The organism is Telluria sp. AC161, assembly GCF_979258535.1.
Map to the genome: position 1 here is coordinate 1993558 of NZ_OZ409861.1, position 57449 is coordinate 2051006.

The 57449-nt window shown below is 63.8% G+C and carries 52 protein-coding genes and 1 pseudogene (2 of these 53 only partly in view); 32 read left to right on the forward strand and 21 right to left on the reverse strand.

Features of this window, described 5'->3' with window-relative positions:
* On the reverse strand, positions 1-88 hold the beginning of the coding sequence (locus ACZ0AJ_RS08980; RefSeq protein ID WP_499453987.1) for a LysR family transcriptional regulator. 842 nt of this gene lie to the left of the window's left edge; the window shows 88 of its 930 coding nt (coding positions 1-88); it begins with the start codon at positions 86-88; its stop codon lies off the left edge, out of view.
* 53 nt (positions 89-141) lie between these two features.
* Complete coding sequence (locus ACZ0AJ_RS08985; protein WP_499453988.1) at positions 142-1101, reverse strand: chemotaxis protein; 960 nt, start codon at positions 1099-1101, stop codon at positions 142-144.
* 384 nt (positions 1102-1485) lie between these two features.
* Between ACZ0AJ_RS08985 and ACZ0AJ_RS08990 the strand changes: the two genes are divergently transcribed.
* From ACZ0AJ_RS08990 to ACZ0AJ_RS09015, 6 genes are all read left to right on the forward strand, one after another.
* The gene (locus ACZ0AJ_RS08990) at positions 1486-1809 is read left to right on the forward strand and encodes a hypothetical protein (protein ID WP_499454572.1); all 324 of its coding nucleotides are present in this window, start codon (positions 1486-1488) and stop codon (positions 1807-1809) included.
* Positions 1810-1829: 20 nt separating this feature from the next.
* Positions 1830-2588 (forward strand): hypothetical protein, encoded by a 759-nt coding sequence (locus ACZ0AJ_RS08995; RefSeq protein ID WP_499454574.1) that lies wholly within the window; start codon positions 1830-1832, stop codon positions 2586-2588.
* 81 nt (positions 2589-2669) lie between these two features.
* Entirely contained in the window at positions 2670-4178 is a 1509-nt protein-coding gene (locus tag ACZ0AJ_RS09000) for a M13 family metallopeptidase (RefSeq protein WP_499454576.1), read from the forward strand.
* Positions 4133-4711: a M13-type metalloendopeptidase gene (locus ACZ0AJ_RS09005; protein ID WP_499456763.1), complete on the forward strand. Its 579-nt coding sequence runs from the start codon at positions 4133-4135 to the stop codon at positions 4709-4711. The genes ACZ0AJ_RS09000 and ACZ0AJ_RS09005 overlap by 46 nt, the downstream gene beginning before the upstream one ends.
* Positions 4712-4789: 78 nt before the next feature.
* Complete coding sequence (locus ACZ0AJ_RS09010) at positions 4790-5596, forward strand: hypothetical protein (RefSeq protein WP_499454578.1); 807 nt, start codon at positions 4790-4792, stop codon at positions 5594-5596.
* Between the two features lie 99 nt (positions 5597-5695).
* A complete protein-coding gene (locus ACZ0AJ_RS09015) occupies positions 5696-6880 on the forward strand; it encodes an FAD-dependent oxidoreductase (protein WP_499453997.1) in 1185 nt (394 codons plus the stop codon).
* Here the strand turns inward: ACZ0AJ_RS09015 and ACZ0AJ_RS09020 are convergent.
* Together ACZ0AJ_RS09020 and ACZ0AJ_RS09025 are read right to left on the reverse strand one after the other, a co-directional pair.
* Positions 6877-9312 carry a DNA polymerase II gene (locus ACZ0AJ_RS09020; RefSeq protein ID WP_499454580.1) on the reverse strand — a complete coding sequence of 812 codons (2436 nt, stop codon included), beginning with the start codon at positions 9310-9312 and terminating at the stop codon, positions 6877-6879. The two genes, ACZ0AJ_RS09015 and ACZ0AJ_RS09020, sit on opposite strands and share 4 nt — an antisense overlap.
* Before the next feature lies 1 nt (position 9313).
* Positions 9314-10102 carry a ferritin-like domain-containing protein gene (locus tag ACZ0AJ_RS09025; RefSeq protein ID WP_499454582.1) on the reverse strand — a complete coding sequence of 263 codons (789 nt, stop codon included), beginning with the start codon at positions 10100-10102 and terminating at the stop codon, positions 9314-9316.
* A 124-nt stretch (positions 10103-10226) separates the two neighbouring features.
* Between ACZ0AJ_RS09025 and ACZ0AJ_RS09030 the strand changes: the two genes are divergently transcribed.
* The gene (locus tag ACZ0AJ_RS09030; protein ID WP_499454584.1) at positions 10227-10601 is read left to right on the forward strand and encodes a hypothetical protein; all 375 of its coding nucleotides are present in this window, start codon (positions 10227-10229) and stop codon (positions 10599-10601) included.
* Between the two features lie 19 nt (positions 10602-10620).
* Here ACZ0AJ_RS09030 and ACZ0AJ_RS09035 read toward each other — a convergent pair whose 3' ends face one another.
* Entirely contained in the window at positions 10621-11406 is a 786-nt protein-coding gene (locus ACZ0AJ_RS09035; RefSeq protein WP_499453999.1) for a LytR/AlgR family response regulator transcription factor, read from the reverse strand.
* The gene (locus ACZ0AJ_RS09040; RefSeq protein WP_499454000.1) at positions 11403-12506 is read right to left on the reverse strand and encodes a sensor histidine kinase; all 1104 of its coding nucleotides are present in this window, start codon (positions 12504-12506) and stop codon (positions 11403-11405) included. Before ACZ0AJ_RS09040 ends, ACZ0AJ_RS09035 begins: the two co-directional genes overlap by 4 nt.
* A gap of 131 nt (positions 12507-12637) precedes the next feature.
* Here ACZ0AJ_RS09040 and ACZ0AJ_RS09045 point away from each other — a divergent pair, with 131 nt between their 5' ends.
* The 6 genes from ACZ0AJ_RS09045 (at position 12638) to ACZ0AJ_RS09070 (ending at position 18655) form a co-directional block, all read left to right on the forward strand.
* Positions 12638-13858, forward strand: a complete 1221-nt coding sequence (locus ACZ0AJ_RS09045) for an alkene reductase (protein ID WP_499454587.1) — start codon at positions 12638-12640, stop codon at positions 13856-13858.
* Positions 13859-13986: 128 nt separating this feature from the next.
* Entirely contained in the window at positions 13987-15450 is a 1464-nt protein-coding gene (locus tag ACZ0AJ_RS09050; protein WP_499454003.1) for a M28 family peptidase, read from the forward strand.
* 10 nt (positions 15451-15460) lie between these two features.
* On the forward strand, positions 15461-16165 hold the full coding sequence (locus ACZ0AJ_RS09055) for an MOSC domain-containing protein (RefSeq protein WP_499454005.1): 705 nt from the start codon (positions 15461-15463) through the stop codon (positions 16163-16165).
* 136 nt (positions 16166-16301) lie between these two features.
* Positions 16302-16721 carry a hypothetical protein gene (locus ACZ0AJ_RS09060; protein ID WP_183552687.1) on the forward strand — a complete coding sequence of 140 codons (420 nt, stop codon included), beginning with the start codon at positions 16302-16304 and terminating at the stop codon, positions 16719-16721.
* Positions 16722-17081: 360 nt separating this feature from the next.
* Entirely contained in the window at positions 17082-18176 is a 1095-nt protein-coding gene (locus ACZ0AJ_RS09065; RefSeq protein WP_499454006.1) for a porin, read from the forward strand.
* Positions 18176-18655, forward strand: coding sequence for a PaaI family thioesterase (locus ACZ0AJ_RS09070; RefSeq protein ID WP_499454008.1), 480 nt, complete (start codon positions 18176-18178; stop codon positions 18653-18655). Before ACZ0AJ_RS09065 ends, ACZ0AJ_RS09070 begins: the two co-directional genes overlap by 1 nt.
* A gap of 11 nt (positions 18656-18666) precedes the next feature.
* Here ACZ0AJ_RS09070 and ACZ0AJ_RS09075 read toward each other — a convergent pair whose 3' ends face one another.
* From ACZ0AJ_RS09075 to ACZ0AJ_RS09105, 7 genes are all read right to left on the reverse strand, one after another.
* Positions 18667-19479 carry an IclR family transcriptional regulator gene (locus tag ACZ0AJ_RS09075; protein ID WP_499454009.1) on the reverse strand — a complete coding sequence of 271 codons (813 nt, stop codon included), beginning with the start codon at positions 19477-19479 and terminating at the stop codon, positions 18667-18669.
* A gap of 98 nt (positions 19480-19577) precedes the next feature.
* The gene (locus ACZ0AJ_RS09080; protein ID WP_499454010.1) at positions 19578-20783 is read right to left on the reverse strand and encodes a CaiB/BaiF CoA transferase family protein; all 1206 of its coding nucleotides are present in this window, start codon (positions 20781-20783) and stop codon (positions 19578-19580) included.
* Between the two features lie 43 nt (positions 20784-20826).
* Positions 20827-21648: an oxepin-CoA hydrolase, alternative type gene (locus ACZ0AJ_RS09085; RefSeq protein ID WP_499454012.1), complete on the reverse strand. Its 822-nt coding sequence runs from the start codon at positions 21646-21648 to the stop codon at positions 20827-20829.
* On the reverse strand, positions 21645-22808 hold the full coding sequence (locus tag ACZ0AJ_RS09090; RefSeq protein WP_499454013.1) for an acyl-CoA dehydrogenase family protein: 1164 nt from the start codon (positions 22806-22808) through the stop codon (positions 21645-21647). Before ACZ0AJ_RS09090 ends, ACZ0AJ_RS09085 begins: the two co-directional genes overlap by 4 nt.
* Positions 22809-22819: 11 nt before the next feature.
* The gene (locus ACZ0AJ_RS09095) at positions 22820-24028 is read right to left on the reverse strand and encodes an acyl-CoA dehydrogenase family protein (RefSeq protein WP_499454014.1); all 1209 of its coding nucleotides are present in this window, start codon (positions 24026-24028) and stop codon (positions 22820-22822) included.
* 9 nt (positions 24029-24037) lie between these two features.
* Positions 24038-25219 (reverse strand): acetyl-CoA C-acyltransferase, encoded by a 1182-nt coding sequence (locus ACZ0AJ_RS09100; RefSeq protein WP_499454015.1) that lies wholly within the window; start codon positions 25217-25219, stop codon positions 24038-24040.
* Between the two features lie 34 nt (positions 25220-25253).
* On the reverse strand, positions 25254-27383 hold the full coding sequence (locus tag ACZ0AJ_RS09105; RefSeq protein WP_499454016.1) for a 3-hydroxyacyl-CoA dehydrogenase NAD-binding domain-containing protein: 2130 nt from the start codon (positions 27381-27383) through the stop codon (positions 25254-25256).
* Between the two features lie 312 nt (positions 27384-27695).
* On the opposite strand from ACZ0AJ_RS09105, the gene ACZ0AJ_RS09110 reads away from it, so the two are divergent.
* From ACZ0AJ_RS09110 to ACZ0AJ_RS09145, 8 genes are all read left to right on the forward strand, one after another.
* Complete coding sequence (locus tag ACZ0AJ_RS09110; RefSeq protein ID WP_499454017.1) at positions 27696-28580, forward strand: IclR family transcriptional regulator; 885 nt, start codon at positions 27696-27698, stop codon at positions 28578-28580.
* Between the two features lie 108 nt (positions 28581-28688).
* Complete coding sequence (locus ACZ0AJ_RS09115) at positions 28689-29858, forward strand: ABC transporter substrate-binding protein (RefSeq protein ID WP_499454593.1); 1170 nt, start codon at positions 28689-28691, stop codon at positions 29856-29858.
* Between the two features lie 67 nt (positions 29859-29925).
* On the forward strand, positions 29926-30798 hold the full coding sequence (locus ACZ0AJ_RS09120; protein ID WP_499454021.1) for a branched-chain amino acid ABC transporter permease: 873 nt from the start codon (positions 29926-29928) through the stop codon (positions 30796-30798).
* Positions 30795-31748: a branched-chain amino acid ABC transporter permease gene (locus ACZ0AJ_RS09125; protein WP_499454022.1), complete on the forward strand. Its 954-nt coding sequence runs from the start codon at positions 30795-30797 to the stop codon at positions 31746-31748. The genes ACZ0AJ_RS09120 and ACZ0AJ_RS09125 overlap by 4 nt, the downstream gene beginning before the upstream one ends.
* A complete protein-coding gene (locus ACZ0AJ_RS09130; protein WP_258834311.1) occupies positions 31735-32454 on the forward strand; it encodes an ABC transporter ATP-binding protein in 720 nt (239 codons plus the stop codon). Before ACZ0AJ_RS09125 ends, ACZ0AJ_RS09130 begins: the two co-directional genes overlap by 14 nt.
* Positions 32447-33166, forward strand: coding sequence for an ABC transporter ATP-binding protein (locus tag ACZ0AJ_RS09135; RefSeq protein WP_499454024.1), 720 nt, complete (start codon positions 32447-32449; stop codon positions 33164-33166). The genes ACZ0AJ_RS09130 and ACZ0AJ_RS09135 overlap by 8 nt, the downstream gene beginning before the upstream one ends.
* Positions 33167-33198: 32 nt before the next feature.
* Positions 33199-34839 carry an electron transfer flavoprotein-ubiquinone oxidoreductase gene (locus ACZ0AJ_RS09140; RefSeq protein WP_499456764.1) on the forward strand — a complete coding sequence of 547 codons (1641 nt, stop codon included), beginning with the start codon at positions 33199-33201 and terminating at the stop codon, positions 34837-34839.
* Between the two features lie 25 nt (positions 34840-34864).
* A complete protein-coding gene (locus ACZ0AJ_RS09145) occupies positions 34865-36043 on the forward strand; it encodes an acyl-CoA dehydrogenase (protein ID WP_183552715.1) in 1179 nt (392 codons plus the stop codon).
* Between the two features lie 110 nt (positions 36044-36153).
* Here ACZ0AJ_RS09145 and ACZ0AJ_RS09150 read toward each other — a convergent pair whose 3' ends face one another.
* From ACZ0AJ_RS09150 to ACZ0AJ_RS09170, 5 genes are all read right to left on the reverse strand, one after another.
* Positions 36154-37050: an SMP-30/gluconolactonase/LRE family protein gene (locus ACZ0AJ_RS09150; protein WP_499454026.1), complete on the reverse strand. Its 897-nt coding sequence runs from the start codon at positions 37048-37050 to the stop codon at positions 36154-36156.
* Positions 37051-37053: 3 nt separating this feature from the next.
* Positions 37054-38442: an MFS transporter gene (locus tag ACZ0AJ_RS09155; protein ID WP_499454027.1), complete on the reverse strand. Its 1389-nt coding sequence runs from the start codon at positions 38440-38442 to the stop codon at positions 37054-37056.
* A 73-nt stretch (positions 38443-38515) separates the two neighbouring features.
* Positions 38516-40102, reverse strand: coding sequence for an aldehyde dehydrogenase (NADP(+)) (locus ACZ0AJ_RS09160; protein WP_499454598.1), 1587 nt, complete (start codon positions 40100-40102; stop codon positions 38516-38518).
* 2 nt (positions 40103-40104) lie between these two features.
* Complete coding sequence (gene kdgD / locus ACZ0AJ_RS09165) at positions 40105-41016, reverse strand: 5-dehydro-4-deoxyglucarate dehydratase (protein WP_482898907.1); 912 nt, start codon at positions 41014-41016, stop codon at positions 40105-40107.
* Between the two features lie 107 nt (positions 41017-41123).
* Positions 41124-41852, reverse strand: coding sequence for a FadR/GntR family transcriptional regulator (locus ACZ0AJ_RS09170; protein WP_499454030.1), 729 nt, complete (start codon positions 41850-41852; stop codon positions 41124-41126).
* 164 nt (positions 41853-42016) lie between these two features.
* Between ACZ0AJ_RS09170 and ACZ0AJ_RS09175 the strand changes: the two genes are divergently transcribed.
* The 11 genes from ACZ0AJ_RS09175 to ACZ0AJ_RS09225 all read left to right on the forward strand — a co-directional run bounded on the left by ACZ0AJ_RS09175 (position 42017) and on the right by ACZ0AJ_RS09225 (position 55152).
* Positions 42017-42760, forward strand: coding sequence for a rhamnogalacturonan acetylesterase (locus tag ACZ0AJ_RS09175; protein WP_499454031.1), 744 nt, complete (start codon positions 42017-42019; stop codon positions 42758-42760).
* Positions 42757-45906 (forward strand): pectinesterase family protein, encoded by a 3150-nt coding sequence (locus ACZ0AJ_RS09180; RefSeq protein ID WP_499454032.1) that lies wholly within the window; start codon positions 42757-42759, stop codon positions 45904-45906. The genes ACZ0AJ_RS09175 and ACZ0AJ_RS09180 overlap by 4 nt, the downstream gene beginning before the upstream one ends.
* 112 nt (positions 45907-46018) lie before the next feature.
* Positions 46019-46717 (forward strand): FadR/GntR family transcriptional regulator, encoded by a 699-nt coding sequence (locus ACZ0AJ_RS09185; RefSeq protein WP_183552730.1) that lies wholly within the window; start codon positions 46019-46021, stop codon positions 46715-46717.
* Positions 46718-47036: 319 nt separating this feature from the next.
* Positions 47037-49847 carry a TonB-dependent receptor plug domain-containing protein gene (locus tag ACZ0AJ_RS09190; RefSeq protein WP_499454034.1) on the forward strand — a complete coding sequence of 937 codons (2811 nt, stop codon included), beginning with the start codon at positions 47037-47039 and terminating at the stop codon, positions 49845-49847.
* Positions 49848-50423: 576 nt separating this feature from the next.
* On the forward strand, positions 50424-50849 hold the full coding sequence (locus tag ACZ0AJ_RS09195; protein WP_499454036.1) for a DUF4265 domain-containing protein: 426 nt from the start codon (positions 50424-50426) through the stop codon (positions 50847-50849).
* A gap of 210 nt (positions 50850-51059) precedes the next feature.
* Positions 51060-51863 carry a regulatory protein RecX gene (locus ACZ0AJ_RS09200; protein WP_499454602.1) on the forward strand — a complete coding sequence of 268 codons (804 nt, stop codon included), beginning with the start codon at positions 51060-51062 and terminating at the stop codon, positions 51861-51863.
* Between the two features lie 362 nt (positions 51864-52225).
* Positions 52226-52534, forward strand: coding sequence for a MafI2 family immunity protein (locus ACZ0AJ_RS09205; protein ID WP_499454039.1), 309 nt, complete (start codon positions 52226-52228; stop codon positions 52532-52534).
* A 169-nt stretch (positions 52535-52703) separates the two neighbouring features.
* Positions 52704-53036: a barstar family protein gene (locus ACZ0AJ_RS09210; RefSeq protein WP_499454040.1), complete on the forward strand. Its 333-nt coding sequence runs from the start codon at positions 52704-52706 to the stop codon at positions 53034-53036.
* A 191-nt stretch (positions 53037-53227) separates the two neighbouring features.
* Complete coding sequence (locus ACZ0AJ_RS09215; RefSeq protein ID WP_499454604.1) at positions 53228-53887, forward strand: hypothetical protein; 660 nt, start codon at positions 53228-53230, stop codon at positions 53885-53887.
* 137 nt (positions 53888-54024) lie between these two features.
* Entirely contained in the window at positions 54025-54402 is a 378-nt protein-coding gene (locus tag ACZ0AJ_RS09220) for a VOC family protein (protein WP_499454043.1), read from the forward strand.
* Positions 54403-54600: 198 nt separating this feature from the next.
* Positions 54601-55152: a GNAT family N-acetyltransferase gene (locus ACZ0AJ_RS09225; RefSeq protein WP_499454606.1), complete on the forward strand. Its 552-nt coding sequence runs from the start codon at positions 54601-54603 to the stop codon at positions 55150-55152.
* Positions 55153-55182: 30 nt separating this feature from the next.
* Here the strand turns inward: ACZ0AJ_RS09225 and ACZ0AJ_RS09230 are convergent.
* From ACZ0AJ_RS09230 to ACZ0AJ_RS09240, 3 genes and pseudogenes are all read right to left on the reverse strand, one after another.
* Positions 55183-55284: pseudogene (locus ACZ0AJ_RS09230) on the reverse strand (helix-turn-helix domain-containing protein); the annotation flags it as partial.
* On the reverse strand, positions 55280-56488 hold the full coding sequence (locus ACZ0AJ_RS09235) for a GGDEF domain-containing protein (protein ID WP_499454608.1): 1209 nt from the start codon (positions 56486-56488) through the stop codon (positions 55280-55282). The gene ACZ0AJ_RS09235 and the pseudogene ACZ0AJ_RS09230, both read right to left, overlap by 5 nt.
* A gap of 445 nt (positions 56489-56933) precedes the next feature.
* On the reverse strand, positions 56934-57449 hold the final stretch of the coding sequence (locus tag ACZ0AJ_RS09240; protein WP_499454610.1) for a family 43 glycosylhydrolase. 1971 nt of this gene lie beyond the right edge of the window; only the last 516 of its 2487 coding nucleotides appear in the window; the start codon falls outside the window, past its right edge — the gene reads right to left on this strand; its stop codon occupies positions 56934-56936.

The following is a 57449-nucleotide window of genomic DNA, read 5'->3' on the forward strand; positions in this document are numbered from 1 at the left end:
TCATGCCGAGCAGTTCGGCGGTGCGGGTAAGGCTGCCCTCGCGCAGCAGGCTGTCGAGGATCAGTAACTGGGACAGGTCGGAAATCACGGCCGCATCATAGCACCGGGCCTGCGCGGCGTGATCCCTCCCCCTGAGCTGGCTTACGCGCCCAGCACCTTGCGCAGTGTGCGCGACAGGTCTTCGGCCGAGAACTTGGCGACGTAGGCGTCGGCGCGCACGTTCTTGACGTGTTCCTCGTTGGTGGTGCCCGACAGCGACGAATGGATCACCACCGGCAGGTTGCCGAAGCGCTGGCTCGACTTGATGTTGCGGGTCAGCGTGAAGCCATCCATCTCCGGCATCTCGAGGTCGGTCAGCACCATCGCGACGCGGTCGTACACGGTACGGCCTTCGGCTTCGGCAGCGGCCGCGATCGAACCCAGCTGGTCCCAGGCTTCCTTGCCGCTCTTGGTCATGATGAACGGCAGGCCCATCGCGTCCAGACCCTGTTCGATCAGTGCTCGGGCGACGACCGAATCGTCGGCCGCCAGGATGACGCTGCCCGGCTTGATCGAGATCTTGTTGCCCACGGCCTGCGACAGGTCCTGGCGGTCCTGCTCCGGGTTCAGACGGCGCAGGATGGTTTCCACGTCGAGCACCTGGGCCAGACGGGCCGGCTGGCCCTCGGCTTCCGGCAGGCGGGCGATGCTGGTGACCATGCCGGTGCCGGCGGTGTTCTCCGCCGTCATGACCTGGCTCCAGTCGAGACGCACGATTTCTTCGACGCTCTCGACGGCAAACGCCTGCGTGGTGCGCGCAAATTCGGTCACCAGCATGATGTTCAGGCCCGTCTTGGGCGTGACACCGGTGATGCCCGGCAGATCGAGCACCTGGATGATGTGGCCACGCAGATTGACCACGCCCAGCACGTGCTGCGGTGCGCCGGCGACGGCGGTGATTTCGGGCATCGCCACGATCTCGCGTATCTTGAAGACGTTGATCCCGAACAGTTCGTTGTGGTTGCCCTGCGCGTCGCCACCGAGGCGGAACAGCAGCAATTCGAACTTGTTGGTTCCCGTCAGATTGCTGCGCTCATCGACTTCTTGTTGTACCGATTTCATGGCTGATCCTGTCAAAAGTAATGCTGTCCGGAAATCATTGTAGACGGGCTGCAGGTCCTTGGGTCATTACAGACCGAAAGCGTCGCAGATTTAGCGTCGGTCGGTGCAAAAAAACCACGAATTGTCACACCTACCGTTCCGGACTGCCATACAGTCGCTCGCCGTCCGGTGGCCATGTGGCGAAGAATACACCCGAACCTGTGCGCATGCGCCCCCTGTCAGCGCGCCTGCGATCCCGCGCAACCGGACCCGGCCGGCGGATTGCCCGCACTGCATAGCGCAGTATTGACAGGAGATTTAGAACAGCGCCAGTATCGTTTGGAGACGGATCAGGGATGGCGATTGCAGCACCATTAGCGAACTCGTTGGTGGAAGGGACAACCCATGCATCTATATGGCACATTCACCGTGTCAGCACTTGCCGCGACGCTCACGCTGTCCTCATGTGCCCAGCGACCGGCAGCTGTCGCCGAGCCGGCGGCACGGCCCATACCGTGGCCAGACACGTTGACGCCCCTCGGCGACGGGTATCCCGCAGCCGGTGCGCCCTGTCGGCGCGTCGGTGAAAGCGCGGCCACCATCGACTTTCTCGACCACACCGCCCTCCTCGTCGGGTGCCCGACACAAGGCGATGCGATGCAGCTCGGCAGCAAAGTCATCGCAACCGTCGACGGCATCACGCTGGTGTCGGTGCCGCTGCGCCCATGACACGTGTGTCCGGAGGCCCCATGTCGCATGCCCTTTTCGCCGCACTGTACGCCACCACCCTGCTGCTGGCAGCGCCCGCCGCAGCCCAGCAACAGACCAATGTCGTGTTCGCCCCTGGCCGCCACACCGTCACCCTGAGCGGCGCGATCAAGGGGGATGCCGACCACGGCTACCTGGTCGCTGCGCGCGCAGGACAAATGCTGACGGTGGATTTCAAGCCAACCAATGCATCGGCGTATATCAACGTCATTGCGCCGGACAGCACCGGCGAAGCATTGTTCGTGGGCTCATCAAGCGGCAATCACTTCGCCGCGCCGGTGCCGGTCGAGGGATCTTACCGTGTGCTCGTTTATCTGATGCGCAATGCCGCGCGCCGCAACGAGGTCGCCCGTTACACGCTGCGCATCGATCTTCGCGACACGTCAGCCCCCGCCATGTCAGCCGCCACCATGTCAGCCGCCAGCGCGCCGTCCGTTGGCGACGCGCTCGTTCCCGGCACCCGCTACCACGCGACAGCCGACATCACCTGCACGACGTCGGCGGGCGGCAGGCTTGGTCCCTGCAAGGCGGGTGTCATTCGCCGAGCGGGAGGCACCACGACCATCGAGCTCACCACGCCCGACGGGGGCCACCGGCGCATTTTCTTCACGAACGGGCAGGTAACGGGCAGCGATGCTGCGGCCGGCCTTGAGGTGTTGCGCCAGGATGACCTCCAGATCATCCGGATTGGCACCATCGAAGTCTATCGGGTCCCGGACGCGTTCGTCGGCGGCGGGTAAGCGAGCCTGCTGTCATACCGTGCCTCATTGTGCTTCACTGAGTCACTGCCAGCGACTGCCAACCAATGTGGGAGAAGCGACATGAAACACGTGCTCCGTATTCTGTTTGCCCTGACGCTGACGTTCTGCATGGCGCCATGGGCGCTGGCCGCCCCCGCCGCACAGGCGGCGATCGGTCAATGGGGCGTCGACACGGCCGGCCTGTCCACCACGGTGCGGCCAGGCGACGACTTCTACCGCTATGTGAATGCCGGGTGGCTCAAAACCGCCACGGCGCCGCCCGGTCTGCCGGCCATCGACTCCTTCGTCGAAGTTTATCTGTCCACCGAACAACGCGTGGCCGGCATCGTCGCACAGGCGCGCGAAACGACGGGGGCGCCCGGCAGCCCCGAGCAGCTGATCGGCGACTTCCACCGCTCGCATGCCGACCGGGCGCGCCGCGACGCGCTGGGCATCACGCCGATTGCCAGCACGCTCTCGATCATCGCAGGGACCACCGACAAGCGGGAACTGGCCCGGATCATGGCCTCCCCCTGGATCGACGGCTTCTTCCCGGCCAGCCCCACGACCGATGCGGCCGTCCCGACGCGGCAGATTGCGGCGCTCGGCGTCGGTGGCCTGACCATGCCGTCGCGCGACTACTACCTGACCGAGGCCGAGCCGTACATCGGGCACCGCAAGGCCCTGCTCGACTACATCGCAGCGAGCTTTCGCCGCGCCGGGTTTGCCGATGCCGATGCCCGCGCCAGCAAGGTGCTGGCGCTGGAAACCGCGATCGCCAGGCGGCACTGGACCGTGGCGCAACGCCGTGACGTGGTCCGGATGAACCGTGTCATGACGCCAGGCGAACTGAAGAAATACGCGCCGGGCTTCCCCTGGGATGTCTATCTGGCAGAACTGCAGTACAACAAGCAGCCGAAGTTCAAGGTCACGACCGATACGGCAGTGCGCGACCTGGCCCGGCTGTTTGCCGCCACGCCGGCCGCCGACCTCCAGACCTTCCTCGTCTTCAAGACGCTCGATGCCTGGGCCGATTCGCTGTCGGAACCCTGGGTGCAGGCGCATTTCGACTTCCACAGCAAGCGGCTGCAGGATACGCCGCAGCGGCGCCCCGCCGAACTCGAAAGCATCATGGCGGTGGGGTCGGCGCTGGGCGAAGAGATCGGCCGCATCTATGTCGCCCGGTATTTCGGGGCCGCGGAGCGCGCGCAGGTCGAAGAGATGGTGACGTATCTGCGCGCCACCTACCGTGACCGGATCAGCAAGCTCGACTGGATGGATGCGCCAACCCGCGCCGCGGCGCTGGATAAACTCGACAAGGTCACGCGCTACATCGGTTATCCCGAACGCTGGCATGACCGGTCGAACGTCCGCATTGCCGCCGATGACCTCGTCGGAAACTATCGCCGGCTGTTCGACTGGATGCGCGCCGACGACCTGCAAAAGCTGAATGAACCAACGCGAAAATGGGAGTTCCCTACAGCCCCCAGGAAATCAATGCGGGCTACACGCCATCGGCCAATTCGATCACGTTCCCTGCCGGGATACTCCAGCCGCCCTTTTTCGATCCGAACGCCGACGCTGCGGTGAACTTCGGCTCGATCGCGGCCGTCATCGGCCATGAATTCGGCCACGGTTTCGACGACCAGGGCAGTCGCTCTGACGGCGACGGCAAGCTGCGCGAATTGTGGTCAAAAGGGTCGCGCCGCGAATTCGAGAAGCGCACGCAGGGCCTGGTGGTCCAGTTCGACGGGTACGAGGTACTTCCCGGCCTGAAGATCAACGGCCGCCAGAACCTTGGCGAGAACATCGGCGACCTGGGTGGCCTGTCGGTTGCCTATGCGGCTTACCGCAGTTTCGTGCAAGAGAAACAAGGCGGCAATGCACCGATTCTTGATGGTTACACCGGCGACCAGCGCTTTTTCCTGGCCTGGGCACAGCTCTGGCGCAACATCACGAGCGAGGGCGAAACACGCCGCCGCACGCTGGCCGACCCGCACAGCCCCGGCGAGTTCCGGGTCAATGGCATCGTGCGCAATATCGACGCCTGGTACAAGGCATTCAATATCAAGCCAGCCGACAAGCTCTATCTCGCGCCGGAAAAACGGGTGAAAATCTGGTGAACCGGATCTGGTGAACCGGATCAGGGAACTACCCGATGCGCTGGCTTTCTTTGAAAGATGATTCCTGGGAGATCGCTAATGACGAAAACGATGCAGCAGTTTGTCGTGGCATGCGTGGCACTGGCCACTGCCTTACCCCCAACGGCGTCCATTGCCGCCAGCGCCGACGATTTGCGCGATCTGGTAGGCGCCCGCGCCGCCGGTGGCGAGAGCGAGCTCGAATCGCGGCGCTGGGTGTCGATCACCGGCCACCAGTCGGGCAGCGCTTCGTATACCTATTGGTGGAATGCCTCGCGCAAGCAGTGCGTGATGGTCAGGACGAGCGATGGCCGGTTTGCGGCAATCTCTGACGTGGCCAACGGCGATTGCAACCAGAAAAGTGACAACAACAATGCGGCAGTCGCGATCGGCGCCGTCGGCGCCATTGCGCTCATCGCAGCGCTGGCGTCACACAAGTCAGGTCACCACGACAATGGCCAGCACTACTCGGACCGGGAGCAGGAAGCCGATTACGAGCGCGGTTACAACGATGGCATCTACAACCAGCCGTATCACAACTATGCACGGCGGGATGCGTACAGTTCCGGCTACGAAAGCGGGGTCCGGCAACGGGGCCACAATTCGACCTACCGCGACGATCACCGCTGGGGCGGCGGTTATGCGCCGTCAGTCGACGTGTCCGACCTGAACGGTGCCCGCGCTTCGGGCGCAGAGAACAGCCTCGAGTCGCGCGGGTTCATCCGCGTCGATGGTTTCCAGTCGGGCGGCGATGGCAAAGGCACGATCTGGTGGAATGGCCGCACCCGACAGTGCCTGCAGGCCATCACGGTGGATGGCCGCGTCGACAGCCTGTCCGATATCGGCAGTCATCGGCGTTGCCGCTGACGTTGTACAGCGCCTCCTGCTAGGATGGCGCCCTCCGGGGCCGAACGTGCTCTGCCGGCAGCGAGGTATACTTGTGCAACTATTTCCACAAGGATACCTATGGCTGCATCACCTGCCAAGCGCCTGCACATCGGCGTCATCGGCGCCGGCACTGCCGGCCTGGCCACGGCAATTGCCTTCGCCCGTGCCGGACACACGGTCGACGTGTTTGAAAAACACCCGGCGCTGGCAACGCTTGGCGCCGGTGTGCTGATTCAGCCGCAGGGCGTGGCCGCGCTCGATGAACTGGGCGTGGGCGCAGCGTTCAACGCCATCAGCCTGCCGATCGATCGCCTCGTCGGCCAGTGCGAGCGTGGCTGGACCCTGGTCGACATTCCCTATACCGGCCTGCAGGCGCGCGCCGTCAGCCGATCGGCGCTGGGCGGCGTGCTGGAACGGGAATCCCACGCGCTGGGCGTGCGCCTGCACTTCGGCTGCGCCGTGGGCGCCATCGGCGTCGAGAACGGCGCTGGTACCGTCGATGCAGGTGGCGTGTTGCACCGCTTCGACCTTGTCGTGATCGCCAACGGCGCCTCGTCGATGCTGCCGGCGTCCACCGGCCTGGCGGTGGCCTCGCATCAGTACAAGTGGGGCGCGCTGTGGGCCCTGATCGACCTGGACGACTGGCCCAATGCGCATCTGCTGGCGCAGCGCTACGGCGGCACCGAGCGCATGTACGGCATCATGCCGACCGAGCGTGTGAACGGCGCGCTGCGCGTGTCGCTGTTCTGGAGTCTGCGCAGCGACCGCTATGACGCCTGGCGCGCCGCACCGCTGGATGACTGGAAACGCGAACTGCTTGCGCTCTGGCCCGAATCGAAGCCGGTCGTGGACCGCCTCCATTCGCACAGCCAGCTGGCGTTTGCCCGCTACCACCACGCGCGGCCGTCACGGCTGGCATCCGGCCCGATCTGCATCGTCGGCGACGCCGGCCACGCCATGAGTCCACAACTGGGCCTGGGCACGACGCTGGCGGTGCAGGATGCGCTGGTGCTGGCCCGTTGCGTCGAAGTGCATGGCGCGGCCGCCGGGGCACTGCGCTACTCGGCCAGCCGCCTGCGCACCGTACGCGCCTACCAGGCGCTGAGCCGGACGCTCACACCATGCTTCCAGTTTGACGGCAAGGGATTTTGGCGCGACCTGCTGTTTGCCGGCGCGCTGAAGGTCCCCGGCAGCCGCTACCTCATGTACCGCAGCATTGCCGCGCCGCGCCGCTGCCTGCGCCAGGCCTGGGCCGCAGCCTAGAACAATGCGCCCTGCCCACTGGTGATGTGGCGGGTGAGATTGGCGAAACTGTCGCCCAAAAACGGCAGGATCGCGTCCGCGATGGGTTCGAGCTGGCGCGTCAGGTAATGCTCGTAATCGATCGGCGAGCGGCGCAGCTCCAGCGGCTCGGGCCCCTCGTGCGTCATTACGTAGCGGATCCAGCCGCCCTTGCGGTATAGCGCGTGGCGGCCGTTGCGCAGGTGGTGTTCGTCGGCCATGCGCGCGGCGCGCACGTGCGGCGGGACGTTGCGTTCGTAGTCGTCCAGCGCCCGCCGCAGCCGCTTGCGGTACACCAGATCGTCATCGCAGTCGCCGCGCAGCATCCGCGCCACCAGCTCGCGCACGAAGTCCTCGTACGGCTCACCCTTGAAAATCCGCTCGTACAGGCCTTGCTGGAACTGCTGCGCCAGGGGCGTCCAGTCGCTGCGCACCGTCTCCAGCCCCTTGTAGACCATCTCGTCGCCGCCTTCAGGCGTGGTGGCTAGCCCGGCGTAGCGCTTCTTGCTGCCCTCGTCCGAGCCGCGCACGGTGGGCATCAGGAAGCGCCGGAAGTGCACGTCGTATTCCAGTTCAAGCGCGCTCTCGATGCCCAGTTCATCTGCCAGATGCGTCTTCCACCAGCCGTTCACATGATTGACCAATGTGTTCCCGATGCGGCGCGCATCGTCTTCGGTATGCGCTCTGCCCAGCCAGACGAAGGTCGAATCGGTGTCGCCGTAGATCACCTGGTAGCCCTGCTCTTCAATCAGCGCGCGCGTGCGGTGCATGATGTCGTGGCCGCGCATCGTGATCGACGAGGCCAGGCGCGGGTCGAAAAAGCGGCAGCCCGTCGTACCGAGCACGCCGTAGAAGGCATTCATGATGATCTTGAGGGCCTGCGACAGCGGCGCATTCTGCGCCTTCTTGGCCGCTTCCCTGCCCGCCCAGACTTGCGTGACGATGTTCGGCAGGCAGTGCCGGGTGCGCGAAAAGCGCCCACCCCGGTAGCCAGGCACCGTGGTCTCTTCGGGCTCGCGCAGGCCCTCGATCAGGCCCAGCGGGTCGATCAGGAAGGTGCGGATGATCGACGGATACAGGCTTTTGTAGTCCAGCACCAGCACCGAGTCGTACAGGCCCGAGCGTGAATCCATCACGAAGCCGCCCGGGCTGTCGGCGCCCTCGACGTCGCCGATATTCGGCGCCACCCGGCCCTGACGGTGCAGCAGCGGCATGTACAGGTGCTCAAACGCGGCCACCGAGCCGCCGCTGCGATCGGCCGCCAGCCCCGTCACGCTGGCCCGCTCGAGCAGGAAGTCGAGCAGCCGGGTCTTGTCAAAGATGCGGGTGACCAGCTCGCAATCCATGACGTTGTAATAAGCCAGCGCCGGCTTGTCCTCGTTGAACATGCGGTCGATTTCGGCCATGCGGTCATGGGGATTGTCGATCGCCTTGCCAACGCCCAGCAGCGTGCGCGAGACGTTTTCAAGACTGAACGACGGGAAGGTCCAGGTGGCCGAATGCAGCGCGTCGATGCCGTCGATGACGAGGCGCCCGGCGATGCAGATGAAGTAGTGTTCCTGGCCGCCGCGATTGCCACCGCCATTGCCACCGCCATTGCCACCGCCTTTGCCACCGGCCTCGCGCCACTCGATCGCGCTGCCGTCGCGGCCCAGGCGCAGCGGACGCTTCATGCCCTCGGCATGGCGCTGCAGCACGCGCATGTCGAACTGGATCACGTTCCAGCCGATGATCGCGTCCGGGTCGTGCTGCACGAACCACGCTTCCATGCGATCGAGCAGCTCGCGCCGCGTGGCACAGTATTCGAGCTCGTAATCGCGCGGGCCATCAATGCCATTGGGTGGTCCCAGCATGTACACCTGACGCTGCCCGCACCCTTCGAGCGCGATCGAGCGCAGCTCGCCCTGGAACGTGGTCTCGATATCGAGCGACACGGTGCGGATGGTCGGCCGGTAGCCGGGCGCGGGCTTCATCACGCCATCGACCAGCAGGTGCGGATTGCCCTCGACCGGCTGTCCCGCAAACACGACGGGCGCGGTGATGAAACGCTCCATCAGGTAGCGCTCGGGCGGGCGCACATCGGCCTCGAATACGTCCAGGCCATGCTGGCGCAGGCGCCGTTCGATCTGCATCAGCTGACGGTATTTGCGGCAGTACAGCCCTGCGACGGGCCGGTGCTGGAAGTCGAGCAGGTCGAGCGGGCGCAATTCCCAGCCCCGTTCATCCTGCAGCAGCTGTTCGACAGTGCCGCGCTGCGCTTCGGGAATGAAGGCGACCGGGGTCTGCACCGGGATGCGCACGCAGCGCGGGCCGGCGTCGGTGGCGAGCCAGAACTCGACTTCGCAGCCGGCAGGCGTGTCGCGCCAGTGGCGCGTCAGCAGAAAGCCGGTGCTGTCCAACGCCGCATCATCCATGTCAGCGATAGCGTTCCAGCTCGGCCTCGGAAAAACCGGCGGCGCGGCGCCCTTCGATATTGAAAGGCCCCTTGAGCACGGGCGCCTTGTAGCGCACCGTGAGTTCGTCGTAGGTGGCGATCGGCTCGAGGCCGCGCGCCAGGCACAGCTCGAGGTACCAGCGGTTGCCGATTTCAACGTGTCCCACTTCGTCGACCAGCAGGCGGTCGAGGATCAGCGCCGCAGCCAGGTCGCCCGCCTGCGCGATCTTCTTGCGCAGCGGCGGAATCGCGTCCAGGCCGCGCGCTTCGAGCGTGCGCGGCACCAGCGCCATGCGCGCCAGCACGTCGTCACTGGTCTTGGCGACCATCTCCCACAGGCTGTCGTGGCCCGGGAAGTCGCCGTACGCATACCCGAGTGTGCCCAAATGATCGCTCAGCATCGTGAAATGCAGCGCCTCTTCATCGGCCACCAGCAACCAGTCGAGATAGTATTGCTCGGGCATCCCATCGAAGCGCCACAGGGCGTCGAGCGCCAGATTGACGGCATTGAACTCGATGTGCGCCAGCGCGTGGACCAGCATCGCACGCCCTTCCGGCGTGCCCATCGAGCGGCGCCCGACCTGCAACGGTGGCACTAGTTCCGGGCGCGCCGGACGGCCCGGGATGCCGGGCGGCGCCATCATGACAGCCTGGGTGTCGATGGCGACCTGACCGGCCTTGCACGCTGCAGACAGCGCGGCGACCGCCCTGGCTTTGGCGGCGGGGTCGGCATCGAGCAGTGCATGCAGCGCGGCGGCGCGGAGTTCCATGGTGTGGCCTAGCAAATCGAGAGCAGCATTTTACTCAATCTACCATCGTTGATGGTTCCCAATTCATCCGCAACCATGGCTTGGGATACTCGACATCGAGAAACTGCCAGGACATCTACAACATATGCGCTTCTGTCTGTACATTTACCTGATCGCAGCCTTGCTCGCCGGCTGTCGCGATTCTGTCGAAGACCAGGCAAAGGAGTTCGGTGACCGTGAGTTTACAACGGTTGTCTGGGCCAAGGCCTCAGACTTGCAGCGGGGAGAGATGACGGCATCGCTGCTAAAGAAACATGATTTGAAGCGGTCGAACGGCAGTGACATCGTGGCCCTGCTCGGCCGCCCTACTGGCTACTATGACTATGACACCAATCCTGCGTACGTCGTCGGGCCAACAACCGTCGAAAGCGTGTATACAAAAGGCTATTTGCTGGTGTTTGAAACCGACAAGGAAAACGGCAAGGTAGAGCGCATATTCTTCGTGCCGGACGTCGAGTGATGTCGCAGCGCTAATCTCGCTACATCTGCCTGAACAAATGCGCATATACGGGACTGACACGCGGCTTTTCCGGCCGGCCACGCAGTGTCAGCATCACCTTGCCCAGATCATCGCGCACCGCGCTGGTCACGCATCCCATATTGACCACCGTGCTGCGACTTACCTGACGAAACTGCGCGCTGTCGAGCTGCGGCAGCAGTTCCTTCAGCGGCACCCGGATCAGCGCTTCGGCGTCCGCCGTGACCACATTGACATACTTGTCGATCGCCTGGAAGTAGACGACGTCTGGCACCGGGATCATGCGCACCGCGTTGCCGACCGCCGCCCGGATCGTCGTCAAACGCTCGCTTGGTGCGGCGCGTGGCGCCAGCGCCTGCAATTGCCCGAGCAGCTGGCCCAGCGCATCCGGCGCCAGCGCCGTGCGCGTCTCCAGCGCCCCACGCAGGCGCTCGACGGTCTTGCCCAGCCGCGCGCTGCTGACCGGCTTGAGCACGTAGTCGAACGCCGCGTGCTCGAACGCCTGCACCGCGTAGTCATCAAACGCGGTAACGAACACGATGTGCGGAAACGGCGCCGGTCCGTCCCACCGCTCGGCCAGTTCTTCGGCCACTTCCAGACCGCTCTGGCCCGGCATGCGGATGTCCAGGAACAGCACGTCCGGTCGCAGCGCCAGCGCCTGCTCCACGGCGACCACGCCGTTGGGTGCGGTCGCGACGATGTCGAGGCCGGGCCACAGGCCTTGCAGTGTCCTGGCCAGCGTGGCGGCCAGGATCGGTTCGTCTTCGGCAATCAGTGCACGGGTCATTGTTCGAACTCCAGAGGCAGGGTCAATCGGGCCAGCGTGCCTTGCGGCGGCGCCGAATTCAAAATCATCGATGCGCGTTCACCATACAGGGCGTCGAGCCGTTCACGCGACGTGGCCACGCCGACGCCACCACCACGCCGCGCAGGCGCCTGGCCCAGACCCGGACCCAGACCCAAACCGGTATCGCGGACGTCGAGCACCAGGCTGTCGCCTTCGATGGCCGCGCTGATGGTGATCTCGCCACCGTCGATCTTCGGCTCCACGCCGTGCACGATCGCATTCTCGACCAGCGGTTGCAACAGCATCGTGGGCAGGCGCGCGGTGCGCAGCGCCGGCGGCAGGTCGAGCCGGTAACGCAGCCGCTCGCCCATGCGCACGCCCATCAGGCCCAGGTACGCCCCCATGGCCGTGAACTCCTGCTCGAGCGTCGTGGTCTCGCTGCGCGATACGCTCAGCGTGGCGCGCAGATACTGGATCAGCTGGTCGAGCATGTCGCTGGCCCGCGCCGGGTCGAGCGCGATCAGCCCCTGCAGATTGGCCAGCGTATTGAACAGCATGTGCGGCTCGATCTGGGCCTGCAACAAGCGCAACTGCGCCTGCAATGCCTGGCGTTCGATGACCTGCGCGCGCAGGTCTGCCGCGGCCTGCTCTTCCTGGGCGCGCCGCATGCGTTCGCGGTTCCGGATCAGCACGACCATCAGTGTCGTGCCCAGGAAGGTGAAGACGATCATGCTGATGCGGTCTGCGGAAGGATATTCCGCCAGCGTGGGCGTACGAATGCCGAGCAACAGCCCGGCCGTGTACAGGCCGGTGAAGTGGGCAACCGGCGCCGCCAGCACCGCCAGCGCAGCGAACATGGCCCATTCGCGCAGACGCCAGACCGGCCGCTTGATGAACAGCAGCCGCCCGCCGTACACGATCGTGAAGGCCACGATGCCGATCAGGACCGATACCAGCATGTTTTCGAGAAAGCGTCCCGTGACCAGACTGATGAAACATGCCAGCAGCGCGCTGATGCCGATCGACAGCGGAAAATCGGTCAGTACGCGCCGCAGGCGCGCACGTCGTTGCTGGTGAATCGGCGGGGAGATGCTGGCCATGTGGACTCGCTTCAGAAAATCACGGTAATAAGGACAGGGACAATCCATTGTGCCGAGCCGGCGTGCCAGCGGCAAGGGACGGTGCGATGAATTGGCAAAAGGCGGGAGTGAACCCGGCCCCGAAGAGCGCGATGGCCCGATTCGCTAGCGTGCCCATCATTAAATTCTCCGAATTCATTTATGCTGGCCGCATCCATTCACAACGCTACAAGGACGCCATGCACCAGTTATTCTCGCCATTCAAGCTCGCTTCTCTCCCTCTCGTCAACCGCGTCGTGATGGCGCCCCTGACCCGGGCCCGTGCGCCGGACGACGTCGCCACTGAAACCGTCGCGCTGTATTACACCCAGCGCGCCACCGCTGGCCTGATCGTTAGCGAAGGCACGCCCATCTCGCGCGAAGGCCAGGGTTACCTGTTCAATCCCGGCATCTACACGCCGGCGCAGATCGCCGGCTGGCGCCTGACGACCCAATCCGTGCATGCCATTGGCGCGAAGATGTTCGCGCAGCTCTGGCACGTGGGCCGCGTGTCGCACCCGAGCATCCAGACCGATGGCATCGATCCGGTCAGCGCCAGCGCGAAAACCGCGCAAGGCGCCATGGCCTATGGTGTCAAGGATGATGGCACGCCGGGCATGGTGGCCACCACCCAGCCGCGCCAGCTTGCGACCGACGAGGTGGCGCGCGTGGTGCAGGATTTTGCCAACGCCTCTGCCAATGCCATCGAGGCCGGTTTCGACGGCGTCGAGATCCACGGCGCCAATGGCTATCTGCTGGAGCAGTTCCTCAACCCGCTGGTCAATGACCGCGACGACGAATACGGCGCAGCCACGATGGACAACCGCCTGCGCTTCGCACTCGAAGTCGTCGACGCTGTCGTCGCCCGCATTGGTCGCGAACGCGTGGGCATCCGCCTGTCGCCCTACGGCCGCCTGTTCGACATGCCGCTGTACGACGACATCGACGCCACCTATACGGCGCTGGTCGCCGCGCTCGGCGAACGCCGCATCGCCTATGTCCACATCATGGACCAATCCGGCTACGGCATGGGCGACAAGGCGTCCGGGCCGACCGTGTCCGACAAGATCCAGGACTTGCTGCGCGCCTTCCGCCCCACGCTGCCCGAAACTGCACTGATCCTGGCTGGCGGCATGACGCGCGAGCGCGCCGACAAGATGATCGACGATGGTGTGATCGACCTGGCCGCGTTCGGCCAGCCGTTCATCTCGAACCCCGACCTGGTCGCGCGCCTGCGCAACGGCTGGCCACTGGCCGAGCCGGACCGCAGCACCTACTACGGTGGCGATGCCAAGGGCTATATCGATTACCCGCCGTACGCAGCGCAGGCCTGATCGCAGGGTGGGCTGAAACGGGAAGCGCCAGCACGGCGCTCTCACCGGGTGGATGCACATATCCCGGTTGACCCGCTTCGTCCCACCATGTCATATTGCCATCCTCATCAATCCACGGAAGTCCTCGCATGCGTCACCTTGCCTCCGCGCTGTCCATTTCCATCGCCCTCGCCCTGACCGGGTGCGCCACCTCGGCCCAGGGGCCGCAGACTTCTGGGCGCGATGCGCTGACCTCCAGCATCTCGGCCGACTCGCTGCGTGGCCATCTGTCGTTCCTGTCGTCCGACCTGCTCGAAGGGCGCGGCACGCCGTCGCGCGGCGTTGACCTGGCGGCCGAATACATCGCGGCGCAGTTCCGCCGCGCGGGGCTCGAGGCGGCGGGCGACGACGGCTACTTCCAGACCGCGAACTGGCAATACGCCAAGCGCACCCCGCAGGACATCGCGTTGACGGTGACGGCTGGCGGCAAGACCATGACCCTCGACGGCACGGGCGCATCGGCCAACTTCGTCGATCCGGTCACGCTGGCCCGCACGCCTGCCGTCTTCATGACCTGGCAGGCGGCGCTGGACGATCCGGATAAAGCCAACGGCAAGGTGCTGGTCGTGCCGGCCGCCGCGATCCCTGGCGCAGGCGCCGCGCTGCAAGCCAAACTGAAAAGCAAGCCGGCGCTGATCGTCCTGATCGACCGCGAACGGCGCCAGGCGCGCACGCAGGGCGGCTGGCTGATCGACCCGAGCGTGGCAGTGGCAAAAGGTGGCGCGCCGGTCGTGCTGGTGCATGCAGCCGATGCCGCGACCGCGCTCGAACAGGGCGGCGCGACCGTCGCTGCGAAGATCGTCGCACCCGGGATCGCTCCGACCAAGCTGCGCAACGTGATCGGCGTGCTGCGCGGTTCGGACCCGGCCCTGAAAAGCACCTACGTGATGCTCAGCGCGCACTACGACCACCTGGGCATCCGCGACGGCGAGATCTTCAACGGCGCCAACGACGATGGCAGCGGCACCGTGTCGGTGATCGAGATCGCCGCGAGCATGGCGGCGCAAAAGGAACGGCCGCGCCGCAGCATCGTGTTCGTCGCACTGTTCGGCGAAGAACTGGGCCTGCTCGGCTCGCGCTACTACGCAAAGCATCCCGTGTTCCCGCTGAAGGACACCGTGATGAACCTGAACCTCGAGCAGCTTGGCCGCACCGACGACAGCGAAGGCCCGCAACTGCGCTCCGCCACGATGACCGGCTTTGACTATTCGACCGTGGGCACGACGCTGCAACGCGCGGGCGAGCAGACCGGCATCCGCTTCTGGAAGCATCCAACCAACAGCGACCGTTATTTTGCGCGCAGCGATAACCAGGCGCTGGCCGATGCCGGCGTGCCGGCCCACACGCTGTGTGTGGCGTTCGGCTTCCCCGATTACCACGGGAAGGACGACACCTGGGACAAGGTCGACTACGACAACCTGGCCAGCGTGAACCGCATGATCGCCGTGGCGTTGCGGGACATCGCCAACGATCCGGTCAAGCCGGCGTGGACGGCCGTGCCCAACGCGGCCAAGTACCGCGCCGCGGCAGCCGCGCTGCAATCGTCGAAGTAAGGGTAGCCCAATGATGCTGGCCAGCCTGGCGCTCCGCCCGCCCGGCAGCGCTGCGCCGCAGGCGGTCGATCGACTCACGCTGACAACCGGCGTGGGGATCGATGGCGACCGCCACCGCGATCCGGCATCGCCACGCCAGCTGCTGCTGGCGAGCGGCGCGACCTATGCCGACCTGGGGCTTGCGCAGTATGCGCTGCGCGAAAACCTGCTGCTCGATACGCCCATCGACGCCCTGCCCTCCGGCACCGTGCTGCAGATCGGCGACGGGGCGCAGGTACGCCTGATGTTCGCGTGCGAAGCGTGCGGCCGGCTTGACCTGCATGGCGCGCACGTCGCCGCCCGCATTGGCGCCCGGCGCGGCGTGCTGGCGCGCGTCGTGCAAGGGGGCGCTATCCGTACCGGCGATACGGTACGCGATCTGGGGCCATTGCTGCCGGCGTGGTCGGACGACTGGCACGAACGCGTCGCGCAGGTGATCGACGCGATGCCGCCTGACACCGTGATCGAGTACGCGCTACTGGCGCGCCTGGCCGGGATCCAGTCGACATACTGCCGCGCCTTCCCGCGCTTTTTGGCGTCACTTGGTCCGGCGTATGCGAGCAGAGCGCTTGCGGCACGCGCCGCGTCGCCGCTGGCGCGATGGGATGGCAGCGGCCTGTTCGACGCGCGTTTGGACCAGGGACCTGGGCCGGACGCAAAACTAAATTGTTGTTAAGTTATCTAGCGCACAGCCGATGAATTCTGGAAATGTTTTAATGCTTCTGTCGCGCACGATTGCGGTCGGGGCGTGAGTCAAAAAATTGGCAGCTGGTGTAAGCTGAATGACAACATTTAATTTTAAGGAGCACCCCATGAAAACCACGATTACCATTTCCGCCCTGATGCTGAGCGTCGCGATGCTGGCCGGTTGCAACAAGAACGACAATATGGGCCCTGCACAAGAAGCCGGCGCTGCCGTCGACAACGCAGGCGCCAAGGTTGCCGAAGAATCGAAAGAAGCCGCTGCTTCGGTCGATGCAGCTGCTGAACGCGCTGGCGACAAGATGGAAGTTGCCGCTGACAAGGCTGAAGCCAATATGGACGCTGCTGGTCAGCGTATCGATGCCGCAACTGACCGCGCCGGCGCACGTATCGATGCTGCTGGCGCAGAAGTGCGTCAGGAAAGCCGCGAAGCTGCTGCTGCCGCTAAAGAAGCGACCAGCAACGCCACCGCCGCTGCTGGCCGTAGCGTCGAGCGCGCTGGCGAAAAAATGCAGGACGCTTCGAAGTAATTCGCACGAATTAGTTCGACCAGCAGTCCTGTCATGCGCAAGCCGCGACCCGGGCAACCGGTGTCGCGGCTTGTTCACATTCAGGATTCTACAGCGCAACTAGCGTATCGAATTTCGCCAGGCAAACTGGTTGGTTCGCCTCTCAAAACCTTGTGTACCGGTTTCGACACGTTTCTTGCCCGAGTTAGCGAAGTCGTGGCCCGAACTCGAATACCTGTTGACACTGTCAAACTGAAAAACCTACAGTTTCATTATTGAAGATCTGGTTCCGCAAAGAGAAACCCGCTTCATGGATCGGATGCCGGCCATCGTTGTGGCCAGCGACGACCCGGCACCATCACAATAATGGAGACAGACCGAGTGAAGAAACACATCATCGCAATGGCGGCGCTATGCGCCTGCGTGTCAGCTGCACCAAGCGCGTCCGCGCAATCGGCCATTACCCTGTACGGCATCATCGATGCCGGCCTGACCCGCCTGACCAACGACGGCCCGCAAGGCGACCAGACCAAGGTAGACACCGGCCAGATGCAGGTGTCGCGCTGGGGCATCAAGGGCCAGGAAGATCTGGGCGGCGGCATGAAGGCGCGCTTCGGCCTGGAGGGCACGCTGCTCAATGACACGGGCGGCGCCGGCGTCCCGTTTGGCACACCGTCCAGCACGAGCCTGTTCGACCGCGAAGCCACGGTCGGCATCGTCACCAACTACGGCGCGATCGACATCGGCCGCCAGAATATCGTCGGCATCATGTCGGTCGGCATGGCCGATCCGCTGGGCCTGGGCTTTGCTTCCAGCAGCCCGAACGTGCTGTTCTCGGCGATGAACAACGCCGCCGTGTATGCGCCCTACGGCGCGAACAATGGCGGCACGGCCCTGCGCCAGAACAACTCGGTCAAGTACACCTCACCCGTCTTCAAAGGCTTGAGTTTCGCCCTGATGCGCGCATTCGGCGAGCAGGCGGGCAATGCGCAGAAAAGCTCGTACCAGGGCGGCGCGCTGCTCTACAACACCGGCAAGCTGGCCGTTGCCGGCGCCTACGCGCGCATGAAGAACATCACCGACACCGATCTGCTCACGTCGCACGCGTATGGCGTCAAGTACGCGTTCCCGGCGGTGACGCTCAAGTCGACCTACTCGTGGAACGAACTGCGCAGCACCGGCCGCAAGATCGCGGTGCTCGGCGTTGGCGCCGATGTGCCGGTGGCGCCGGCCTTCCTGCTTACGGCCGCGGCCTACCAGGTCAAGCGCTCGGGCGACCTGAAGGACGATGCACAGCAATTCATCCTGATCGGCCGCTATCTGATGAGCAAGCGCACGACCGGCTACGTCTCGGTGGGCCACGCGGCGACCGACAGCATCGTCCAGACCGACCAGATCAACCTGGCCCAGAACTTCGTGGCGGTCGGCAGCGACTCGGCCAACCGGTTCACGATGGGCATCATGCACATGTTCTGATGACGACACACGACGACGCGCATTCCGTACCACCTTCCGCCCCACCCGGCTTCGAACGCCTCAACCGCGGCGGGCCGTATATGGCCAATCTGGGCGAGCTGTATTGCCGCAAGGTTGAGGCCGAGCGCGAAGGCGAGATCGTGTTCGCGATGCGCATCGAGGACAAGCACACCAATATGCGCGGCATCGCCCATGGCGGGATGCTGGCCAGTCTGGCCGATTCCGCGCTTGGTCTCGGCTTGACGCTGTATTGCGAAGGACGCCAGTCATTCGTGACCGTCAACCTGAGCACCGATTTCATCGACGCGGCCAGGCCCGGCGACTGGGTCGAAGCGCATGTCGAGGTACAGAAACTGGGCAAGCGGATGGCGTTCGCCAACTGCTTCCTGCAGGTCGGCGCGCGCCGCATCCTGCGCGCCAGCGGCGTGTTTGCGGTGATGAACGCGTTGAACCCCGACCAGCTGGCAGCCGGGTACTGAGCGTCGCCTGATTACGACTCGAGGCGCCGGGCGACCTCGATCAGGCGCGGGCGCACTTCATCGAGCAGGAAGGCGGTCGATACGCTCGACGAGGGGCCGCCGCAATTGATCGACATGATCTGGCTGCCGCCGATCGGCATGAAGCCGACTGCGATCCCGTTGACGTCCTTCTGCCAGTCGCCGAACGAGGTCGTGCAGCCATACGTCTCGTAGTCGCTCAAGCCCTTGGCCAGACCCGTGCGCATGGCCTCGAACGCGGTTTCGTCCAGCTCCAGCGACCGGCTGAGGATATCCCGGCGTTCATTCTCGGCAGCCCGCGCGAGGTAGGCGCGGCCGATCGCCGATGTCGCCAGCGGCATGCGCGAGCCGACCTGCAGCGCCAGCGCCAGCGCCGCGCTGCTGCGGCACACCTCCACATAAATCATCGACAGCCGGTCGCGCATCGCGATCGACACGGTGGTGCCGGAAAATTCGGCCAGCTCCTGCATCATCGGGCGCGCCAGCTGGCGGATATCGAGCCGGGCCAGCATCGCGCTGCCCAGGCCCAGCGTGGCGCTGCCGAGCGTATAACGCCCGCCCGGCTCCTGCGCCAGGTAGCCGAGCGTGGTCAGCGTGTAGGTAATCCGGGTGACGGTGGACTTAGGCAAGCCGCAGCGCTCGGCGATCTGCTGGTTGCTCAGTCCCTTGTCGGCTGAGCGAAAGCAAGCCAGGACCTCGAGACCGCGTGCCAATGCCGTGATGAAGTAGCGCTCTTCGGCGCCGCGCGGTGCATCGGCCGCATCATGCGCCTGGACATCATCAGGAAGGGTGTCGCTTACTGGCATGGGAAAGCCCCGGATAAGAATGGTGGTCAAATTCCATTCTAATCCAGTTCATTTCGCCATGCAAAACCGGCAAGCACTAACAATGCGTATTGACGTTGTTAAACGACACCACGCTCCCGCAAGCCGGCCAGCGTGTCTGCCGACAGACCGAGCAAATCCTGCAGCACGTCATCCGTCCCCTCGCCCAGGCACGGCGGCGCGCTGCGTACCGGCAGGCGTTCGCCATCGAAGCGATAGGGCGAGGCCAACACGGGAACAGTGCCCACAACGGGATGCGGCATGTCCTTGACCAGGCCGCCCTGCTGCGCACGGGTCGACGTCAATGCCTCATGCAGCCCGGCGACCTCGCCACACGGGATACCCACCCGGCTCATGTACGCAAGCAGATCGCTGCGTGTGCGCTGCGCCAGTTCGCGTTTTATCTCGGGCATCAGTTCATCGCGGTGCTGCGTGCGCGCCAGGTTGGTCTTGAAACGCTCATCCAGTGCGATGTCGGGGCGCTCGATCACGTCGTTGCAGAAGCGTATGAACTGGCTGTTATTGCCCACCGCAACGACCAGTGGACCATCCTTTGCCTCATACACGCCATACGGCATGATCGATGGATGCGCATTGCCGTAACGCGGCGGATCGTTCCCGCGCAGCAGCGCTTCCAGACCGTAGTAGGCAGTGATCATCAGGCCGCAGTCGAACAATGCCATGCCGATGTGGCGGCCCTTGCCCGTCTTTTCGCGCTCGTACAGCGCCGCCAGCACGCCCTGCGCCGCGTACATCCCGGTCATCATGTCGACTGCGGCCACGCCGAATTTCAACGGCGGCTGGGTCGGCTCGCCATTCAGCGCCATCAGGCCTGATTCGCCCTGGATCACCAGGTCGTAGCCGGGCCGCGCGGCTTCCGGGCCGGTGCGGTCGTACCCGGTGATCGAGCAGTAGATCAGGCCTGGCTGCTCTTCTTTCAGGGCGTCGTAGCCCAGGCCCAGCCGCTCGATGTCGCCGAACTTGAAGTTCTGGATCACGATGTCGCTCTTGCGGATCAGATCCCGCGCGATGGTCTGGCCTTCGGGGGTTTTCAGGTCGAGGCACACCGAACGCTTGTTGCGGTTGACGCTGTTGAAGTACGCGGTTTCGGTGGCGCCGATGCGCATGCCCCAGTCGCGCGTATCGTCGCCGCGCTCGGGATGCTCCACCTTGATCACTTCGGCGCCCAGGTCGCCCAGCACCATCGCGCACCAAGGCCCGGCCAGCACACGGGAGAAGTCCAGCACGCGCACGCCGGACAGAGGCAAAGCAGATTTGTCAGTCATAACACTCCAGATACCCGGCTGCTCTACAGGGAGCCGGCAAACATCATTCTTGTGGCCGACCCGTGGCTGCAGCGCCCCGCAGCGCCGCGAAAGCGGGCGCGCGTTTCTCGAAGAAGGCAGCAATGCCTTCCTGCGCTTCGTCGTCGCCCTGCGACTGCACCATCAGCGCGGCTTCCAGGTCGAGCTGGTCGGCCAGGCTTGCGGCCCCGGCATTCTCGCACAGCACCTTGATGCGCCCATTGGCATTGACTGGCCCGGCGGCCACGCGAGCAGCCAGCGCCAGCGCCTCCGCCAGTGCCTGCCCCGGCGCGGCCAGGCGGTTGACCGCGCCCAGCGCATAGAGGCGCGGGGCCGGCAGGCGCTCGCCCAGCAGGCAGAGCTCGGTCAGCAACTGGCGCGACATGCAGCGCGCCAGAAACGCCGTCGCGCCGCCATCCGGGCTCAGGCCAACCTTGACATACGCCATCGAAAAGAAAGCATCGTCAGCCGCGACCACCATATCGCACGCCAGCGCCAGGGACAGGCCGGCGCCGGCCGCCCCACCCTCGACCGCGGCAATGACCGGCTTCGGGCAGGCGCGCAGCGCGCGCACCAGATCGTGCAGGCGTTCGACCTTTTTGCGTCGCTCATCCGGCGCCAGCGCGCGGCGCGTGGCCAGCTGGCGCAAATCGCCACCGGCGCAGAAAAAGTCGCCATCGCCGACCAGCACGATGGCGCCGATGGCCGGGTCCTGCGCCGCCTGTTCAAGCGCGGCCGGCAGCGCGTCGTACAGCGCCGGGGTGATCGCATTCTTCGCCGCCGGATTGCTGTTGACGAGAATGCGCACCGCGCCGTCGGTGCGCATCATGAGGCCGGGGGCGGTCATGCGGCTGCGGTCTCGCTGGTTTCAGTGGACTGGCGCCCCAGTGCGATATAGCGCGCCAGGTGATGGTCTTCGTCGCCCAGCTGATGGTCGATCATGACCAGGCGCTTGGCGTAGTGCGCCATCGGCAGCTCCCAGGTCATGCCGATGCCGCCGTGCAGCTGGATGCATTCTTCCGCCACCAGCGTGCCGATACGGCCGATACTGGCCTTGGCGGCCGACAGGCTGCGCTCGCGCGTGATGCGGTCGGCGTCCAGGGCAGACGCGGCATTGATCACCGCCGAGCGGGCCTGCTCGATCTCCAGCAACAGGTCGGCCATGCGATGCTGCAGCGCCTGGAAGCTGCCGATCACGACCCCAAACTGCTTGCGCGTGCGCAGGTAGTCCAGCGTTGCTTCCTTGGCCGCTTCCATAGCGCCGAGGGCTTCCGCGCACAGGGCCAGCACGCCGCGGCCCACGGCGCGCTCGAGCGCCGCAAAACCGTGACCCGGCTCACCGAGCAGTGCGTCGGCACCGACCCGCACGCCGCTGAAGGTCAGCTCGGCCACACGGCCGCCGTCCATCGTCGGTGTGCCCACCATCGACAGGCCGGCCGCATCGCCAGGGACCAGGAACAGTGAAATGCCCGCTTCGTCATCGATCGCGCTAGAGGTGCGCGCCGACACGACGATCCACTGCGCGTGTTCGGCGTTGGCCACCACGGCCTTGGCGCCGTCGATCACCCAGCCATCGTCGTCGCGGCGCGCAGAGGTCGCCACGCGCGCAAGTTCGTAATGCGCGCCCGGTTCGTCGTGGGCAAACGCGGCGATGACTGACGCATCGGCGATGCTGGCCAACACTTCTTTCTGCGCGTCGCTGCCGGCTGCCGCGATGGCTTCGGCTGCCAGCACGGCGCTGCCCAGCAGCGGCTCGAGCACCAGGCCACGGCCCAGCGCCTCGAACACGACCGCGATGTCGAATCCGGCCCCGCCAAAGCCGCCGTCTTCTTCGCGCAGCAGCATGCCCACCACGCCCAGTTCGGCGAACTGCTGCCACATGGCGTTGGAAAACCCTTCCGGCGAGGCGGCGATCTTGTGCCGCGCTTCGATGTGGTATTGCTGGGCGATGAAGCGGTTCAGGCTATCGGCCAGCATGCGCCGTTCTTCTGTATGTTCGAAGTTCATGTCGCTTGCCCTTACAGTCCGAGGATCATCTTGGAGATGATGTTTTTCTGGATCTCGTTGGAGCCGCCGAAGATCGACAGCTTGCGGTTGTTGAAGTATTGCGCCGAGGCGGCGGCCGCAAAATCCGGGCCGAAACTTGGGCCATCATTGGCCGCGTCGAGCATGTCCTGCGTGAACGGGCGCGCGTACACGCCCATCGCGCGCCGCGTCAGCGCATTGATCTCCTGGCGGATCTCGGTGCCGCGAATCTTGAGCATCGAGCTCTCCGCGCCCGGCACGCCGCCACCAGCCACCGCCGCGATCACGCGCAGATTGGTGGTCTTCATGTTTTCCAGGTCGATTTCGACAAGCGCCAGGCGGCGCGCAAAGCCCGGATCGTCCGCGAGCGGCTTGCCGCCGCGCGTCTGCTCCTGCGCGATACGCTTCAGGCGAGCCAGCGCCGCCATCGAGAAGCCGACCCCGGCGATATTTGTGCGCTCGTACGTCAGCAGGTATTTGGCGCAGGTCCAGCCGCGATGTTCTTCGCCGACCAGGTTCTGTACCGGCACCCGCACGTCGGTGAAGAACACTTCGTTGACTTCGCGCTCGCCATCGAGCAGCGTGATCGGGCGCACGTCGACACCCGGTGACCCCATGTCGATCAGCAGGAAGCTGATGCCCTCCTGCTTCTTGGCGCCCGAATCGGTGCGCACCAGGCAGAAAATCATGTTGGCGTGCTGGCCGAGCGTCGTCCAGGTCTTCTGGCCATTGACGATGTAATGCTCACCCTCGGCGTCCACACCGCGCACGGCGCTGCACTTGACCGCCGCCAGGTCCGAGCCGGCGCCCGGTTCCGAATACCCCTGGCACCACCAGTCCGAGCCATCCAGGATGCGCGGCAGCCAGTAATCCTTCTGCGCCTGGTTGCCGTACTTGATCAGGACCGGACCCAGCATGTTCACGCCGAACGGCACGATGCGCGGCGTATTGGCCAGCGCGCACTCGGTCTCGAAGATGAATTTTTCAATCGCGTCCCAGCCCGGGCCGCCGTATGCTTCCGGCCAGTGATTGGCCAGCCAGCCGCGCTCATTCAGGATCGCGTGCCAGCGCTCCATGTCGGCCTTCGACAGGTGCTTGCCATTGGCGACCTTGTCCGACAGATCCTGCGGCAGCTTCTCGGCCAGGAATGCCCGTACCTCGTCGCGAAAGCGCTCTTGCTCAGGGGTGAAATGTAAATCCATGATGATCCTTTAGAAAATCTCGAACAGGCCCGCAGCGCCCATGCCGCCGGCGATGCACATCGTGACCACGGCGTACTTCGCGCCGCGGCGCCGGCCTTCAATCAGAATGTGGCCGGCCAAGCGCGCACCCGTCATGCCGAACGGGTGGCCGATCGAAATCGCGCCACCGTCGACGTTCAGGCGCTCGTCGGGAATGCCGAGTTGCTGCTGGCAGTAGATCGCCTGCGAGGCAAACGCTTCGTTCAGTTCCCACAGGTCGATGTCGTCCACCGTCAGGCCAAAGCGCTTGAGCAGTTTGGGCACCGCGAACACCGGGCCGATGCCCATTTCATCCGGCTCGCAGCCGGCCACCGCCATGCCACGGAAGGCGCCCAGCGGGGTCAAGCCGAGGCGCTCGGCTTCTTTTGCTTCCATCATCACGCAGGCCGACGCGCCATCGGACAGCTGCGACGCATTGCCGGCGGTGACGAATTTGCCCTCGCCCATGACCGGCGCCAGCTTGGCCAGGCCTTCATACGTTGTGCCGCGCCGGTTGCAGGTGTCTTCGGCGATCGTGACTTCGCGCTGGCTGACTTCCTTCGTCTCCTTGTCGGTGACGGCCATGGTCGTGGTGCAGGCGACGATCTCGTCGTTGTAGCGGCCAGCCAGCTGCGCCGCCTCGGTCTTGCGCTGGGACTCGAACGAGAAGCGGTCCTGCGCTTCGCGGCTGATGTTGTAGCGCGCGGCAACGATGTCGGCAGTGTCGATCATCGGCAGATACAGGTCCGGCTTGTGTTCGAGAATCCACGGGTCGATGCCCGAATCGCCGCTGTCGCGGCTGCGGATGTGCGAGATGCTCTCCACGCCGCCGGCGATGATGGCCGGTGCGCCATCGACGATGATGCGGCCGGCGCCGATGGCGATCGCCTGCAGGCCCGAGGCGCAGAAGCGGTTCACAGTCGTGCCGGCGATCGTGATCGGCAGGCCGGCGCGGATCACGCTCTGGCGCGCGACGTTGCGGCCGGTGGTGCCTTCCGGATAACCGCAACCGAGAATCGCATCCTCGATCATGGCCGGATCGATGCCGGCGCGCTCGACGGCGGCGCGTACTGCGAAGGCAGCCAGCTGGGCGCCGGGGGTGATGTTGAATTCGCCGCGGTGCGCCTTGGTCAGCGGGGTGCGGGCGGTTGAAACGATGACAGCTTCGCGCATGGCGAGTCTCCTGACAAATTGAGAACGATAGGGTCTATGCGGATTGATTCAGGCTGGCGAAATTGGCGCCCTTGTCGACCAGCTCGACCAGCAGCGGCGACGGCTGCCAGAACAGCGGATCTTCCCTGGCAAACTCGCGGATGTCGGCCAGGATCGTCGGCAGGCCGACCGTGTCGGCATAGTGCATCGGGCCGCCGCGGTAGCGCGGGAAGCCGTAGCCGTGCACGAATGTCACGTCCACATCGAGTGGCCGCAGGGCGATCTTCTGGTGCACGACATTGGCGCCCTCGTTGATCATCGCAGCCAGGTAGCGGCGCACGATCTCGGCGTCGCTGAAGCTGCGCGGCGCTTTACCCGACAGCGTTTCTGCGCGGGCCCGTTCGGCATCGATGATGGCTTCGACTTCGGGGTCCGGCGTCCCGATGCGGGCGCCGTCCGGATACAGGTAGTAGCCACGCCCGGTTTTCTGGCCGAACCAGCCCCGTTCGCACAGACGGTCGGCAATCTGCACGTAACGTGCGCGCGGGTCACGCGTGGGCGCGCGCCGCTTGCGGGTGGCCCAGCCGATGTCGCCGCCGGCCAGGTCGGAGACCTGGAACGGGCCCATCGGGTAACCGAAGTCGCGCAGTGCCTTGTCGATCTGGTAGGGCGAGGCGCCGTCTTCCATCATCGCGTGCGCGGCCTGGCCATACACCGCGAGGATGCGGTTGCCGATGAAACCGTCGCACACGCCGGCACGCACGGGCACCTTGCGCAGCTTCTTTGCCAGGTCGAAGGCGGTGGCGACCACGTCGTCAGACACCTTGGCCGGCACGACGATCTCGAGCAGCTTCATGATGTTCGCCGGCGAGAAGAAGTGCAGGCCGACGACATCCTGCGGGCGCGAGATGGCCGCCGCGATTTCGTCGATGTCGAGGTAGGACGTATTGGTGGCCAGCACCGCGCCGGGTTTGCAGACGCGATCGAGTTCGGCAAACACGGCGTGTTTCACGGCCATGTCTTCGAACACGGCTTCGATCACCAGATCGGCCTGGGCCAGCGCGTCATACGACGTACTGCCATTGAAGCGCGCCATGGTGGCGTTTTTGGCGTCCGGCGTGATGCGACCCTTGGCGATCAGGCCGTCATACACCTTCTCGACATGCTTGCGACCGCGCGCCAGCGCCTCGTCGTCGCGCTCGATCATCGTGACCGGCAAGCCGGCATCGAGGACGGCAACGGCGATGCCGGCGCCCATCGTGCCGCCGCCGACGACACCGATGCTACTGATCGGGCGTGGTTTGGCATTGCGCGTCTCCGGCGCCCTGGCCGTTTCGCGCTCGGCGAAGAAGGCGTGTACCAAGCCGGCGCGCTGCGGGCTGTCGAGGCATTCGAGGAACAGCTTGCGCTCGAGCGCCTGGCCTTCGTCGAACGGCAGCTCGAGCGCGCCCTGCACTGCGTCCACGATTTTCAGGGGCGAGAACAGGCCGCGTGATTTTTTGGCCGTCTCGGCGCGTGCGCTGTCGATCGCGGCGCGCTGGGCTGCTGTATCGGCGAGCTGCGTGGCGTCACGGGTGCGCCGCACCGGCGCACCGCCCTGCACCAGCTCCTGCGCATACGCCAGGCCTGCTGCGAGCGGGTCGGCGCCATCCACCACCCGGTCGACCAGGCCCAGTTTTGCCGCTTCGGCCGCGCCAACGTGGCGACCGCTCAGCATCATGTCGAGCGCTGCGGCGGCGCCGATCAGGCGCGGCGTGCGCTGGGTGCCCCCAGCGCCCGGCAGCAGACCCAGCGCCACTTCGGGCAAGCCCAGTTTTGCTGCGGGAAGCGCCAGGCGGTAGTGCGCCGCCAGCGCGATCTCGAGTCCGCCGCCAAGGGCAGCGCCGTGGATGACGGCGATGACCGGCTTGCTGCACGCTTCGATATCGTTGCAGACGTCGGGCAGGAACGGCGCCATTGGCGGCTTGCCAAATTCGCGGATATCGGCGCCGCCGATGAAGGTCTTGCCGCCGCCGACGATCAGCACGGCCTTGACCGCAGCGTCGGCGCCGGCCGCGTCGATCGCCGCAGTCAGGCCGCGTCGGACGTCGACGCCAAGTGCATTGACGGGAGGATTGTCGATGGTGACGACAAGAATGTCGCCGTGCATGGCACGAGCGACCGGGCCAGTTGCGCCGGTGTGCATGAGCTGTCTCCTTGATTTTATGTCGGATGCTACATCGGTTCGCTGTGCGAAACCGTGTTTTGCATTTCTTGTTGCGATCAACGATAACCGATTTTTCGCGAAAATGTAAACGACTTCGCGGTGCCGCTTTTGCGGGAAAAACCGGAGGATCAGGTGATTCGCTGTGCGAAATGCATCGATTTAGCGTAATTACCCATACTAGGTGTTTCGCTCTGCGAACGGCCATTTCACAAAAACTGTTGACACCCTCGTTTTCGGTATGTGAATATCCGACTCAAGCCCAGCCGGAGATGCAGGGCATAGGAGACAAGAATGGACTCGATCCAGTCACTGGAAGACCCTTTGCTGGCGACACCTGCCACCGCGCAAGCGCTACCGGAAGGGTTACCACAAGCGCCGCAGGACGACGCACCCGATGAAGACAACAGCAAGGACCGCCAGTTCGTCACGGCCCTGGCGCGTGGCCTGGAAATCCTGCGCTGCTTCCGTCCTGGCGAGGCATACCTCACCAACAGCGAGATGGCCAAGCGCACCGGCATGCCCAAGCCGACGATTTCACGCCTGACCTATACGCTGACCAAACTCGGCTACCTGACCTATTCGGCCGACCAGGGCCGTTACCAGCTCGGCGCCCCGGTGCTGGCGCTCGGCTACACACTGCTCGCCAACCTCGACGTACGCAAACTGGCCCGGCCGGCGATGCAGGAGCTGGCCGAATACGCCCAGTGCAGCGTGGCGATCGGCATTCGCGACCGGCTGCACATGGTGTATGTCGAGGCCTGCCGCGGCAGCGCTGCGGTCACGCTGCGGCGCGATGCCGGTTCGCGTATCCCGCTGGCCACCACCGCCATGGGCAAGGCGTATCTGTGCGGGCTGCCGCAAACCGATCGCGATTTTTTGATGGACCATATCCGCCTGACGGCCGACACCAACTGGCCCAAGATCAAGACCGACATCGAACAGGGCTTCAAGGATTACCAGGACCGCGGCTTCGTCCTGTCCTCGGGCCTGTGGGACGCCAACATCAGCGCAGTGGGCGTGCCGCTGCTCGACCAGGATATCGCCCGGACGATGGCATTCAACTGCGGCGGCCCGGCCTTTTTGCTGCCCTACGAAAAACTGGTCGAGGACCTCGGTCCGCGTCTGGTGCAACTGGTGCGCAACGTGGAAATCAGCATGGGCCGGCATATCGGCTAGCGGTGCCGTGGTACCGGCAATCAAGGAGCGACGCCGCCCCATGCGGTGAGGCCCCCGGCTTGCCGTCGTTTTTGACTATTCCTACATTCACTAAAAAATAACGGAGACATGATGAAGGCAAACAAGATCGTCCTCGCCATTTTGGCGCTCGGCACCGTCGGCAGCATCAACCTGGCAAGTGCCGAAGAATTCCTGGTCGGCGTGCAGATTCCGCTGACAGGACCACTGGCCCGCGTCGGCCTGGGCACCCAGGAAGGCATCCGCGTCGCGGCCGAGGTCTTCAACAAGACCAACGGCAAGCACACGATCAAACTGATCACCGTCGACGACGAATCGGCGCCGGCCAAGGCCGTGGCGGCAGTGGAAAAACTGGCCAGCCAGAACGTGGTGGCCATCACGGGCGGTTACGCATCCAACAATATCTCCCCTGCCTCGGATGCTGCCGGCAAACTGGGCCTGGCCTACGTGACGTCGGGCGGCGTTGACGATGGCCTGGTCAATGCCGGGCGCAAGAATTTCTTCCGCATCAATAACACCCAGGGTTACCAGAAGGCCCTCGTCGGCCTGCTCACCGACCTGAGCGTCAAGTCGGTGTCGATCATCTATTCGACCAAGGATGCGACCCACGGCCTGGCCGCAGACGTCGAGAAAACCCTGAAAGCCAAGGGCGTCAAAGTCGTCACGCACGCGTTCGACCCGTTGATCACCGACTTCAAGCCGATCATCAACAAGGTGAAACTGCGCGACCGCTCCGAATTCATCGTCATGGTCGGCTACGAAAACGACTACGTCGGCATCCTGCGCGCCGCGCGGGTCCTCAAGCCAGGCATCAAGGGCGTGGCCGGTGTGTGGTCGCTGGCAACGCCGAAGATGGCCGCCGATTTCCCGGACCTGATGCCGAACGTGTACGGCACCGCCGTGCTGCCATTCCCGGTGCAGTTCTCGACCGAAGAAGGCAAGCGCTTTGCCGATGGCTACAAGGCGTTGCTGAACAAGGACCCGGATTACCTGGGCCAGTTCGGCTACGTCCAGTCGATGCTGCTGTTCGAAGCGATCGCGCGCGCGGCCGACAAGGGCACGCTGAAAAAAGGCGGCGTGATCGAGGAAATGCGCAAGACCGATCGCCAGACCCTGATCGGCCGGGTGCAGTTCGATGCCAGGGGCGACAACCCGAACTTCACGCAGCGCATGGGCCAGCACCAGGGCAAGAAAGTCGAACTGGTGTGGCCGAAAGAATCGGCCACCGCCAAGCCGGTGTATCCGGGCCTGCCCTGGTAACGCTGTGAGCACATGAGCGAGACGGGCAGGATCCCCTGCCCGCGTGAATAATCGATTGGATGCAGAAATGACGGACTTGATTCTACAAGCCGTGTATTCCGGGTTGTTGCAGGGCGGCTCCTACGCCCTGATTGCACTGGGACTGGCGCTCGTGTTCGGCGCCATGAACGTGATCAACCTGGCGCACGGTGAACTGGTATTGCTGGCGGCCTATATCGCCTACACGGTCGAATCGCAACTCGGCTGGAATCCGCTGGCCGCGATTCCCGCCGCCGTGATCATCGTGACCATCACCTCGAGCCTGCTGTATTTCATGGTCAGCCGGGTGACGGTGCACCGCGAAATCAATTCACTGACGCTGACCTTCGGTGTCGGCGTGATCCTCACCAACCTGGTCCTGATGATCTGGAGCGCCGACGTGCGCACCACGAGCTCGACCTGGATGCAGGAAGCTTTCATCGTCGGCGAGCTCTACAGCATGCGCAGCGAAGTGCTGTTCTTCGGCGTCAGCCTCGTTTTGATCGTGGCGCTGTGGTGGTGGTTGTCGCGCAGCTGGTATGGCCGCGCCGTGCGCGCCGTGTCGAGCAACCGCGACGCGGCCAAGCTGATGGGGATCAACCCTGGCCGCACCGAGCTGGTGTCGTTCATCGTGGCCGGCATCCTGGCCGCCTTCGCCGGCGTCGCCCTGTTCAGCTATGGCGTCGTGACGCCGGGCTATGGCAGCGTCCTGACCGTGAAAGCCTTCATCATCACCGTGCTGGCGGGCCTCGGCTCCATCCCCGGCGTGCTGATCGGCGCAATCCTGCTGGGCGTGGCCGAATCCCTGACGATCACGCTGGCCAGTTCGGCGCTGCAAGAGCTGGCCGGCATGGGCCTGTTCCTGGTGGTGCTGTTCGTGATGCCCAATGGCCTGTTTGGTGTGGCACGGAGGCGCGGATGAAACTCAATAAACTCCTGATCGCCACGCTGGTGGCGACGTATCTCGTGGTGCCATTCGCGCTGGGCGGCAACAGCTATGTCATGAGCCTGGTGATCGCCTCGCTGATCATCGGCGGCGTCGCGCTGTCGTGGGCGCTGCTGGGCAACCTGGGCGGCATGGTCAGCTTCGGCCATGCAGCGTTCTTTGGCGTGGGCGCCTACACGTCGGCCGTGCTGACGATGCAGTACAACGTGCCGGTCTTCATCGGCCTCATGCTCGGCGGCGTCGGTGCGGTGCTGTCGGCGGTTCTGATGCTGCCCGTGCTGCGCCTGCGCGGTCCCTACTTTGCGCTGGCGATCCTGGCGTATGCGCACATCTTCCGCATCGTGGCCACTGAATGGACCTCGGTCACGAACGGCGCCGGCGGCATTGCCAGGATCCCGGCCCTGCCGACCGTGTTCGATTACAATTTCGGCAGCCACACCGGCAATTACCTCGTGATCCTGACGATGGTGCTGCTGTTTGCCTGGGCCTATGACGTCATCCGCCGCAGCCCGCACGGCCTGGCCCTGCGCGCCATGCACGACAGCGAGGATGCGACACGCGTGGTGGGCGTGAACAACACGCTGCTCAAGGGCCTGATGCTGCTGGTGTCGGCCTTCATGTGCGGCGCCGTGGGCGCTTTCAATGCGCACTACATCAACTTCCTCGAACCGGATTACGCCTTCAGCGCGGTGTGGGTAACGATCCCGATCGTCGCGGCGATCTTCGGCGGCTACCGCACGATCACGGGTCCCCTGATCGGCGCCGTCGTGGTGTATCTGGTCGACCAGTTATTCATCAAGAACTTCATGCCGACCGGACACCAGCTGGTTCTCGGCGTCGTGTTGGTCGTGATGATCATTGCCAGCCCGGATGGCCTGCTGGGCATGATCCGCAGGGCGCTAAGGAAAAAACATGCTGCAACTTGAAAACGTCACCGTCCGCTTCGGCGGCCTCACGGCGGTCAACGATGTCACGCTGGCAGTCGGCACGGGCGACCTGGTCGGTCTGGTTGGCGCGAACGGCGCCGGCAAGACCACACTGTTCAATGCGATTTCGGGGCTGGTGCGCCCGACCACGGGCCGCATCCTGTTCAATGGCGCGGACGTGCTCAAGGCACCGATGTACCAGCGTGCGCGCATGGGCATCGGCCGTACCTTCCAGATCCCGCAACCTATGCACGAGCTGACCGTGCGCCAGAACCTGGAAGTGGCGCAGCGCTTCGGCACGGGTTCGGTCGACAAGCGCCGCATCGACGAGATCCTGGACTTCACCAACCTGGCCGCCAAGGCTGGGCGTGACGCATCGAGCGGCCTGGCGCTGACCGAGCTGAAGGCGCTTGAGGTGGCCAAGGCGCTCTCCACCAACCCCAAACTGCTGCTGCTCGACGAAGTGCTGGCCGGCCTGGAAACCAGCGGCAAGCGCAACTTCATGAACATGCTCAAGGACCTGCACGCCAAGTTCTCGGTCGGCATCCTGATCATCGAGCATGACATCGACACCATCAGCAATCTGTGCCAGCGGGTGGCGGTGCTGAACTTCGGCGGCATGATCGCCGAAGGCACGCCGGCCGAGGTCTTCAACAACCCGGCCGTCATCAAGAGCTATACCGGAGGCGAGGTCGACCATGCTTGAGATTCAGAACGTCCGCGCCGGTTATGGCGCGATCAATGTGCTGTGGGATTTATCGCTCAGCATCGCACCGGGCAAGCTGACCACGATCATCGGCCAGAACGGCGCCGGCAAGACCACGCTGCTGCGCGCCATGATGGGGCTGATCCCCGTGTCGCAAGGGACGATCACGCTCGACGGCAAGCCGCTCAACGGCACCCCGACCTGGGACATGCACAAGGTCTCGATGGCGATGATTCCCGAAGGCCGCATGGTGTTTCGCGACATGACCGTCGAGGAAAACCTGATGATGGGCGCCTTTGCACCGCAGCACCGTGCGCACGCCGCGCGCAATCTGGAACGCTCGTTCGAGATGTTCCCGCGCCTGCGCGAGCGGCGCCGGCAGATGGCCGGTTCGCTGTCGGGCGGTGAAGCGCAGATGCTGGCCATGGCGCGCGGCCTGATGAGCGACCCGAAGGTCCTGATCATCGATGAGCCATCGCTGGGCCTCGCGCCCGTGATGGTCAACGAACTGTTTGCGATCCTGAAGCGCCTCAAGGACGACGGCCGCACGATGATCCTGGTCGAGCAGAACACCCACCGCGCAGTGGGCGTGGCCGACCACGTCTACCTGATGCAGAGCGGTAAGGTTGTGCTGTCGCAGGCGGCAAGCGAAGTGAGTCTCGAGCATCTGCACGGGTTGTATTTCGCACGCGACACGGGGGCTGCGGCATGAATCTGATCGAACAATACGGCCCGCGTGAGGCGATGGAATACGACGTTGTGATCGTCGGCGGCGGGCCTGCCGGCCTGTCGGCGGCGATCCGCCTGAAACAGCTGGCTGCTGAAAAGGGCCAGGAGGTCACCGTCTGCGTGCTGGAAAAAGGCGGCGAGCTGGGTGCGCACATCCTGTCCGGCGCCGTGATGGATCCGCGCGCTATTAATGAGCTCATCCCTGACTGGAAAGAAAAAGGCGCGCCCCTCAATACCGCCGTGACCGAAGATCGCGTCCTGTTCCTGACCGAAACCAAATCGTATGCCACGCCGGCGTTTGCCATCCCGCCAGCACTGGCCAATCACGGCAACTACGTGATTTCGCTGGCCAATGTGGTGCGCTGGCTGGGCCAGCAGGCCGAAGCGTTGGGCGTGGAAATCTTCCCGGGCTTCCCGGCTGCAGAAATCCTGTACAACGAAGACGGCTCGGTCAAGGGTGTAGCGACCGGCAATATGGGCATGCGCCGCACTGCCGATGGCGACGGCGAGCCCGGCCCGGAATTCCAGCTCGGCATGGAGCTGCATGCGAAGTACACGTTCTTTGCCGAAGGCTCGCGCGGTAATCTGGGCCGCCAGCTGATGGCCAAGTATGAGCTGAACAAGGGCAAGGATCCGCAGACCTACGGCATCGGCATCAAGGAGTTGTGGGAAATCGATCCCGCCAAGCACCAGCCGGGCCTGGTGATCCACACGGCCGGCTGGCCACTGCCGAACGATACCTACGGCGGCTCGTTCCTGTACCACCTGGAAAACAACCAGGTCGCAGTCGGTTATGTCGTCGGCCTGTCGTACCAGAATCCGTACCTGTCGCCATACGAAGAATTCCAGCGTTATAAGACGCACCCGGCCATCCGCGGCTTCTTTGAAGGCGGCAAGCGCATCTCGTACGGCGCGCGTTCCATCACTGCAGGGGGGTTGCAATCCTTGCCAAAGACCGTCTTCCCTGGCGGCGCGCTGATCGGCTGCGATGCGGGCTTCCTGAACACCAGCCGCATCAAGGGCAGCCACGGTGCAATCAAGACCGGCATGCTGGCGGCCGAAGCGGCGTTTGCCGCGCTGGGCGAAGGCCGCACGAGCGACGAGCTCACGAGCTTCCCTGCCGCGTTCGAAAAATCGTGGCTGCACGAAGAGCTGCACGTGGCGCGTAACTTCAAGCCGTGGATGAGCAAGGGCCTGGTGCTGGGCACGATCATGACGGGCATCGACCAGATCGTGTTCCGTGGCAAGGCACCCTGGACGCTGCACCACAAGCACGCCGACCATGAATGCTTGAAGCCCGCCTCGCACTTCAAGCCGATGGTCTATCCGAAGCCGGACGGCAAGCTGACCTTCGACAAGCTGTCGTCAGTGTTCATCTCGAACACCAACCACCGCGAAGACGAACCGATCCACCTGACGCTCAAAAATCCGAGCGTGCCGGTCGACGTCAATCTGGCCAAGTACGCCGGGCCTGAGCAGCGTTACTGTCCGGCCGGGGTGTACGAGTTCGTCAAGCGCGAAGACGGCGGCGACCGCCTGCAGATCAACGCCCAGAACTGCGTGCACTGCAAAACCTGCGACATCAAGGATCCGACCCAGAACATCGTCTGGGTGACGCCCGAAGGCGGCGGCGGCCCCAATTATCCGAATATGTAACGACCATTTTATAAAAGAGACCAACATGACAACCAAAGCCGCTTTCCACTGGGATGACCCGCTGCTGATCAACGGCCAGCTGACGGACGAAGAGCGCATGGTGCGCGACGCCAGCGCTGCCTATTGCCAGGACAAGCTGCGTCCGCGCGTGCTCGAAGCATTCCGTAACGAGTCGATGGATGTCTCTATCTTCCGCGAGATGGGTGAACTGGGCCTGCTCGGCCCGACCATTCCCGAACAATATGGTGGCCCGGCGCTGAACTACGTCGCCTACGGCCTGATCGCGCGTGAAGTCGAGCGCGTCGATTCGGGCTACCGCTCGATGATGAGCGTGCAATCGTCGCTCGTCATGGTGCCGATTTTTGAATTCGGCAATGAAGCGACCAAGCAGAAATACCTCCCGAAGCTGGCCACTGGCGAATGGATCGGCTGCTTCGGCTTGACCGAGCCAAACCACGGCTCCGATCCCGGCTCGATGATTTCACGTGCCCGCAAGGTCGAGGGCGGCTACAGCCTCTCCGGCGCGAAAATGTGGATCACCAATTCGCCCGTGGCCGACGTGTTCGTCGTGTGGGCGAAGGACGACGAAGGTGCGATCCGCGGCTTCGTGCTCGAAAAAGGCTGGAAAGGTTTGTCGGCCCCGGCGATCCACGGCAAATTCGGTCTGCGCGCATCGGTCACCGGCGAGATCGTCATGGACAATGTGTTCTGCCCGGAAGAAAACGCGTTCCCCGACGTGCGCGGTCTGAAGGGTCCGTTCACCTGCCTGAATTCGGCCCGCTACGGCATCGCCTGGGGCGCGCTGGGCGCGGCCGAAGATTGCTGGCACACGGCGCGCCAGTACACGATGGACCGCCAGCAGTTCGGCAAGCCACTCGCGGCAAACCAGCTGGTGCAAAAGAAGCTGGCCGACATGCAGACCGAGATCACGCTCGGCCTGCAGGGCTGCCTGCGCCTGGGCCGCATGAAGGATGAAGGCACGGCCGCGCCGGAAATCACGTCGATCATGAAGCGCAATTCGTGCGGCAAGTCGCTCGATATCGCCCGCGTTGCCCGCGACATGCTGGGTGGGAATGGCATTTCGGATGAGTTCGGCATCATCCGGCACATGGTCAATCTGGAAGTGGTCAATACCTATGAGGGCACGCATGATATCCATGCGCTGATTCTTGGCCGCGCACAGACTGGGATTGCGGCGTTCTAACCATCGCGATTATTACGTCACCGTAGCGTGGACGGGTTCCCCGTCCACGCGTTCAACGATCATCGAATGCATCTGAACGCGTGGACGGCATAGCCGTCCACCCTACGTGGTTAAAAGGCGAACGGTGTCTCTGCGATGCCTGTTACCCCGGGCCGCAGGATGACGACCGACCCGGCGTCACCGCCAGCATTGCCCAACCCCGCCGGATCGATCGACGTCACGAGCAGCAGATCGAGATCAGGCCCGCCAAACGCACACATCGACGGCTTGGCCATCGGCAGCGCGATTTCCCGATCGAGTTTTCCTTGCGGCGTGAAACGCTGCACCATGCCGCCATCGTTGGCACAGCTCCAGTAACAACCGTCGGCATCGACAGCCGCCCCGTCCGGCCTGCCGAGTTGCCCGGTCAGGTCCAGAAACACACGTTCGTTGTGCGGCAGGCCGGCATCGATATCGTAATCGTACGCCCACACAAGCCGCCGCTGCGGATGCGAATCCGACAGATACATCGTGCGGCCATCCGGCGACCAGGCCAGACCGTTCTGCGTCAGCAGATTGCGCACCACCGGCCCATGCAGGCCGCCGGCAGCGCTGTAGCGATACAGCCCGCCGACCGGGCGCGCGGCGCCCATATCCATGAACATGGTGCCGCTCCAGAACCGGCCCTGGCGGTCGCAGCGCCCGTCGTTGAAACGCATGCCCTCGCCCAGTTCGGCAGCCGCCGGCGCAGCCAGCCAGGAGGCATCCAGCGCGCCATCGCCACCCAGAGCCAGGCGAAACACACCCGTCTCCATCCCGGCAATCAGGCTGCCGTCGCTGCTCGCCGCAATGCAGGCCACCATCTCGGGCGCCGTCCAGTGCAGCAGCGCGCCGCTGGCATGGTCCCTGCGCCAGATGCGGCGCGCAGGGATGTCGACCCAGTACCAGGCAGCCTGCCCCGCGTGCCACAGCGGGCTTTCGCCAGTGGCGCAGTGCACGCCCGCGATGCGTTCAACGTCAGCAGACATCAGTTACAACCCCTTGATTTCACGGTGCTGCGGCACCAGCATTTTCATGACCGTCCACGCCACCAGGTAGGCCACGGCGCAGATCGAGAACATGATCATATACCCGGTCTGCAACTGGCCCAGTGCGCCGTAATGGTCGAACAGCCAGCCACCGAGCTTGGTGAGCAGCACGCCGCCCAGGCCACCGGCCATGCCACCGATGCCAACCACCGAACCCACGCTGTGTTTCGGGAACATGTCCGAGACGGTCGTGAACAGGTTGGCCGACCAGGCCTGGTGCGCCGACGCGCCGATGCCGATCAGGATCACGGGGACCCAGAAGCCCAGGTAGCCAAGCGGTTGCGCCAGCAGCACGACCAGCGGGCACAGGGCGATGACGAGCATGGCCTTCATGCGGCCATGATAAATGTCGGCGCCGCGGTTCAGGAACCAGGTCGGCAGCCAGCCGCCACCGATACTGCCCACCATCGTCATGCTGTACAACACCGCGAGCGGGATGATCATGTCGGTGGCCGACATGCCGTATTGGGCCGACATGTATTTGGGGAGCCAGAACAGGAAGAACCACCAGACGCCGTCGGTCATGAACTTACCGAAGGCGAAGGCCCAGGTCTGGCGGTAGCCCAGCAGCTTGAACCACGAGCCTTTCACGGGCGTGCCGGTGGGGGCCACCATGACACCGGCGTCGCTGTTGATGTAGGCCAGTTCGGCTGCCTTCAAACGCGGCTGCTGTTCGGGCGCATCGTACAGCCAGATCCAGAGGCCCATCCACAAGAAGCCGATGCCGCCGATGACGATGAACGCCGACTGCCAGCCCCAGTGCGCAGCGATCAGCGGCACGGTCAGTGGCGCAAGGATCGCGCCGACATTGGCGCCCGAATTGAAGATGCCGGTGGCGAACGAGCGCTCGCGTTTCGGGAAGTATTCGGCGGTCGCCTTGATCGCGGCCGGGAAGTTACCGGCTTCACCGACCGCCAGTACCGCGCGGCCGATCATGAAGCCGGCCACCGACACGGGCACGACGGCCAGGCCGATACTGGTAAAGACCGTGTTGACCGCTTCGCCGATGCCGATCGCGTAGGCGTGGCCGATGGCGCCCAGCGACCAGATGACGATCGCCAGCACGTAGGCGCGCTTGGTGCCCATGCGGTCGATTACGCGGCCGGCGAACAGCATCGAGATCGCGTAGACGAACTGGAAGGTCGCGGTGATATTGGCGTAGTCGGTATTGGTCCAGTTGAACTGCTCGGTGAGCACTGGTGCGAGCAGGCTCAGGACCTGGCGGTCCAGGTAATTGATGGTGGTAGCGAAAAACAGCAGCGCGCAGATCGTCCAGCGATACCTGCCCACCACCGACTGCGCCGGTGTTACGTCGATGACTTGCTGATTCATGGTGATCAGTTCTTTTCAAGTTGGGTGACAGCCGGCGTCTCCTCCGGCTGGTACTGCGTTCAGGCGTTGGTGGTTACTTCCCTCCGCCCATTTGCAACGTGCCGTCCTGCAGGCGCGCCAGGCCCAGTGGATTGTCGTCACGCAGCGCCTCCGGCAGCAGGCTGCCCGGCACGTTCTGGTAGCAGACCGGCCGCAGGAAGCGGTCGATCGCGCTGGCGCCAACCGATGTCGTGCGACTGTCGCTGGTGGCCGGGAACGGGCCGCCATGCACCATCGCGTGCGCCACTTCGACGCCGGTCGGGAAGCCATTGAACAGCACCCGGCCCGCCTTGCGCTCGACGATCGGCAACAGCTTCGCGGCCAGGTCGAGGTCACCTTCGCGCGCGTGGACCGTGACGGTCAGTTGACCGTGCAGGTGTTCGGCTGCCTGCAGCATCTGGGCAGCATCGGTAAAGCGCACCAGCACCGCGCACGGACCGAACACTTCATCTTCCAGTGCCGGGTTGCCCATGTAGGTCGCCGCGTCGCACACATACAGCGCCGCCTGCGCAGCGCAGCCGTTGCCTTCGGTCGTCCCTTGCGCGACCAGTTGCAGGCCATCGACAGCGTCGAACGCCGTCACGCCTTTTGTGTAAGCGTCGTGGATGCCGGCGGTGAGCATCGTGCCGGCGCCCTTGGCGCCCAGTGCCTGCGCACTCGCGGCGACAAAGGCGTCGAGCTCGGCGCCGGCCAGGGCAAACACCAGGCCGGGGTTTGTGCAGAACTGGCCGACGCCCAGCGTCAGCGAATCGACGAAGCCCTGCGCCAGCGTCGCGCCACCGGCCTGCACTGCCGCAGGCAGCAGGAACACGGGATTGACGCTGCTCATCTCGGCGTACACGGGAATCGGTTCAGGGCGCGCAGCAGCCGTGCGCAGCAGCGCCAGGCCGCCCTGACGCGAACCGGTGAAGCCCACGGCCTTGACCGCCGGATGCGACACCAGTTGCTGGCCGATCGTGCGGCCATCGCCGAACAGCATCGAGAACACGCCTTCCGGCAGGCCGCTCGCCTTGACGGCGCGCTGCACGGCGCGTCCGACCAGTTCCGACGTGCCGGGGTGGGCGCTGTGCGCCTTGACCACGACCGGGCAACCGGCGGCCAGGGCCGATGCCGTGTCGCCGCCAGCGACCGAGAACGCGAGCGGGAAGTTACTGGCGCCGAACACGACGACCGGGCCGAGGCCGATCTTGCGCAGACGCAGATCGGGTCGCGGCGGCGCACGCTCCGGCAAGGCGCTGTCGATGGTCGCGTCCATGAAGTAGCCGTCGCGCACGACCTTGGCAAACAGGCGCAGCTGGGTCACGGTGCGCATGCGCTCTCCTTCCAGGCGCGCCTGCGGCAGGCCGGTCTCAAGCTGCGCGCGCTCGATCAGCTCGGGGCCGATCCCCAAGATTTCTTCGGCCACCATCTCGAGGAACGCGGCGCGCCCTTCAAGCGGCAGCGCGCGATATGGGTCGAACGCTTCGCTGGCCAGCGCACAGGCGCGCTCGACATCGTCGCCCGTGGCCTGGCCGAAACCAGGCTGCAGGTCTTCCCGCGTGGCCGGGTTGAAGCCGAAGACTTCCGCGCCGGCGCCGCGCACGCTGTGCGCGCCAATGATCATTTCACCGAGAATCGCCATGATCAGACCACCCCGTTCTTCTTGAGCAGGGCCAGCAGCATCGCGTCTTCTTCGGCCGTCAGGTCGGTCAGCGGTGGACGCACCGGGCCTGCGCCATGGCCCACCAGGCGTGCGCCGGCCTTGACGATGCTGACTGCGTAGCCGGCCTTGCGGTTGCGGATCTCCAGGTACGGCAGGAAGAAATCGTCGATCAGGCGGTTGGTGGTGGCGAAATCGTCGGCGACGGTGGCGTGATAGAAGTCCATCGCCAGTTGCGGCACGAAGTTGAACACGGCCGACGAATACACCGGGGTGCCCAGCGCCTTGTAGGCGCCGGCGTAGATCTCGGCGGTTGGCAGGCCGCCCAGGTAGCTGAAGCGGTCGCCCATGCGGCGCCAGATCGATACCATCAGTTCGATGTCGCCGTTGCCGTCCTTGAAGCCGATCAGGTTCGGGCAGCGATCGGCCAGCTTCTCCAGCGAATCAGGGGTCAGGCGGCAGTTCGCGCGGTTGTAGACCACGACGCCGATCTTCACCGAGCGGCACACCGCTTCGACGTGGGCAACCAGGCCGTCCTGGCTGGCTTCGGTCAGGTAGTGCGGCAGCAGCAGCAGGCCCTTGGCGCCCTGGCGCTCGGCTTCCTGGGCGTGCGCGATGGCGGTGCGGGTCGGGCCACCGCAACCGGCCAGGATCGGCACGACGCCGGCGCAGGTGTCGACCGCCGTCTTGATGATCTGGCCGTACTCTTCGCCGTGCAGCGAGAAGTACTCACCGGTGCCGCCGGCGGCGAACAGCGCGGTGGCGCCGAACGGGGCGAGCCATTCCAGGCGCGCGGCATAGCCTTTCGGATCGAAATCACCCTGCGCATCGAAATCGGTGATCGGGAACGACAGCAAGCCGTGGGAAAGGACTTGCTTGAGTTCGTTTGGTTGCATCGTGCTGTCTCCGCTATCTGGTTGTTGGACGAAATACCTGCCATCGAGCAGGTTGTAAGTCATCGTACAACTGACTGCGGTCATCCGCAAGCAGAAAATGCGGAAATTCAGTTCATCGTGCTTTCCAGGCGGCGCTGCGCCTCCACTAAGCGTTCGCGGCTGTTGGACAGATGGGTACGCATCGCCGCGCGCGCGGCTTCCGGGTCGCGTCTCTCGATGGCGCGGTAGATATCGTCGTGTTCGCGGCTGACGCGCTCGAGGAAGCCGGCGGGCTTGTCCTGGTCGAGCACGGGCGTGTTGAGCCGCGCACGCGGGATGAAGGCATTGCCCAGACGGGTCAGGATGTCGACGAAATACCGGTTGCCGGTCGATTGCGCGATCAGCAGGTGGAAGCGTTTATCTGCCTCGACCGCTGGCCTGCCCTCGGCCATCGCCTGCTGCATCTCGCGCAGCGCGGCGGCCAGCTCGTCGGCCTGCTCCTGGGTGCGACGGCTGGCTGCGAGGCCTGCCGTCTCGGTCTCGACGCCGATGCGCAACTCCAGCACGGCCAGCACATCGCGCAGTGTCACGATATTCTCGGACTCCAGGCCCAGCCCCGCCTGCATGCGCTCGATCACGAAGGTGCCGATGCCGTGGCGGGTCTGGACCAGCCCGGCTGCCTGAAGATGGGTGATCGCTTCACGCACCACCGTGCGACTCACCCCGTGCTGGGCCATCAACGAAGACTCCGTGGGCAATTTGTCGCCCGGCTTGAGTGCGCCGCGGCGGATCGTGTCGCTGATCTGCTCGACCACTCCCTGGGACAGACTGCGGTGCTTGCGTTGCGGGAGCGTCATGATGGGAAATCGCGATGAATGGGATGGTGCAGATTATACGCGACGATTCAGTCGTATGACGTCCGATAACTACGGAGGCTCTGATCAACATTTGCGGTATAGCCACGTTGCAAAATTGGTCCGACCAAACTAGAATCGGATGATCATAAAAATATGGAGACACCGTGGCCAACATCCGCCCTTCTGCCCTGACCCTGCTATGCCTGCCGCTATGGTTCCTGGGCGGCGCCGCCACGGCCACGCCACCCCTCCACGACCGCGTGATCCTGGTGGGCGACTCCACGATGGCCAGCACGACCGGCTACGGCGACGCGCTGTGCGAACGGTTCACGCCCGAGACGGCCTGCCTGAATCTGGCACGGGGCGGGCGCAGTTCGGGCAGCTTCCGGGCCGAGGGCCGCTGGGACGAGGTGACCGGCCTGCTGCGCGATGGCGGCTACCGGCGCACCTTCGTGCTGATCCAGTTCGGCCACAACGACCAGCCGGGCAAACCGGGCCGCTCGACCGACTACGTCACCGAATTCCCCGCCAATATGCAGCGCTACGTCATTGAGGCGCGCGCATTGAAAGCGATACCGGTGCTGGTCACGCCGCTCACGCGGCGCAGCTTCAAGGGAGGCTATGTACAGGATGACCTGGCGCCATGGGCGGCCACCGTGCGCAACATTGCCGCGGCCACTGCCACCCCGCTGATCGAACTGAACGCGCTGTCGCTGGCGGCCGTGCAAGCCATGGGGCCGGACGAGGCCGACAAACTGGCGCGCGTCGGCGAGAACTTCGACCGTACGCACGTGGGACCGCTGGGCGCCCGGCGCTTTGCGGACATCGTCGCGCGCGAGATCGTACGCAAGGTGCCGCAGCTGGCTGACGACCTGATGACTGCCGACGGCGCCGGGGGCACGCAATGAACGCCGCGCTGGCGGCGGTCGCACTGGCATTGGCGCTGCAACCCGTCCACGCACAGACCGTGGCGCCGGCAAGCGCCGAGCGCCAGCACGCACCGTCCGACGGCTGGGCCGCGCAAGAAGGCGGCACGCGCGGCGGTGCACTGGCGCTGCCTGCCCATGTCTACACGGTGCGCAACCGCGCCGAACTGGTCGCGGCGCTTAAGGCATCTGCGCCTTCGCGTATCGTACGGGTGGCGGCAACCATCGACATGACCGAAGGCCGGCCGTTCACCGACAGTGCCGACCAGGCGCGGCGCGGCGCCGTGACCATTCCTTCCAATACCACGCTGCTGGGCGTGACGCCCGGTGCCGGCTTCATCAACGCCAGCTTGACGATCGACGGGGTCGAACAGGTGATCGTGCGTCACCTGGCGATCCGCAATCCGTGCGACATCCGGCCGCAATGGGACGCACACGACGGCCCGCAAGGCAACTGGAACTCGGACTATGACGGCATCACGGTGCGGGCCGCGCGCCACGTCTGGATCGACCATAACAGGTTCACCGATGCGCCCGACACGGACGACCGCGCGCCGGTCGAGAATGGCAAGATCAAGCAATGCCACGACGGGGCACTGGATATCTCGCAGGGCGCGGACCTGGTCAGCGTTACCTACAACCATTTTGCCGATCACGAAAAGAACATGCTGATCGGCGCCAGCGACCGCGCCACCGGCGACGCGGACCGGCTGCGCATCACGCTCAAGGGCAATCTGTTCGAGCACGTCGCCGAGCGCGCGCCGCGGGTACGCTACGGCCAGGTGCACCTTTTCAATAACTATTATGTGGGCGAGCGCAAGCGAGCCGTCTACCGTCATAGCTACAGCATCGGCGTGGGGCACCAGGCACTGGTGCGCTCCGACGCCAATGCCTTCGATGTGACCGGCGCTCGCGGCTGCGCGGACCTGGTGCGCGACCCGGGGTCGAGCCACGGCGTGTTTGCCGACAGCGGCTCGCTGCTCAATGGCCAGCCGCTCGGCGCCTGTCCGTTTGGCGGGCCTGCGATGGCGCCCCTGCCCTATACCCATACGGCCCTGCCGGCGCAGCTGGTGCCCGAGCACGTGCGCACCAACGCCGGCCCGCGGCCGACCCAGGGCGGAGACGGCATCGCCGAGGCGCGCCTGTCGTTGGCGCCAGGTGCCCCGTTCGTGCTGCGCGCGCGGCGTCAGGCGAATGGCGACTGGCAGGGCGTGAGCGTGCAGCTGGCTGACGAAGGAAAAACCCTGCAGGTCGAACTGGTGGCATCGCGCAGCGGCAAGGTGGAACGCCTCAAGCAGGTGCGGCGCCGTCTTGCGCCAGCTTTCGTGGCATCCCGCACGCCGCTGACCGTGGGCCTGACCTTCGAGGGCGGCGTCCTGTTTGCGCTGATCGATGGCGAACGCGTCACGAGTGCGCTGGAGACGCCGCTGCCGACAACCCTGCCGCTCGACTGGGAAGCAAGCGCACACACGGTGCTCGACGTGCGCACCGGGCCGGAAGGTACGGTGCCGGCACGCGTCACCCCGCAGGTCGCCGACAACCGGATCGCGCTGCAGGCCGGGGATCCGGCCGAGACGGTCGGCATCGGCGGCGCGGCCGACCTGGTCGCCGTGGTGGTCGATGCGCGCATCGCAACGGCTGCCGTGGTCGATGGCGCGCTGCAGATCACGCCGCTGGCGCCCGGTCAGACCACGGTTGCACTGACCAGCGCGAGCGACCCGTGGGCACAGGCGAATCTGGCCGTGGCCGTTGGCCCGCGCTTTACCGAACCGACCGGCGCGACGGCCAGCGCCGGCCTTGACCCTGCGCGCGGCGCACGCGGCGTACCGCCGGACACGCTGCTCCGCCTGACGCTGGCACCGGGTGCACAACTGACCGGCGAAGGCAGCATCCGCATCTGGCGCAAGCGCGATGGCGCGCTGGTCGGCGTGATCCGGCCCGGCGAGACGGTGAGCAGAATCGGCCCGGCGCCGCGTCAGCGCCTGGTGCGCGAACATCGCCTGCGGCTGGTCGACGGCCAGTTGCGTGCCCAGTTGCCGCAAGCGCTCCAGTACGATACCGAGTATGTCGCGACGGCAGAAGCACGCCTGGTGCGCGGCGCGGACTTCGCCGGCGCACGCTGGGCGTTTCGCACGACGCCGCACCGCCCAGTGGGCGACAGCATCACGGTGGCCGCCACGGGTCGCGCCCACTTCCGCACCGTACAAGGTGCGCTCGACTACGCGATGAGCCTGCCCCGCGCCCTGGCGCTGACGGTGAATGTGAGCGACGGCGTCTATCCCGAACTGCTGTACCTGCGCGACAAGGACCGGCTGACGCTGCGAGGCGCCAGCCGGGAAGCGACGATTATCCGCGCCACCAACAGCGACACGCTCAATCCTGGCTCCGGCAGCGGCCAGGCGCCGCAGGAGCCAGGGCTGCTGGGCGGGCGCGCATTGCTCCTGGCCCAGGACAGCGACCTGCTCGAACTCCGCGATATCGCCCTGCACAACACCACACTACGCAGCGATGGCCATTCGCCGCAGGCCGAGACGCTGTTCTTCAACAGCCCGGACGGTCACCTTTCGGTGCGCAATGCGCATTTTTCGAGCGAGCAGGACACGCTGCAACTGAAAGGCTACGCGTGGATCTACAAATCGCTGGTCGAGGGCAATGTCGACTTCGTCTGGGGGAACAACCGGGCCACGCTGTTTGAGGACAGCGAAATCCGGACGGTCGGCGACAGCGCGAATCCCGACAGCGGCGGCTACATTGTCCAGGCGCGCACTGTCGGCCCGGTCGAGACGGGATTTGTCTTCCTGCGCTCGCGCCTGACGCGCGGTCCCGGACCGGCGGGCAACCTGCCCCCGGATGGCAGCGCCTACCTGGCGCGCTCGCCGGGAACGGCGAACACCTGGGACCACGTCGCCTTCATCGAGTGCACCATCGGCCCGCACATCGCAGCCGACGGCTGGCTGCGCCGCCCGGCGCCCAATCCACTGCAGGGTGGCTGGCGCGAATACGGCAACCGCGCGCCGGACGGCCAGCCGCGCCACTACGGCGGCGCGGTGCTGGACGCCACGCAGGCGGCGCGCTACCGCACCCGCGCCGCTGTCTTTGCCGGGAGCGGCTGGGATCCGCAGCCATGAGCGGGTAGTAACCACGATAACTATTTGCTGCGCGCCCTTGCCACATCAGGCCGGCCAAACTAAGATTCGCTAGTTTTGGCAGAGCTGCCAATTATCCAGGACGAACCGACCGATGAAGATTACTCCAGCGCCGAATGAACCAGGCACCACCGAGCCGCGGCTGTACCGGGTCGTGGCGGCCAGGATCGAAGAACTGATCCGTGCCGAGAACATCCGCGGTGGCGAGCGCCTGCCGGCCGAGCGCGAGCTGGCGGCCAAGCTCGGGGTCAGCCGCACGTCGCTGCGCGAAGGCCTGATCGCGCTCGAACTGGGTGGCAAGGTCGAGGTGCGTGGCGGGTCCGGTGTCTATGTCAGCGAACAGGCAGCGCCGCAGGCGGTGGTGCCCACGGCCGGACCGGGCCCGTTCGAAGTGCTGGCTGCGCGCCGCATGATCGAGGTCGAAGTCGCCGCGCTGGCGGCGAAGCACGCCAATGATTCGGCAATCGACGCCATCCTGCTCGCTGTCGAGGAGATGGAACAGCACCATGAAGACCGCAGCGCCAATGAAATGGCCGACCGCAATTTTCACCTGGCCATCGCGCGCGCGACCGGCAACAGCGCCATGGTCGGCGTGATCGAATACCTGTGGAGCCAGCGCGGCTCGCTCTGGCACAAGCTCAAGGAGCACTTCCAGACCGAGGAACTACGCCAGCAAACGCTGATCGACCACCGCAATATCTTCGCCGCCATCGCATCGCACGATGTCGCCGGCGCACGCCAGGCAATGCGCGCCCACCTCGACCGCGTCACCCGCACCTTCTCGCGCGGCTGACCAGCCTCGTCACGACAGCGGGCCGCGCCAGCGCCCGCTTTACGGGCCAGTTTACGGGCCAGCCCCGCCCGACGCCTGCCCTTCCCCGCCCCTGCGCCCTGCCGCCTTCTCCGTCATCCGACATCAATAAGACAACATCTGTATAGACCAGAACATATTTCGGCACGTCCAGATTGCTTAAAGTGGTCTTACCAAAGTAAAATTGAACATACCAGTCGCCGGTTGCGCACGATTCACAGAAATCACGAACCGCCCGACATGCACGCGATCCCGAGACACATCCGGACGCACTCTCACGATGACAGGCAGGAGACACTCAGTGAACATCAACCGTACCACCCCATTCCCGGGCTTTCTGCTCTCGGCCGTCGCACTGGCCGCCATGACCCTCGCCAACGGCGCGGCAGCGCAGGAAGCGCAGCCGCAGCGCGTTGAAGTGACGGGCTCATCCATCAAGCGCCTGGCGACCGAAAACGCCCTGCCCCTGACCACCTACAAGGCCGAGGAACTGGTCAACCAGGGCCTGACCACGATGTCGGAGGTGGCCGTGGCCCTGACCGTGGCCGCGACCAACGAACCGGTTGGCGGCGGTGGCGGCGGCACCATGATCAATATGCGCGGCCTGAACACCAACCGCACGCTGGTGCTGCTCAACGGCCGGCGCCTGGCCAACGAAGCGCTGGGCGCGAGCTCGGTCAACGTCGACGTCATTCCGATGGCCGCCATCGAGCGCGTCGAAGTCTTGCGCGACGGTGCTTCGGCCCTGTACGGCACCGATGCGATCGCGGGTGTCGTCAACTTCATCACCAAGCGCACGGTGCAGGAGGTCACGATCCACGCCAGCACGGTGCAGCCGGAGCAGTCCGGCGGCGGCGAACAGAAGCGCGTGACGATCCTCGCCGGCAAGGGCGATATCGCCACTGACGGCTGGAACGTCTACACGGCGTTCAGCGCCCAGCGCCGCAGCTCGCTGCTGCAGCGCGACCGGCCACAGATCTGGGACGCCGATAAACTCGCGTCGCTGGGCGGCACGCCGTTCACGGCCAACACCTCGGGCGGCTCGGCGTCGCCCGCCAACTTCACGATCTACCGCAACGGGCGCCCGGCCAACATCACCGGTAACCCGTACTTCGCCGCCGGTTGCGTGGCCCCTGGCCTGGCCCAGACCACGGTGCCGTCCACCCGCACCGCTGCCAATGGCGCCCGGACCTGCATCACCGACCCGGGCATCTATCCGGAACTGCTGCCGGAAAACCAGCAAGTGACCTTGTTCACCAAGGGCAGCCTGGCGCACGGCGACGGCAAGATGCTGACCGTGGAACTGAATCTGTCGCGCTCGTACATCGACGCGATCAGCCCGCCCCAGCCGTTCGGCAACAACACCGACTACGACCGCCTCACCGCGTCGCGCCGGCCCCTGATGATTACCAAGGCGAGTCCGTATTACCCGGGCGGTCGCGGCGGCGTGCCGGCCGTGGCCGGCCTGAACGGCGAAGACCTGGCCCTGACCTGGAGCCTGGATGAACTGGGCGCGGCCAAGCTGCACGACGTGCAGACCAACCACCGTCTGGTGATTGCCGACGAAGGCGAGTTCAAGGGCTGGGACTACCGCGTCGGCGGCTCCTACGGCTACAGCCACCGCGACTCCGGCTTCAAGGAAAACTTCGTGCGTACCCCGGCCGTGTATGCCGGCGTGGCCAACGGCATCCTCAATCCGTTCGGCGCGCAGGATGAAGCGGGCCGCGCCTACCTCGAGGACATCTCGGCCGACGGTCAGCTGTTCCGTCAGGCTGACGTGCGCTACTACGGCGCCGACTTCAACCTGAGCCGCACGCTGATGGCGCTGCCCGGCGGCGACCTCGGGATTGCCGTGGGCGGCGACTGGCACCGTGAAACGTATGCCGAGAACGTGCCGATGATCGGCAACGAGGTGGTCTGGCGCGTCAGCGGCGCCCCTGGCAACAACCCGAGCGGCCAGCGCCGCGTGGCCGGTCTGTATGCCGAGCTCGACGCCCCCGTGACGAAGGACCTGAACCTGAACTTCGCCGTGCGCGGTGACCACTTCAGCGACTTCGGCTCGACCTTCAACCCGAAGGCAAGCTTCCGCTACCAGCCGATCAAAGCGCTGATGGTGCGCGGTACGGTCAGCACGGGCTTCCGCGCGCCGACCCTGCCGGAACTGTACGGCGTACCGCGCACCTTGACGCCATCGACGTCGAGCTGGGACGATCCGCTGCTGTGCCCTGGCCCGACACCGAACGTGGCCGGCTCCGGCACCCTGACCACCGACCCGCGCTTTGCCGGCCTGGGCCTGGACGCCGAGCGCGTCTGCAACACGCGCCTGACCACGCTCGTCGGCGCCAACCCGGACCTGGAGCCGGAAAAATCGAAGACCTATACGGTCGGCTTCGTAATCGAGCCGGTCAAGAACTTCGTCGCCACGATCGACTTCTGGAAGATCGACATGAAGCGCACGATCGCCCAGATCAGCGAAGATTCGATCTTCGATAACCTGGACCGCTACCAGGACCTGTTCGTGCGCAATCCGGACGGCACGCTGCAGTACATCACGAAGACGCGCCTGAACATGGGCGGACTCAAGACCCAGGGCATCGACCTGAGCCTGAACTACATGCTCCCGACCGCGCGCTGGGGACGCTTCGGGTTCTCGATGGACGGCACCTACACCGACCGCTACGAAGGCCAGAACGATACGGGCAGCCCGTGGGTCGACAGCGTCGGACGCATCGGCGCGCTCTCCACCGGCTCGACCTCGGCCAACACCTACATCTTCAAGTGGAAGCACCAGGCGCGCGTGAACTGGCAGTACGGTGCGTTCTTCGCCCAGCTCACGCAGCAGTACAGCTCGAGCTATGAAGACACGAATGCGCTGCCGACCCAGCAGCCGGGGCAGCCGTTCTACAACGTGATCGAGCCGTACCGCGTCTACAACCTGTCGACGACCTATAAGGTCTCGAAGCAGCTCAAGATCGGCGCGGGCGTGAACAACCTGTTCGACACCGATCCACCGCTGTCGAACCAGCGCCTGTCCTCGCGTGTGGTGTTCGCCCAGAACATCGCCAAGCCGATTGGTCGGGCGTTCACGGTGCGGGCTGACTACACGTTCTGACGGTCGGTAAGGTCCGCCGTTTCCGCTTGTACGGGGGCGGCGGACCGAGCAGGCTGGCGGAGGGCACGTGTCTGCTTGCGCAGTGACCGAGACGATATTGCCCGTTACGACAAGCATGACTGCGGTGCGAACGGTGCTCAGCGATCGCATTAAAATTCCTGCTGCCCGCTGCTCGAGACATCGTCACATTCAAGCGCGATTGGGCGCCGCACCCAGACAGCCTCTGCACTAGTCCGCTGGTAGTCACGCATATCCAAATCTTGCGCAACGAGACCGGCAAACTGGCCCCCTGTCCCCCGTGCTAGTGCCGTGACGCCAGATTCTTTGTTCGCGCATTCCGTTGACTACATGAGCAGCAACTCCACCTAGATCCTACAGATCAGCAATATGATGGTGCTCAGTTGGTACCACACTAATAAGTTAGCCTAAAAAGCAACAACGTTCCTCATCGCAACCGGACGATACCAGTGCGTTCAAGACTTGTCCAAGAGGCAACAGCGACATACACTACACCAGGCTGACAGACCGCTATCGGCAAGAGCGGAGGTCAGTTCGCAGATTAAATTGGGAGGGAAAGTGGAAAAGGTAGCTTTTGCGCTAGATGTCGACGATGGATGGCCGCCCGTAGCGGCCGAACATGTTTGGTGTGAAAAAGCAGGCTCGATTTGCGAAATTAGAAACGCTCCCTTTTTTATCAAGGGGCTCGCGTTCGGCGATAAATTCTCTGCCGAGCCAGACGCAGTAAATGGATGCGTTTTCGAGTTCGCTACGGTAGAACCATCAGGACATTCGCTAGTCTGGATTGCTGAGCAAGAGGGGCTCGAACTCGATCCGTACAAAGATGAGCTAGTAGATCTTGGCCTCAGTATCGCGGTTTTCTCTCAGTTCAAATACTATGCAATTGACGTTCCTGCATCGGTCGGTGCTCACGAAGTCAACACAATGATGGACAGGCTCCAAGAGCTTGGTTTTGCTATGGCCTTTCCTGTCTGGCGACACTGAGCAAATGCAGCCATCTTGGTTCCGCTAAGGGTCGTCTCCTGCCCTTCGTGACAGTCTGCGACTTTTCCATCTCGGTGACCTGATATGCTCAGCTGAACGGCCGAATTCGGCCACAAGCCGCCAATGCGCCTGTGCAGGGAATACAATGGTCCGGCGAGGCGATTCGCCTGACGCCGACATCGTTAATCATACCGCGGCCCTGACCTATCCATGTACCTGATCAACTCGAAGACCGGAAAACCTGTAGAGGTCACCGATGACGACCTTAAAGGGTATGGGAGTGGCGAAAAGCCGAAGCGATCAAGCTTCGGAGCGAGACCGAAGAGCAAGGATGACCAGACCGACCGGCCCAGCAAGCTTCCGCAACGTACTTTTGAGACAGAGGAGGCGCCGGCGCAGGATGGTGTGCCCAAAATCACACGCAGCTCCGACTACAAGAAGAAGGTTGCCAAGACCAGTTTCGGGACGAAAAAGCCTGTTCCTGGAGAATATGCAAGGACGTCCGACAACAAGCCAAAGTACAAGGCGCGCGACCCGGCTCAGCCACAGCAAAAACCGAAGCAACCGGCGCACCAGTATGCCGGATGGCTCCTATCCAAACGGGAGTATTCGGCAGCCGTACTGCGGCGCAAGCTAGTCCTGCGAGGCTACAGCGAACAGGAGGCAGATGACGCACTGATACTGCTGCAGGGGTTGAATTACCAGTCAGATGAACGGTATGCGGAGATGAAAACCCGGCAGATCGAACCACGGGTCGGCGACGCGCGAGTCGCCCTGACTCTCCGACAGAAGGGTATCGACGAGCAACTTACGAAGGCAACCATCGAGCAAATGGAGCCGGAAGATGAGCGCGTTGTCGTTGTGGTCGAGAAGTTTCGCAAGGACGTTGCACAGACGGGGATGACACAAGAACTGCGGCAGAAGGTTTATCGCTTCCTGGCTTATCGGGGCTTTAGCGGCCATTCGATCAATATCGCCATGGAGCATCTGAAATCGGGGCCTGAATATGACTAGACGTTGCACTAGTAATGCCATATGAAGCGATCAAGGCGCATAAATTATTTAAAGATTTCCCTGCGCGATTGTGGGTGACACGGCGTTAGAATCCCGAGGCGGTTTTTCTTGAGCCAATAATTTCCCGCTTGATAGGCTGCCTTGTGGGGACGGGAGCTAACGGGTGGCTAGGAAATGATGTGCTTGGACCGGTTGGCGGCTACTAGCCAGAGCCAGGACAGTCAGCCACCTAGGCCGCACACAAAAATTTTCAAATGAGCAATTCTGTCCGGTAGACTGCAGATGATGGAACTTCCGCTATGGGCCAAGAGCAGACGTTGGCGCAAACAATCAGGTGCAACTTGGAACGTAGTGAGGTGATGATGCAAGACAACGATTTTAGGATAAGCGTATTACTCACGATGCAGGTTGCGCTTCTAGGAGCGATTGGACCTCATGTGCGCAAAGTCCTATGCCGATGGAATGCGAGCGAAATCAGGATTCGCACTGTCTTCGACGGACCTGTTTGTGAAGACGACGCCGAAGCCATGCTTGTAGTCGAGACGGAAATGATCGCCAGCTTTCCAGACCAGGACATTTCATTGGTCTGCGAACGGTGCGATGCCCCGCACCCAATTTTCAGATGTGATGATGAACGAGCGGTTTTCGCCCGGTTGGACGCATTCGCGTAGGGTTCGTATCGTCACGTAAGCAAGGTCTGCTTAGGGTCGTATCCTGCCCTTTGTGACAGTCCGCGATTTTTCCGCCTTGATGGCCTGATATGCTCAGCTGAACGGCCGGGCCGGGCCGGGCCCGGCCAGAAGCGGACATCATCATCCGTACAGAGCGTATATTTTTCCCATGACACTTCTTCGAATCGATGCAAACCTGATTAGTGACGAGGAGTCTTTTCACACGGTGTTTTCAGAAGCATTTGGCTTTCCGAATTTCTACGGCCGCAACATGAACGCGTGGATTGATTGCATGGAATGCCTCGATGACCCGTCTGAGGAAATGTCATCCGTACATGTGGCGCCAGGGCAGACTCTAGGGCTGGTCATAGAAAATTCGCGGCCCCTCAAACAGCGGTGCCCAGCGATATTTGACGCGTTAGTGGAGTGTGCTGCCTTTGTGAATTGGCGATGTTGCGAACGTGGTAAACCGCCACTTTTGGCGCTCGCGATGTATTTGTAGAATTAAAAAAAATACGCAGCCTGCTTCATTTAACATATGGCCGCTTTGGGTCGGTTCCGGCCTGTCGTGACAGTCAGTGCTTTTTCAAGCCAGGCGACCTGCTATGCTGAGCTGAACGGCCGCCTACCGCCAGACGCAGACGTTCGAAATAATCGAGGTGCACCTTGAGAAAACTTGCATTGATCATTTTCTTGACGATCGGTTCGAACGTGTATGCACAGACGAACGCCAAAGTCGCGCGATCCGCCGCCGATTTCGTACCGCGCGGTTACGTCGTGGTGCAGGAGATTAAAGGTGACTTGAACAAGGATCATGACCCGGATATTGTGCTCATCATTAAAGGCATGGACCCCAGCAAATTCGTCAAGGATGAGTATCGCGGCAAACTTGACCGCAACCGACGTGGTATCCTTGTCGCCCTTCACGATCAACACGGGTATCGGTTAGTTCTCGAGAATCGAAATTGCTTCTCATCCGAAACCGAAGACGGCGGCGTCTACTTTGCGCCGGAGCTCGACGTTGGCATCAACAAAGGCAACCTCACAATTCATTATGCGCACGGCCGATACGGCTTCTGGACTTTTTCGTTCCGCTACCATAACGCCGATTTCGCGCTGATCGGTTACGACAGCAGTTCCGATCGGGGCCCGGTCGTGCAGAATACGGTCAGTGTCAATTTCTTCACCGGGAGGGCGCGATTCCAAGATAACGTCAATCCGGATGACGACGGTGGTGAGGAAAAGTTCAAGGAAACCTGGAAAAAGTTCACGCTCTCGAAGCCAATCAGATTAAGTGAGGTGCGCGATTTTGACGAGCTTGACGTTCCGGGCCTTCTTGGTCTGTTCCGGTAATGTGGAGGCGGGTGAACGTCTGCTGTGGGTCGGTCCCGGCCTGTGGAAACAGTTCATGACTTTTCCGGCTTGGTAACCTGCCAAGCTAAGTCGATAGGCTAGGTTCCGCCGAAAGCGGAGTTATTAATAAGGAAAGTATGCTGCATCACTTGTCTATCGCGGTCTCCGACTTAAACCGGACTTCTGCCTTCTATGACGCGGTGTTGAGGCCATTGGGATACACCCAGGTCTTTTCTGACGACGGCGCAGTGGGCTACGGGTATGAGGGAGGTGACGATAAGCTGTGCTTGAAACGTGCACAGCAAGTCATCGTCCCTGGCGAAGGCTTTCATCTGGCCTTTACAGCCGCTGCGCCGGGTCAGGTACATGAATTCCATGCCGCCGCGCTACGCCATGGTGGACGATGCAATGGCGCGCCAGGACCTCGGCCTGAATATGGCGAAGGCTACTATGCAGCCTTCGTTTTCGATCCCGAGGGGTATCGGATTGAGGCGGTTACCAATGTGACAGCCTGACAGCTCGGCACGAATCCCCGCAATGGCTCTGTACCAAGCCGTCTCAGTCACCGTTGGATTTTAAACCCGGCAAACTGCTACGCTGACTCGCCAAGCCGGAATCGGCCGAAGCAGCCATATCACTGTACATTTGAAGCGAGAAACCTTGACACTGCAACACGTGTGTCGCTGGGCTTAAATACTGAAGACGGGGATGACTTGGCCATTTTAAATACAGCGCGCATGCGCCTGGAACCGATTACCCTTCAGCATCTCGACGGCCTCTGCGCGATGAATAGCCACATCGAGGTCATGCGTTACATCAGCGGTCAGCCCGAGAGACGCAACGAGACTGAGGCGAGTATAGCTATCATTCAGCGCTGCTGGGCTGCATGGGACACCGGTTGGTGGGCTTTTATCGAGTCGGCCAGTGGTCGCGTAGCTGGAGCTGGTTGTATCCAGTACGCGCGCCGCGAAGCAGAACGCCCTGCTGAATTTGAAAGCGTACGGTCTAACCCGCTCGAAATCGGCTGGCGTCTTCATCCCGACTTCTGGCGCCAGGGGTTTGCCAGCGAGGCTGCGGCGCGCATGGCCACATTTGCCTTCGAAAGTCTCGCGGCGCCAGAGATCATAGCTGTGCGCCATCCCGACAACGCTGCTTCGGCAGGCGTGATGGATCGACTGGGTATGCTATACCGCGGCCACGAGGTCTGGTACGGCAAAATGTGTCCTACTTATGTTCTTAGCCGCGAAGACTGGCTGAAACCATAAACTGCCGAACACCATACGGGCATAAGCAGCCATCTCACGGCTAATAGTGAACGGTGCTCGTCCAAGTGCTTGAGCAATCCGATGGATCGATTGACCAGAAGCTAGCGGGCGTGATATCTCTTCCCGCTCAGCCTTGGGATTGCAACTGCGCGACTGGTGTCGAACTCGCCAATTCAGTCAAACGCAAATCCGCAGCGTTGATTGTGCGATTTCTTCCGGTAGTTTTGGCGTGGTAGAGGGCCTGGTCTGCACGTAACAGCAACTCGGAAATTTGCTTGTCGGCCGAGTTGCGCATCACCAGGCCGGCGCTGTACGTCATCTGGTGCCCGAGCGCCTCGAACACCGTACCGGCCAGACGAGCGCGCAGTCGTTGATCGAAGTTCGGCACTGCGTTTTGTTCGCCTGCCATCAGCACACAGAACTCTTCTCCTCCGTACCGGCAGACCAGGTCACCGGGAAGGCTGGCTTCCTGCATCAGCCTGGCGAACAATTGAAGCGCGCGGTCGCCGGCATCATGCCCGCGCGTGTCGTTGATTTGCTTGAAGTGATCGATATCCATGATCAATACACTGAGTGGTCGATTGGCGACATCGGTACTTGCGAGCTTTGCGTTTGCCAATGCAAGCCACGCTCGCCTGTTGAGAACACCAGTTAGACCATCGGTCGTCGCAAGTCGCTCAAGCGCCTGTGCTGCCTGCTCGCGATATGCCAGCAGCATGCCTATCATGAGCAACACGACCGTGCAGTTGCCAGCAAATGCGAACGCGACGTTGATTGGATGCGGTGTCAGGAAAGCAGGAAAATCAGCAGGATAGAACGCTCCGAGAACCGCCCGGCAAGCGGTGACCAGGCCCTGGACAGTGAGTCCGACGATCGGGAGCCAGCGCCAGCGCGCACTTGCGGCATGCGGCTTTTTCAACAGGGTGACAACGATGAATGCCATCTGCAGGGCGAGCAGTCCGTTGGCCCAACCTACCCGGAAGGCATAGTCGCCAAACCCTACTCCATAGCCCACTGTCAAGAATATCGCCAGAACCGCAGGGGCTTTGTCGATCGCCCCGCGACCGGCCCACAGTTCGAACGCGGCAGCGCTGCAAGCGAAACTACCGGAAATGCATGCCATCGACAGGGTCGACAATATGACATCGGGAATGCTGTACGGCGCAACTGAGCCTGATGCAAGCAATAGCGACCATCCGCATGCTTGTGAGCCTGCGCTGACCTGTGCAAACCTGGCCGCCCTGTCGGCCCCATCCATAACGGCAAACAGCGCTAACGCCATGGTCACCATCGTGAGCGTCATGGCGACAAGGATTGAAGCGATATCAAAGGACATGACGGGTGTCCGAAATGAGCAGACGAAACGCCATGTTGATTGTCGCTTTGTTGAAAGTTCGATAATGTAGCCGAATATTTCTTGCAAGTACAGCAAGTTCCGCAAGGAAATCTCACGAGTTGTCGTGAGTGATAGCTTCTGGTCGAAAAAGACTGTCGCGCGCTCGCGTGCCCTGCCGGCTATAGCAAACTGTATTGGGCGAAGCAACTGGTGCAAAACGCTTTGCTGACGGGGTGATCGACAGTGTCTGTAGCCACAGCATGGCGTGACAAACCTGCCCCACTGGATAGCTCGCGGCGAACGCTATTGTTCGTCCAGACGACTGCGATTTCGGCACGCGCCAACGCGACTCAGCAGTGGTGCCCCTACAAAGTGCGCGACGTGCGAATGAACAACGTGCGCATCAACGACAAGATGTTCGAAACAGTACTCTCTGCCGTGCCCGTCAAGGCGTAACGCGCACGTTGTCGATGTCAGCCCAGGCGCCCGGTGCGCCAGTCGCAAACAAGCCGAACTGCGCGCCAACCCAGCGCCCCATCGCCGCGTCGAACGGCTCGCCCAGCGGCGCGAACACTGTCCCATCCTGGCTGTACGAGAACGCCACGCGCGCGCCATGCGTCATATGCGCGCGCAGCAGCACCTTGTAACCGTCCAGCACCGGCCCCAGCGTCTCGATGCATTCGCCCGCCCCCTCGCAGCGCGCCGCCACCATGCGTGGCTTGCCGTCGACCCGGCGCAGCCCGAACCACTGGCTCGACAGTCCCAGTATGCCCAGCCCAACCTGATCACCATCGCGCCCCGCGCGCAGCTCCACACTGGCCGTCACGCCAAAGACAGGCGCCGGAAATTTCTGCGTCAGCACCGACGCCAGCGTGCGCAGCGGCGCTGCTGGCTGCGCGAACAGGCGCAGCATGCCGGGACGGGCATCAAGCGCATACCAGCCGGATTGCGGGTTGGCGGC

Excerpts from the sequence above, each read along its gene's own strand:
- ACZ0AJ_RS09135 (WP_499454024.1), top strand. The coding sequence starts at position 32,447 with ATGCTTGAGATTCAGAACGTCCGCGCCGGTTATGGCGCGATCAATGTG.
- ACZ0AJ_RS09040 (WP_499454000.1), bottom strand. The coding sequence starts at position 12,506 with ATGGCCAGCATCTCCCCGCCGATTCACCAGCAACGACGTGCGCGCCTG.
- ACZ0AJ_RS09120 (WP_499454021.1), top strand. The coding sequence starts at position 29,926 with ATGACGGACTTGATTCTACAAGCCGTGTATTCCGGGTTGTTGCAGGGC.
- ACZ0AJ_RS09210 (WP_499454040.1), top strand. The coding sequence starts at position 52,704 with ATGACACTTCTTCGAATCGATGCAAACCTGATTAGTGACGAGGAGTCT.
- kdgD (WP_482898907.1), bottom strand. The coding sequence starts at position 41,016 with ATGCAACCAAACGAACTCAAGCAAGTCCTTTCCCACGGCTTGCTGTCG.
- ACZ0AJ_RS09130 (WP_258834311.1), top strand. The coding sequence starts at position 31,735 with ATGCTGCAACTTGAAAACGTCACCGTCCGCTTCGGCGGCCTCACGGCG.
- ACZ0AJ_RS09145 (WP_183552715.1), top strand. The coding sequence starts at position 34,865 with ATGACAACCAAAGCCGCTTTCCACTGGGATGACCCGCTGCTGATCAAC.
- ACZ0AJ_RS09155 (WP_499454027.1), bottom strand. The coding sequence starts at position 38,442 with ATGAATCAGCAAGTCATCGACGTAACACCGGCGCAGTCGGTGGTGGGC.
- ACZ0AJ_RS09115 (WP_499454593.1), top strand. The coding sequence starts at position 28,689 with ATGATGAAGGCAAACAAGATCGTCCTCGCCATTTTGGCGCTCGGCACC.
- ACZ0AJ_RS09150 (WP_499454026.1), bottom strand. The coding sequence starts at position 37,050 with ATGTCTGCTGACGTTGAACGCATCGCGGGCGTGCACTGCGCCACTGGC.
- ACZ0AJ_RS09110 (WP_499454017.1), top strand. The coding sequence starts at position 27,696 with ATGGACTCGATCCAGTCACTGGAAGACCCTTTGCTGGCGACACCTGCC.
- ACZ0AJ_RS09050 (WP_499454003.1), top strand. The coding sequence starts at position 13,987 with ATGCGTCACCTTGCCTCCGCGCTGTCCATTTCCATCGCCCTCGCCCTG.
- ACZ0AJ_RS09125 (WP_499454022.1), top strand. The coding sequence starts at position 30,795 with ATGAAACTCAATAAACTCCTGATCGCCACGCTGGTGGCGACGTATCTC.
- ACZ0AJ_RS09025 (WP_499454582.1), bottom strand. The coding sequence starts at position 10,102 with ATGGAACTCCGCGCCGCCGCGCTGCATGCACTGCTCGATGCCGACCCC.
- ACZ0AJ_RS09085 (WP_499454012.1), bottom strand. The coding sequence starts at position 21,648 with ATGACCGCCCCCGGCCTCATGATGCGCACCGACGGCGCGGTGCGCATT.
- ACZ0AJ_RS09170 (WP_499454030.1), bottom strand. The coding sequence starts at position 41,852 with ATGACGCTCCCGCAACGCAAGCACCGCAGTCTGTCCCAGGGAGTGGTC.
- ACZ0AJ_RS09035 (WP_499453999.1), bottom strand. The coding sequence starts at position 11,406 with ATGACCCGTGCACTGATTGCCGAAGACGAACCGATCCTGGCCGCCACG.
- ACZ0AJ_RS09140 (WP_499456764.1), top strand. The coding sequence starts at position 33,199 with ATGGAATACGACGTTGTGATCGTCGGCGGCGGGCCTGCCGGCCTGTCG.
- ACZ0AJ_RS09030 (WP_499454584.1), top strand. The coding sequence starts at position 10,227 with ATGCGCTTCTGTCTGTACATTTACCTGATCGCAGCCTTGCTCGCCGGC.
- ACZ0AJ_RS09055 (WP_499454005.1), top strand. The coding sequence starts at position 15,461 with ATGATGCTGGCCAGCCTGGCGCTCCGCCCGCCCGGCAGCGCTGCGCCG.
- ACZ0AJ_RS09200 (WP_499454602.1), top strand. The coding sequence starts at position 51,060 with ATGTACCTGATCAACTCGAAGACCGGAAAACCTGTAGAGGTCACCGAT.
- ACZ0AJ_RS08990 (WP_499454572.1), top strand. The coding sequence starts at position 1,486 with ATGCATCTATATGGCACATTCACCGTGTCAGCACTTGCCGCGACGCTC.
- ACZ0AJ_RS09205 (WP_499454039.1), top strand. The coding sequence starts at position 52,226 with ATGCAAGACAACGATTTTAGGATAAGCGTATTACTCACGATGCAGGTT.
- ACZ0AJ_RS09020 (WP_499454580.1), bottom strand. The coding sequence starts at position 9,312 with ATGGATGATGCGGCGTTGGACAGCACCGGCTTTCTGCTGACGCGCCAC.
- ACZ0AJ_RS09075 (WP_499454009.1), bottom strand. The coding sequence starts at position 19,479 with ATGCCAGTAAGCGACACCCTTCCTGATGATGTCCAGGCGCATGATGCG.
- ACZ0AJ_RS09015 (WP_499453997.1), top strand. The coding sequence starts at position 5,696 with ATGGCTGCATCACCTGCCAAGCGCCTGCACATCGGCGTCATCGGCGCC.
- ACZ0AJ_RS09060 (WP_183552687.1), top strand. The coding sequence starts at position 16,302 with ATGAAAACCACGATTACCATTTCCGCCCTGATGCTGAGCGTCGCGATG.
- ACZ0AJ_RS09160 (WP_499454598.1), bottom strand. The coding sequence starts at position 40,102 with ATGGCGATTCTCGGTGAAATGATCATTGGCGCGCACAGCGTGCGCGGC.
- ACZ0AJ_RS09000 (WP_499454576.1), top strand. The coding sequence starts at position 2,670 with ATGAAACACGTGCTCCGTATTCTGTTTGCCCTGACGCTGACGTTCTGC.
- ACZ0AJ_RS09070 (WP_499454008.1), top strand. The coding sequence starts at position 18,176 with ATGACGACACACGACGACGCGCATTCCGTACCACCTTCCGCCCCACCC.
- ACZ0AJ_RS09185 (WP_183552730.1), top strand. The coding sequence starts at position 46,019 with ATGAAGATTACTCCAGCGCCGAATGAACCAGGCACCACCGAGCCGCGG.
- ACZ0AJ_RS09220 (WP_499454043.1), top strand. The coding sequence starts at position 54,025 with ATGCTGCATCACTTGTCTATCGCGGTCTCCGACTTAAACCGGACTTCT.
- ACZ0AJ_RS09010 (WP_499454578.1), top strand. The coding sequence starts at position 4,790 with ATGACGAAAACGATGCAGCAGTTTGTCGTGGCATGCGTGGCACTGGCC.
- ACZ0AJ_RS09090 (WP_499454013.1), bottom strand. The coding sequence starts at position 22,808 with ATGAACTTCGAACATACAGAAGAACGGCGCATGCTGGCCGATAGCCTG.
- ACZ0AJ_RS09095 (WP_499454014.1), bottom strand. The coding sequence starts at position 24,028 with ATGGATTTACATTTCACCCCTGAGCAAGAGCGCTTTCGCGACGAGGTA.
- ACZ0AJ_RS09080 (WP_499454010.1), bottom strand. The coding sequence starts at position 20,783 with ATGACTGACAAATCTGCTTTGCCTCTGTCCGGCGTGCGCGTGCTGGAC.
- ACZ0AJ_RS08995 (WP_499454574.1), top strand. The coding sequence starts at position 1,830 with ATGTCGCATGCCCTTTTCGCCGCACTGTACGCCACCACCCTGCTGCTG.
- ACZ0AJ_RS09100 (WP_499454015.1), bottom strand. The coding sequence starts at position 25,219 with ATGCGCGAAGCTGTCATCGTTTCAACCGCCCGCACCCCGCTGACCAAG.
- ACZ0AJ_RS09180 (WP_499454032.1), top strand. The coding sequence starts at position 42,757 with ATGAACGCCGCGCTGGCGGCGGTCGCACTGGCATTGGCGCTGCAACCC.
- ACZ0AJ_RS08985 (WP_499453988.1), bottom strand. The coding sequence starts at position 1,101 with ATGAAATCGGTACAACAAGAAGTCGATGAGCGCAGCAATCTGACGGGA.
- ACZ0AJ_RS09045 (WP_499454587.1), top strand. The coding sequence starts at position 12,638 with ATGGCCCGATTCGCTAGCGTGCCCATCATTAAATTCTCCGAATTCATT.
- ACZ0AJ_RS09235 (WP_499454608.1), bottom strand. The coding sequence starts at position 56,488 with ATGTCCTTTGATATCGCTTCAATCCTTGTCGCCATGACGCTCACGATG.
- ACZ0AJ_RS09105 (WP_499454016.1), bottom strand. The coding sequence starts at position 27,383 with ATGCACACCGGCGCAACTGGCCCGGTCGCTCGTGCCATGCACGGCGAC.